This window comes from Sneathiella litorea (genome assembly GCF_009882915.1).
Taxonomy (GTDB): Bacteria; Pseudomonadota; Alphaproteobacteria; order Sneathiellales; family Sneathiellaceae; genus Sneathiella; species Sneathiella litorea.
This window is the reverse complement of record NZ_WTUW01000001.1, coordinates 1,091,028-1,148,698: the sequence shown is the minus strand read 5'-3', so window position 1 is coordinate 1,148,698 and position 57,671 is coordinate 1,091,028. Positions and strand designations below refer to the sequence as shown.

Here is a 57,671-nt window from a genome sequence, read left to right as displayed (position 1 = left end):
AAAAGCAACCGGCCTCCTTGCCTGGCGGAATGCCTGGGATCCGGGTGACCTGACGGCCAAGACCGAAGCCGCCGTCATCGAGGGGGATCGTGAAGTCCGCAAAAAAATGTATGAAGATATACAGCGTGAGTTCCAGGCCCGAGCCCCCTTCGCAATTATGTTCCAGAAAATTGAGCAAACGGGCCGCAAGAGTAATGTGAAGAACCTCAATCTTGGCGGCGCAATAACAGCCGTCGCCTACTGGCCTGTTACCAAGTAACCGGATTATTGATGACCATACAGGCGGAACCAGGAAAAGGGCGGCGGAAGTCGCCCTTCTCTACCTTCACGATATCGACATTTAAAACCATCGGTACAATTCTGGTGACTATGCTAGGGCTTTTGTTCGTCACCTTTATCATTGGTCGCGTCATGCCGATTGACCCTGTAATCTCAATTGTCGGAGAGCGGGCAAGCAAGGAAACCTACGATGCGGCTTATCGCGCGATGGGACTTGATAAACCCGTTATTATCCAGTTTTTCTATTATATCCGGGATATTCTTCAGGGCGACTTTGGGCAATCCCTGCTGAATGCACGACCCGTCGCAGAAGATATCAAGCGCGTCTTCCCGGCAACTCTTGAACTGGCTACCCTCGGCACGCTTATCGGGGTTATTATTGGTGTCCCGTTAGGCGTTCTTGCCGCGGTTAATCGTGGCAGCTGGATAGACCAGATCGCCCGGTTTGTCGCGCTTGTCGGTTATTCAATGCCAATATTCTGGCTGGGTCTTGTCGGACTACTTATATTCTATGGAATTTTGGGCTGGGTTGGCGGCCCTGGCCGAGTAGGGATTTTCTACGTCGATGTGGTGCCATCCGTTTCGGGAATGATCCTTGTCGACAGCCTGCTTGATGGCAATTGGACAGTCTTCAAGGATGCCATGAGCCATATCATCCTGCCCGCATCGCTCCTCGGCTATTACAGTCTCGCTTACATCAGCCGAATGACGCGTTCATTCATGCTGGAGCAGATGAATTCGGAATACATAACAACAGCACGCGTCAAGGGTTTATCCGAATGGACAGTTATCTGGCGTCACGCCTTCGGTAACATAAAGGTGCAACTAATCACTGTCATTGCATTGAGCTATGCCGGCCTTCTCGAAGGCTCAGTTCTAACAGAAATTATTTTCGCTTGGCCCGGGATTGGTTCCTATATCACCACAGCTCTTCTTTCCGCCGATATGAACGCCGTGCTGGGGGGTACAGTTGTCGTTGGTCTCGTTTTCGTATGCCTGAATGTCTTCTCCGACCTTCTCTATAAGTTCTTTGACCCGAGGGCAAAATGAGTATTTTTAGTACGCCCCATGAAAATCATTCGAGTTGGCGCCGTTGGCTTTTAACAGATACGCCCACGTCCCGAAACCATGCACGTGTTGCCTCCTTTTACCAGGGTTGGCTTTCCTTCAAGAGCAACCCGATGGCGATGTTCGGTCTCCTGATCCTTGTTTTTCTGGCTTTTGTCGCGATTTTTGCCCCCATCCTTGCGCCCCATGATCCCTTTACACAAGACCTTTCAAACCGCCTTGCACCGCTAGCATCAGAAGGCCATTTTCTGGGAACTGACTCGCTTGGCCGCGATATTCTAAGTCGTCTTATTTATGGCGCACGGATCACATTATACATTGTCCTGCTGGTTGCCCTGATAGCCCCTGTCGCCGGGCTTTTTGTCGGAACTGTCGCAGGATATACCGGAGGCTGGGTGGATGCGATCCTGATGCGGATTACAGATATTTTCCTCGCCTTTCCGCGCCTTGTCCTGGCGCTTGCCTTTGTGGCGGCCCTTGGCGCCGGTATCGAAAATGCTGTTATCGCCATCTCCCTGACAGCTTGGCCACCCTACGCCCGCATCGCCCGGGCCGAGACTCTTACTATTCGAAACTCTGATTATATCAGTGCAGTAAAACTACAGGGAGCCGGGCCTTTGCGCATTATAATGCGTCATATTTGGCCACTGTGTATTTCCTCGCTGATTGTCCGGGTAACGCTGGATATGGCCGGGATCATTCTAGCAGCAGCCGGACTGGGTTTTCTCGGGCTCGGGGCACAGCCACCTTCTCCGGAATGGGGCGCAATGATATCAGAAGGGCGGAAATTCATACTCGATCATTGGTGGGTTGCGACAATACCAGGGCTTGCGATTTTTATGGTCAGTCTCGCCTTTAATCTGCTTGGTGATGGATTACGCGATGTGCTTGATCCCAAGGATAGTGGCTCATGACCCGGCTGGAAGTGGAAAACCTCTGGGTAAAGTTCCCCACACGAAATGGCATTTTCGATGCAGTGCGTGGTGTTTCCTTCTCGCTAGGAGAGGAACGGCTTGGCATTGTCGGTGAGTCAGGATCGGGGAAGTCAATGACCGGGCGTGCCATTCTGCGGCTCATTCGCAAACCCGGAGAAGTGACGGCAAACCATATTTCACTTGATGGTGAAGATTTGTTGCAGCTGAGTGAACGGGAAATGCGCCGAATACGCGGGCAACGGATTTCCATGATTATGCAGGACCCGAAATTCTCGCTCAATCCTGTGATGACCGTGGGAGAGCAAATGTTGGAGTCTTATGCTCAACAGGCAAAGGGAACACGACAGCAGGCGAAAGATAAAGTGCTTGAGATGCTGGAAGCTGTGGCGATCCGCGATCCTCTCAGGGTTATTAACGCCTATCCACACGAACTTTCCGGCGGCATGGGACAACGTATCATGATTGCGATGATGCTAATCCCGGACCCCGACATCCTGATTGCCGATGAACCAACTTCCGCGTTGGATGTATCTGTTCAGACGCAAGTCCTGAATATACTTGATAAGCTGGTCCGGGATCGCGGAATGGGTCTGATTTTCATCAGTCATGACCTCAATCTCGTCTCGGCCTTTTGCGACCGTGTCCTGATCATGTATTCCGGGCGGATCGTTGAGGCCTGCGCAGCAGATAAACTGCACGAGGCAACACATCCGTATACCCAAGGCCTCCTTAAATCCCTGCCTCGCCTTGATGCTCCTCAGGAACGACTGCAAGTGCTCGATCGTGATCCAGCCTGGGCCAAAGCAGATAGCGTGAGCGGTATCCGATGAGCGGGATTATCATTGATAAGCTAAACGTCTGGTTTGACACACCAGAGGCACGTGTCAATGCCGTAAAAAATGTAAACCTGCGTGTTGAAAAAGGACAGAGCGTTGGCCTTGTCGGCGAAAGCGGATCCGGCAAGTCGACCATTCTGAGAGCCCTAACCGGCCTCATCCCAACCTGGTCGGGCAGTATGGAAGTAGCAGATGAAAAGCTTGGCCGAAAGCGCAGCCACCGTTTCTACAAAAAAGTCCAAATGGTGTTTCAGGATCCATACGCCTCCCTCCATCCGCGTCATTCGGTAGACCAGGTTTTAAGTGAAACACTACGATTACATGGCTTTAGCGATATTGACCAGCGCATCAGCAAACTATTGAGCGATGTTGGGCTCGGACCGGCCTTTCGCTTTCGCTACCCTCATCAGCTTTCAGGCGGACAACGACAGCGCGTCGCCATCGCACGCGCTCTTGCGCCAGAACCTGAAATCTTGCTACTCGACGAACCAACGTCCGCATTGGATGTTTCCGTGCAGGCGGAAATACTTAACCTGCTTGTTGATCTGCGCCTAGAACACGGGCTTACTTATCTGATGGTCTCTCATGATCTGGCCGTTATAGGGCATATGTGCGAGTATATCGCAGTTATGCAGCTAGGTGAGATCGTTGAAATTATGCCGGTTAAGGAAATGCGTGAGCTACGTCCAACACATCCGTACTCACGTCATCTTCTTGAAAGTTCTCTTGGCTACAAAAGCGAAGACAACAGCGTCCAATAGCAGACGCAGTGGCAAAGAGCGACGTTGTTGATACTGATCAATGCTGCGATGAAAAAAGCGGACGGTCGCCACAGAAATCCGAAGCGGTCGCGCATCAACAGATTGTCCATGGCGTCACTGGTCTTGATTGGCATCGAGTTGATGCAAGCGGAATTGAATTAAATAGCTTACGACAGGTTCTGGAAATACCCGAATTATCAGTAATTGACTGAAACCCCTACTGGTTCGAATATCTAATGGGAGATCAGCTCAGGTTAATCATCCTTTGGGGTCGCTTTATCAAGATTCTTAGGGGCAAAAACATCGCCGAAGGCACCCTTGCCTGGACTCTCGGCTGGTTTTTCTGTCTCGGATTTGGGTGCCGCTTTATCCAGGTTACCAGGATCAAAGACGTTACCGAACGCGCCTTTTCCAGGGCTTTGTGTTACCGGCGCATCGGATTTTATATCGCCTGAGCTATCCGGGCTCTTAAGCTGTTTTTGTTGTAATTCCAATTGGCGCTTTGCCCGGATTTCCTTGATACGCTCTTCCTGGATGAGACGTTTTTGTTCACGAACATCCATTTTGCAGACACCTGGACTGTAACTCTGTGAAAACCATATAGTCGACGCGCCACCAAGCGCCAATAGAACAAGAATGATGGCAGCGGGATTACCACGAAATATTTTTGGCAGCTGAAAGCCACCGGAAACCGCCGCGACAGGAGCGCCGTTTGCCAACGCTAACTGTTGACGCCGGCGATATATTTCATGGATGAGCGCACCGATAATGGTTAGCACGATAATAATAAAGGCAAGTGCGGATATTGATGGATTTATTCCGTACCGGACCTTCTGCGCAAGCTCAATTGTCAACGTCGGAAACTTGCCGAAGGTAAAGGTTGTTGTGTTGTAATTCTCAAAAGACGCGAGAAAAGCAAGGACCGCGGCAGAGCCTATGGCAGGCTTCATGAAAGGTAGTAATATTTTCCGAAACGCCTGTACAGGAGTAGCTCCAAGGTCGAGCGCCGCCTCAGTCAATCCGGTATCGAAACGTTGCAGCCGCGCAATAAAGACAAGCATGCAATAGGATGCGATAAAGGTAGATTGACCCAGAATTGTAAGAAAGATGCCGTTATGCAGTATGCCACCTGTGCTCATGCCGAGCATAATGCTGATCCGATCCCAGAACACGAGTGTAGAGATACCGAGTACGACGCCTGGGATCAGGATCGGTGCTATCACGATGGTGTAATAGGTCGCCCGTAGTTTTGGCCAAATCTGCGTCAGCATCAAGGCGCCTGAAAGGCCCATGATAACTGACAGGATAACGGTACCAACCCCGACAATAAGACTATTCTCAATCCCAGTCAAAATTCGTTCATCCCGTGCGAGCACGTCAAACCATTCGAAAGTCAGGCATTCCCATGGCGTCATTTTGGGAAAGGATGGGGAGTTAAAAGCTGTAATGCTCATAACAATGAGCGGGCCAAGCAAATAGCCAAAAAAGACGACGAGATAGGCTCCTATTAAAAGTCTCGGAAGAAGACTATTGGTCCTCATTTGCCAATATCCCCAATTTTCACTTTAAAGAGGCGCATCATGCCAAGAACAATGACAATACAGGCGACGAGAAGGACAACGGCAAAGGCCGCACCACGCGGCCAGTTGCCGCCCGTGTTAAACCATTGATAGATGATTTGTGTAAACCAAAGACTAGAGGGTCCGCCCAATATTTGTGGCGCTGCCAAGGCGCCGGCAGATAACATGAAAACCATGGTGCAACCCGATGATATACCGGGCTTGGCGTAAGGAATGACGACCCGCCAATGTATGCGCCACCAGGAGGCGCCCATGTCCCGCGCTGCCTCAATCTGGTTTCGGTCGAGACTTTCAATCACGTTATATATCGGGAAAATCATCAACAGGATGTAGGCGTACCCGAGACCCGCATAGAGCGCAACATTTGCCCGGATAAAATCGATCGGGTCACTGATCAATCCCATGGTCAGCATCACTTCATTAATAAGCCCGCTGTCGCCGAAAATGATGCGAAAGGCGAAGGCACGCAAAATCTCGTTTATCCAGTAAGGGATGATCAACAGCAAGACCAGAAGCCGAATAAAGCCACCGCCCTTCGATTGGCCGAGATAGTAGGCAAGCGGATAGCATAGAATAAGATCAAGGATCGTGACGAAAAAGGCAGCCAGCAACGTCCTTCCAAAAACGCCGAGATCTACAACATTGTAAGATGTATCCGCGCCCGGTGCACCGAGAACCAGATATTTATAATGTTCGATGGTATAGGTATCTTTCGGCCCTCCCATTTCCGGTGGCGGCAAATGGTGGCGGAAAGAAAAATCAAGCATGGAGAGTTGCGGCAGAATAATCAGAATCACAACCCAGAACAACACAGCCACCAACAGGAAGGTACCAAGCCCGATCCCGTTTTTGACAAAATAATCTCGGAACAGCTGCGCAATGTTCATTGTTCCATCCTATTCGCTGGCGAGTTCACCGGCTGGCAAGACGACAGCCTGATCAGGCATATATTCAAGCGTCAGATTATTGTCTTCTGCTGATTGACGTTGTTTGCCAACATTGACGAGCGACATCTTGATTTCCTTGCCTTCCGCCCCCTCCAGGAAAACATTATAAATCTGCCCCTCAAATTCTTCATGCTTGACCCTTGCCGTAAAACGATTTGCAGCCGGCGAGATATCTTCAGCAATATTACAGGCCTCTGGGCGAATGAACATCATTGCAGAATCGCCGACATTCATTTTTCCTTGGGCCGACGTTGCAATACGTGCAAGCAGTTCGCCAGTACGATTTGTGCTCACAAGGGCCATATCCCCATCAATGGATTTGATTTTGCCGCGAAAGACATTGTTTTCCCCGACAAAAGACGCGACAAAGGGCGTCGCCGGATCATTATAAACCGAATGCCCGGTGCCGATCTGGTCAATAATGCCTGCCCGCATCACCGCCACATTGTCGGACATGGTCAGGGCTTCACCCTGATCATGGGTTATATAGATGAAAGTGATACCGACACGCTGCTGAATTTCACGAAGCTCCGTCCGCATATGCTGCCGAAGCTTTAGATCCAGCGCGGAAAGCGGCTCATCGAGCAATAATACATCGGGCTCCGCACAAAGCGCCCGCGCTATCGCGACCCGTTGTTTCTGCCCACCTGAAAGCTCGGAAGGGAGCTTATCTCCCTGATCAGGCAGCGCAATCATATCAAGAAGTTCGTCAGCCCTTTTGCGCCGTTCGGCCTTGCTTGCTCCCTTCACTTCCATGGAAAATGTAATATTCTCCCATACTTTCATGAGAGGAAAGAGAGCTAAATTCTGGAAGATAAGGGCAGTTGGCCTTTTGTTTGGCCCGATCCCGGCCATATCCTTGCCGCCGATCCTGACCTTGCCGTCGCTTGGCTCCAGAAAGCCGGATACAGAGCGCAGGATTGTCGTTTTTCCGCAGCCAGACGGCCCAAGAAACGAGAAAAACTCCCCACCCTTGATATTTACATTAGCTTCACGAACAGCAACAAAATCACCAAACCGGATCCAGACATTTTCCAGATCGACATCAACCCCTTTTGTCATGGATCATCCCCATTTGGCACCCTCTTTCATCAAAACTCCCTCGATCTGAAGAAAATTAGCGGGAAGTGCACCGGGCTCCCTATTGGAGCCCGGCGTATTAAATCTCAATTTACGAGCTCTTGAACTTATTGACATACTCTGTACGAACAGCGGCATACCAGGGAGCTTGCGGTGGCCAGGGGTTCAGATTGTTAAGGGAATCGCCAGGGTAAGCATCAGAAAAGTTCTTCTTATACGCATCCCCTGCGTATTGATCAGCACCCAAAACCGGCGAATTATAGCCATGAGAATCAATAGCCTTACCTGCATTTTTCGGATCATAGGAGAATTTAATGAACTCATAGATCTGATCCATATTCTTCGCACCGATCGGCAATGACATACCATCGACCCAGGCCATCGATCCTTCTATCGGTGCCTGATACATGATCGGATCACCAGCTGTCTTCAGTGACATAGGCGGACCGTCCCACGTCTGGCCAACGATAACACCTTCGTTCAGCAGGCCATTCTTTTGTGTATCCGCATCATTCCAAAGAAGCTTGATGTTCTTTTTGCGAGCGATACACCAATCCGTCACTTTTTCCCAGATTGGCCGCATGGTTTCCTCTGATTCATACGCCTTCCACATGTCGCCAGGGTTAAGCTCTCCTATCGTTTCCATATAGAGCCCGGCGCAAAGCATCATGGAATGCGGACGGCCCATCGTTTTACCGGCATTTTCATCTGCCCAAACATCCCCATAACTTGGCGCGTCACCTGCTGGCGCCCATTTATCTGTTCGCCAGGCAATGCCCTCCGTTCCCCAGATATGAGGAAGCCAATGGGAACCTTTACCACCGAAATCCCAATCCTTGGTCCCGATGGCAGTCATTGCCGGATTAACCTTGTCAACAGGAGCCCGGCTCAAGTCCCAAGGTTGCAGCAATTCTAGAGGGGCCCATTCCAGACCCTGGTTATTTGTCGGCGATACAATGTCAAAGCCCTGACCTTTGTTCGCTTTCATCTTGTTGATAATTTCTTCATTCGAGCCAATACCGGTGTAATTGACCTTGATACCCGTTTCTTTTTCAAAATCGGCGATAAAAGGTTCCGGCAGGTAATCTGACCACATAAGGATATTAATTTCTCCCGAAGAGGAGAACGCATTTTTGACAAATGCTGGGCCGGCCGCGGTAAAAGCACCGACGGCCGTCGCGGTTTGAAGGACATTCCGGCGACTCACTTTTTGGGCGGTCACCTTATCAACAATAGCGGATTTCTGTGATTGCTCTGTCATATTATTTTCCCTTGTGTGGTAAGTTGCGGGGTCTTCAATAAATGAACGGATATAGCAACAGTATTATTACAAATAGACTACAGCAGAAATTTCAAGGTCAGCACTCCTATATGCATAGAAATCTGAAACAACAGTATTTCAAAGTATATTTATCGCGTAAATGCCTATTTACATTGCGACACAACAAAGGAGAACTAAACGAGGTGCTTCAAGGATTGAATCTCGCACATTTTTTTTATTATAGGAATGATAAACTTGCGATGTAGCAATGTAAAATCAAGCCTGGAAAACAAGGGACCGAGTTATCTCTATGCAAGAGTCTCCATTGCGGTCGCCGCAATCTCAAAAGCGCGCAGGCGCGCCTGATGGTCAAAAATCTGAGCTGTCAGAATAATTTCATCAGCATCCGTTTCAGCCTTGAATTCCCGTAACCGCTCCGACACATCTGTCGCATCGCCACGAGCAGTATATGTCATGAACCGGGATATGGCTGCATTTTCCTGGGGACCAAGCCGATCAGCAAAACCTTTTACGGGAGGCGGTAGCTTGATTGGCATACCACGCGCCAGCCCCAATACGCCTTGCATCAAAGACGTTACGATAAAGTCAGCTTCTTCGCGCGTATCTGCAGCCTGCAGGTTCATTGCCGCCATGACATAGGGCTTATCGAGTTGTGCTGACGGTTTGAAATTCTGCCGATAGACATGAAGCGCGTGACGCAAATCCGTCGGCGCAAAATGCGATGCAAAGGCGTAAGGCAGGCCAAAATGAGCCGCCAGTTCCGCACCATAAAGACTGGAACCCAAAATCCAGAGCGGAACCTTCAAGCCAGCACCTGGCACAGCCTGAATTTTCTGGCCTGGCTCCAGGTCAGCAAAATACTGCTGCAGTTCCAGCACATCTCGAGGAAAGCTATCTACATTGGCGTTCAGTGTCCGGCGCAACGCCTGCGCGGTCAGACCGTCAGTCCCCGGCGCACGTCCGAGGCCAAGATCAATCCGGTCGGGATACAGGGACGCAAGCGTTCCGAACTGTTCTGCAATAACCAACGGTGCATGATTAGGTAGCATAACGCCACCGGAACCGATCCGAATTGTTTTCGTATGCGCGCCGACATGGGAAAGCAGAACTGCGGTCGCAGCACTCGCGATCCCCGGAATATTATGATGTTCCGCCAACCAGTAGCGCTTGTATCCAAGACTCTCTGCAAGCTGTGCAATTTCTACTGAATTTTTGAACGATTGCGTGGCATCACTTCCCTCTGTAATCGGGGCGAGGTCCAGCACGGACAATTGGGTCATAGGGTTACACCATTCTTGTTTTTCATGAGTTCTGCTGCCCGGTTGCTTCGATGGGTGGCTAGATACAGGTTAGTTTCGCTCGCGTTAATTCCATCAATTTTTCGGAGCTGCCTCAACACCTTGTCCAGGTCCGACAATGTCTCGGCGCCAAATTCGACGATAAGGTCCCAACGGCCATTTGTCGAATGGATCGCTTGTATTTCTGGAAACCCGCGTAAACGTGAGATTATTCGTTCATCTCCCTTGCCCTCGACCTCTATTAAAGTAACACCCCGGACTGGAAAATCCGCCATATCCTCTTTCAGGATCACGGTAAAGCCGAGAATCTCCTCATCTGTCATCAACCTATCCAACCGTGCACGCACCGTCGCGCGTGACAGATTGAGCCTTAAAGCAAGCTCCGAGATCGACGCACGTGCGTTTTGTCGCAAAGCCGCTACCAGTTTCTGATCAGATTTATCCATAATGAAAGATTTAATATATCACTCTGGTAATTACAACGCCCAATTTTATCATATTATGGCGTTGTTTCCGCCATTTATTTTAATGATATAATCACTATGGATAATTTCTCGCCGGAGAATAGGTGAAATAGTGGAAAAATCAATTTTGCTCGTTGGCGTTCCGACGGACTATGGTAGTCGCCGTTCGGGGTGTCTGATGGGCCCAGACGCCTTAAGAGCCGCAAATATTACAACAAGATTATCTCGCCTAGGCTATGAGGTACTGGATACTGGAAATATTTCTCTAGCCCCAACAGAAGACATTCTCCATCCAAACCCAAAAATCCATCATCTCGCCGACTACGCCGCCTTAATTACTGAATTAGACCAGTACTGCCAAAGTATGATTAAGGATCACCACATTCCTGTATTTATGGGAGGTGACCATTGCATGGCCGCAGGTATCTTGCCTGCCCTTGCTCGCGCGAGTCGGAAAGCAGGCCAGGAACAGTTCCTGCTTTGGCTTGATGCCCATACAGATTTCCAAACACTGGAGAGTACAGATACCGGTAATCTTCACGGCACCCCCGTAACCTATATTATCGGCGACCCAAGCTTTGATGGCGTTATTTCACGACCGGACGTGACCATCAAACCGGAGAATATTTGCATGATGGGCATCCGCTCAGTCGATCCAGCAGAACAGGAACGTATTGCCCGCACAGAGATCGATGTACATGACATGCGGTCGATTGACGAGTTCGGCGTAGCATCCCCGCTACGCCGATTTATTGATCGCGTTCAAAAAGCGTCAGGCCGTCTCCATGTCAGCCTGGATGTGGATTTTCTTGACCCAGATATTGCCCCCGCCGTCGGTACTACGGTTTCTGGTGGCGTCAATTATCGGGAAGCCCACCTGATAATGGAAATTCTTTACGATAGTGGCCTGGTTACCTCACTCGACATCGCAGAACTTAATCCCTTTCTAGATGAACGGGGGCGGACCAGCAAACTGATCGTTGATCTTGTTGCCAGCCTGTTTGGCCAGCGTGTCCTAGATATCCACCTAAAGAGCATATAGTCATGACTATCCATCCCCCGAAAGACATCAATATCGTTCCCTTTGTCAGTGTCGACAACATGATGAAATTAGTGCTGAATGTTGGTATTGAGACTTTTCTTATGGAATTAGCCGGTTTCATCGAAGAAGATTTCAAACGCTGGGAGCTTTTTGACAAAACGCCACGCGTTGCCTCCCACTCCCCAAAAGGTGTCATAGAGTTGATGCCGACGAGTGATGGAGAGGTCTATGGCTTTAAGTATGTTAATGGACACCCAAAAAATACCCGGGATGGCCTGCAGACTGTCACCGGCTTCGGGATGTTATCAAATGTTGACAATGGTTATCCATTACTGCTCTCGGAAATGACAATTCTAACGGCCCTTCGTACAGCGGCGACCTCCGCACTCGCCGCAAGGTATCTTGCGCCCGCAGGAGCCAATTGCATGGCTATTATTGGCAATGGCGCCCAATCGGAATTTCAGGCCATGGCATTCAAGGCCCTTCTTAACGTCAATAAATTGCGGCTTTTCGATATCGATTCGCGCGCAACTGAGAAATGCATACACAACCTCGCCGGCAAGGGATTTGACATTACATTCTGCAAAACAGCGGAGGAGGCTGTCGAAGGCGCACAAATCGTCACAACCGTCACCGCAGACAAGCAATATGCGACAATCCTGACCGATAATATGGTTGGTGCGGGTATTCATATAAATGCGGTTGGCGGCGACTGTCCGGGGAAAACGGAACTACACCCGGATATTTTACTCCGCTCGGATATATTCGTTGAGTATCCGCCGCAAACGCGGATTGAAGGGGAAATCCAGCAACTTTCTGATAATCATCCCGTAACGGAGCTTTGGCGTGTCATTTCTGGCAAGGAAAAAGCACGGTTACGGCCTGATCAGACAACGCTGTTTGACTCGGTCGGTTTTGCCACAGAAGACTTTTCCGCCCTTCGGTATGTTCGCAGTAAATTACCTGGCACAACCTATTTTGACAGCCTTGACATGCTGGCGGACCCTGATGACCCCCGCGATTTGTTCGGCATGTTGCTGCGTGCGGCCCAAACCCCGTAACGCAGAAGTGTTGCCGCGCGATCCATTTCATCTTGTAATATGCAGGATAGATAGATACTGTCTGGGCAACTTTTTTTACTAGGATATAAAGACGATTTTCAGATCATCAGAGTCGGAACGGGCCGCAACGCTCTCATCCGATAAAACGCATGCAAATATTCTCCCTCCAAGAGAGTACGACAAACATTGGGCTAAAGTTGCTCGAACCTATGCCAAACCAGACACGAAGCGCAGCGTCCTACAATTACTGAACACTATCGTGCCGCTTATCGCTCTTTGGGCGACGATGATTGTGCTCGTCGATGATATCTATTGGTTAGCCTTATTGCTGTCCATTCCTGCCGCAGCCTTTACAGTGCGGCTGTTTATAATTCAACATGATTGCGGCCATCATGCCTTTTTCCGGTCGCCGCGCCTTAATGACCTTGTCGGCCGGTTGATTGGCGTTATCACGCTCACACCCCATGAGTACTGGCGGCGTTCCCATAACACTCATCACGCTACATGCGGAAATCTGGAAAAGCGCGGCATTGGCGATATAAGCGTTTTGACTGTTGCCGAGTATCAGGCGTTAAGTGGCTGGCAGCGTTTTCTTTATCGCGTTTACAGGACGCCAGCGGTGATGTTTGGCATTGGTCCTATGTATCTGTTTGTTGTCAAATACAGGTTACCGCTAGACCTGGTCCGACAGCGTCCAGGATTGCTGGTCGGGATCATGGGTACTAACCTTGGAATTGCAGCAATAATTCTGGCTCTTGGCTTTAACTTCGGGTTCCTTGACATTCTGTTAGTGCAGTTACCAATCATCCTGTTATCTTCTACTGCCGGTGTCTGGCTTTTCTATGTACAACACCAATTTGAAGAAACTTATTGGCGACATAAGAAAAACTGGAACATTCACGAAGCCTCGGTTATGGCGAGCAGCTATTATGATCTCCCTCAGCCTCTTCGTTGGTTCTCCGGAAACATAGGAATTCATCATATTCATCACCTTTCCTGCCGTATCCCGAATTACCATCTTGGAGAGTGCCTTGCAGAAATTCCTGCGCTTAAATCTCTGAACCGTATCAGCTTGCGGGAAAGCTTTGCCTGTTTACGGCTCGCGCTCTGGGATGAAAACACACAGCGTCTGGTCTCCTTTAAGTGCGTTCGAAAGCTTTCGACCTCGTCATAAGCGGCGATCGACCTCCCTTTTGAGCAACGCCAAAAATACCTATTGAATTTATCTGCATATGCAGATATATAGTCGATATGACCGAAAATACGGACCGTGAATTCAAGTCTACCTGCAGCGCGTCGCTCTTTCGTAAAGCCGCGCGCCGCATTACGCAGATTTATGATCAACTGCTGGAACCCTATGGCTTAACGATTACACAGTATGGGTTGCTTGGTCACCTGAAACATTTTGACGGCATCAGCGTTGGCGCCCTTGCTGAAAAACTCGTGATGGATCCAACTACTCTAACCCGGAATTTACGTCCGCTTGAAAGGAAAGGTTATGTCACGCTCACCCAGGATGACAAGGATCGACGCAGCCGCAATTTGAACCTTACGGACTCTGGACGGAAGATATTTTCCGCGGCACGACCGGGATGGGAAGCCGCGCAGGAGAGAATAGAAAATGTTCTTGGATCGGAAGACAGCAGCCTGTTGGCCTCGAAAATAGATCGCATGATCGAAGACCTTAGGGATTGAATTTTTTTAGCCATATATCTGCATATACAGCCAATATAGAAAGAATCGCCGATGACAACTGAAACCTCATCTCCTGCTGTTGCTGCCAGCCCCAATGCTCTGCTAACGGCGCCAATCCTTGGCACTTTGGCGCGGCTTAGTGTTCCCAATATTCTTGCGATGTCAGCCGCAGCAGTTGTTGCTATCGCGGAAACCGCTTACGCTGGGCAACTCGGCATTTCCGCTTTGGCCGGACTTGCCCTTGTTTTTCCTATGGTCATGCTTCAGCAGATGATGTCAGCGGGCGCGATGGGAGGAGGCGTTTCCTCCGCCATCAGTCGGGCTCTCGGTGCAAACGATGACCGGCGCGCCGAGCAACTTGCCTTTCATGCAGTAATCATTGGCGCGCTGGCCGGCCTCCTTTTCGGTGTCTTCTTTCTGTTGTGTGGCGAGTATGTCTATCGGCTCCTTGGGGGAAATGGTGTGGTTATCACCGAGGCGCTGGCATATTCCAATATCGTTTTTCTCGGAGCGATTGGCCTTTGGCTGACCAATACGCTTGCGTCCATCATTCGCGGCGCGGGCGACATGAAAGTCCCGTCAATTACCTTGCTTGCCGTCGCGTTATCACAGTTTTTACTCGCTGGTGCATTCGGACTCGGTTGGGGCCCTTTTCCGGCCCTGGGTATGGCGGGAATTGGCCTCGGTCTGGTTATTGCCTTCAGCGTCTCTACCCTTTTCCTTTTGTGGTATCTGGTCTCCGGCCGGGCGCGGGTTAAACTGACGGTAAGAGGCATCAAGCTTAAGACGGAGATGTTTCAGGATATCCTCAAAGTTGGTGCGATTTCCTGCATTTCCCCTTTGCAGACTGTTCTCACTGTCCTCATCCTGACTCGGCTGATCTCGGAATTCGGTGTTGGGGCTTTGGCGGGATACGGGATTGGGGCTAGGTTGGAATTCCTGTTAGTCCCCATCGCCTTTGCCATAGGTGTTGCCTGCGTCCCGATGGTCGGCATGGCCATTGGCGCGAATAATGTCGCCCGGGCGCGGAAGGTGGCATGGACTGGTGGCATTTGCGCCGGAATATTGATTGGGTCTATTGGCTTCTTGGTCGCCCTTTTTCCCGACATCTGGACAGGAATGTTTACGGATGTTCAACCTGTCATGAAATCTGCGGGGCTGTATTTTGCCTGGGTCGGTCCTTTCTATGGTCTGTTTGGTCTCGGGTTGTGCCTTTACTTTTCCTCGCAAGGCGCGGGCAAGGTCCTCGGTCCCGTTATCGCCGGCACAATTCGCCTTGTCGTTGTTGCGCTGGGCGGCTGGATTCTGGCAACAAACGCCATGCCCGAATGGACGATCTTTGCGCTGATTGGGGGTGCGATGGCAATTTATGGTGCGGCAACCGCGCTGGCTGTATATGTTGTACGCTGGTAACCCAAAAAAACAATTTGTGATACGTCCGGCTGATCCTGCCGACGTTGCGGGACAGTTTGCATGATTTCATTTTTCCTGGCCGTTTTCTTTCTGGTCATAACTCCCGGACCGGGTGTTCTTTCAACTGCCGGGGTTGGCTCTGCCTTTGGGCGCGCGGCGGGCATTCGTTATGTGACTGGCCTTTTTGTTGGTAATAACCTCGTGGCTCTTGCCGTTGTGTCTGGCCTGGCGGCAATCGTTCTTGCCGTACCGGTCGTCCGGAATATCCTGCTGGTGTTGTCTCTTGTTTATCTGCTCTATCTCGCATTTCGTATCGCTACGGCAGGCGCCAAGATCGCCTTTATTGAATCCGCACGGCAGCCAGGCATTTTTGCAGGTATTGCCCTGCAACTGATTAACCCCAAGGCCTATGCCGTCAACACGACCCTGTTTACTGGATTTCCGTTCTTTGCTGATGCGCTTGCCTGGGAAACAATCCTCAAATTCGCTCTTCTCAATGCCATTTGGATTCCGGTTCATTTTATTTGGCTCACAGCGGGGATCATGGTCAAGCAACTTAACTTGGCCCCTAATATCCAGTTCAGAATTAATCTGTTGATGGCTACAGCAATGCTCGCTGTTGTTGCCCTTGCCCTCTTTGCTAATTTCTAGGCACACCGCTCCTTCGGGCGGAGCCAGCGTCAGCCTACGCAATTCCTTCCTTCGCCGTCTTCGGGCCCAGGATAGTGTCGATCTCCGGCCAGTTAACCGTCTCGTCTTTTTCGAGTTTCTCTATCAATTGTTCGATCTGCGTCTTGTGAGCCTTAAGAATTTCAAGCCCGCGTTCTTCTGCTTCCCGAATTAACTTGAGGACGGCATCGTCCACCCTGCTGGACATTTCTTCACTAAAGCGGCGTGGTTGCGCAATTTCCCGGCCCAGAAACGGGTGATCTTCGCTCTGCCGCAGATCAATAGGACCTACTTCATCTGACATGCCCCACTGAGAAACCATGGCACGGGCAAGCTTCGTTGCATTCTTGATATCGTCATCTGCCCCGGAACTGACACTCCCAAGAAAAAATTCTTCTGCCCCACGCCCGGCAAGAGAAACCGCCAGTCGATCCCGCAAATATTCCTCATCTAGAGTGTGCCGTTCTTCCGTTGGCAGGAGATGTGTGCCACCCAGAGCACGCCCTCGCGGAATTATGGTGACCTTATAGAGTGGATCCGCATGAGGTAGGAAATAGGCGACGGCAGTATGGCCCGCCTCATGAACCGCGAGGCGATGTTGCTCCTCAGGTTGAATGGCGAGCGTGCGAACAGTACCCATGATGATCCTGTCGCGCATCTCATCGAAATGATGCATTGAAACCTCTGCAACGCGTTCTCGTACAGCCGCAATCGCCGCTTCATTCACGAGGTTCTTGATATCTGCGCCGGAAAACCCGGGACAGCCTGCGGAAACAAGATCAAGATCGACATCCTTTGCGAGAGGTACTTTGCGCGTATGAACTTCAAGTATCGCCTTTCTCGCACTCTTGTCGGGAAGCTCCAACGTCACATGCCTATCAAAGCGGCCGGGTCGGAGTAACGCCGGATCCAGCACATCTGGCCGGTTCGTTGCTGCAAGTACAATCACGGTTTCCCGGCCGGAAAATCCATCCATTTCCGAAAGAATCTGATTTAGGGTTTGCTCGCGTTCATCATTGCCACCCCCAAGGCCGGTACCGCGCACCCGACCAACGGCATCCAACTCATCGATAAAGATAATGCTGGGCGCGCGCTTCTTGGCTTCGTCAAACATCTTTCGAACCCGCGATGCCCCAACACCGACGAACATCTCAATAAACTCAGAGGCAGATATATTAAAGAAGTTAACGCCGGCTTCCCCGGCAAGGGCCCTCGCCAGAAGTGTTTTTCCAGTACCCGGCGGGCCAACCAGCAAGACGCCGCGCGGCGGATCTGCGCCCAGTTTTTTAAAGTCTTCGGGATGTTTCAGGAACTCGACTAACTCAGCAACTTCCTTCTTTGCCTGCTCCTGTCCAGCCACATCATCGAACGTCACACGGCGACCTGCTTTTTCCTCTTTCGCGGCTGACCCCATAAGGAAATCGCTGCTGTTGCGCCCGCCAAAACGATCCATTAGGTTTCCCTGCATGCGGCGCATTATATATAAATATACTCCAATAAATATAATCCAGGGCAGTAGAGTGAGAAACCAATTGCTGCCAGTCTCGACAGGATGGTTCCAGACGACAACCCCCTGTTCCTCAAACAGGCGCAATAAATCCGGGTCTCCGCTACTTGGTAACACAGTTTGCAAGTCTTTTGTGCTGTCCTTCTGGGTACCTATTATCGAAGGAGATTTGAGGACAGCCGTCACACTTTCCCCCGTAAGGGTCACCTCAGCGACCTCTCCGTCAGAGACCATTTTCTTGAACTCACTGTAGGCTATCGTTGTTTCAACTGGTGGACGAACAACCTGACTCATCATCAGCATAGAAAACACGAATATTGCTGCAATGACTATCCAAGGCCAGCCGGGCACCTGTTTCATCGCCGCCCCCTGCCTCTAAGAGGATGTAATGCCTGCATTACTCTTTTCCTTCCCCCGAGCGCATGGATGTACAGGCTTCAATAATCGCACTTTGTATATCTTCATGCTGCGCCTTTACCGCCTTGCCCAAGGTTTTTAGCTCATAACGGAGCCCATGGATCTGATCTATGAGAGAGAGAAAGCGATTGGGATCGCTTCATTATTTATTGTCAGATCTGTCTTAAGCTGCCGAATGAGGCCTGACATTGTCGTATTCTAACACATAGGAAGCGTAACGAATTGATTTGCCTCAAACGGCAGCTCATGCCCCATCATACCTTTCATAGATATGGTTCTATTGGCCAAAGCCGGCAAGGTCAGGCAGCCAAAGCGCGAGATCCGGGAACAGTAATACTAATGCAAGCCCTGCAAGAAGCAGAAGCACATAGGGAACCGCACCTAAAATCACCTCGATGAGAGGTGCATTTGCAATCCCCTTGATAACAAAAAGGTTCATCCCGACCGGAGGTGTAATGAGCGCTAGCTCCAGGTTAATCATGAGAAGAACGCCATACCAGATCAGATTAACATCAAGCTGCATCAAGATCGGCAGCACAATCGGTGTGGTGATCAGGATAATGGAAATTGTCTCCAAAAACATACCAAGAATAAGAATGACAAACATGACAACCAAAATAAAGCCAAGGGGCGATAAGCCGAGCGTCACGACGCCTTCCATCAGTTCAATGGGAAGACGTATGATCGTAACGGCCCGACTGAATAATGCCGCCGCGCCGAGGATCATAAAGAGCATTGTCGTCGTTCGAACAGTTTCAAACGCGGTTTCCGCCAGTTCTTTCAAACCAAAGTTACGATAAACAAGCGCGCCGACAAGGAGAGCGTAGATACATCCGATAGACGCGGCTTCTGATGCCGTAAAAATGCCGAGATATATACCTCCAAGAACCAGCGGCGGCATCGAAAGCGACCAGAAAGATTTCCGGATCGCCTTTATTCCTTTTTTCCAACCAACCCAGTCGCTGCCCTTGGTGTCACCCCTAAAATAAGCCTGTGAAATGCAGAAGCAGGCAAAAATCAACGCCATCATGATCCCCGGAATAAATCCAGCCATGAAAAGCGCCCCAATCGACGTCTCAGAGACGATGGCATACAGGATTAAGGGACCGGATGGAGGTATCAGAATGCCGAGGGTGCCGCCTGCAACAATAACGCCATAGGCATCCCTGGCGCGATAACCGAAGCGACGCATTTGCGGGATGGCGCTGGAGCCTATAGTCAATGCCGTTGCAACGGATGATCCGGAAATAGCCGCGAAAATCGTACAGGAGAGGACAGTTGCCACCCCCAACCCGCCCTTGAAATGGCCGACCAGACTATTTGCCGCTTCATAGAGATCATCCACGACCTTCGACTTGATCATTACATGCGCCATAAAGGCAAACATGGGAATGGCGGTGAGAATGCCATTGTCGAGTTTTGCGAAGAAAGTATCCGCAACGCTTGAAATACTGCCCTCTGTCAGCAGCATAATAATGACGGAAGCGAGACCTAATCCGACAAAAATCGGGACGCCAGTCAAAAGCAAAAGGACGAGGAGTAAAAGAACAAGAAATGTCGCCACTAGTCCCCCTTCCGGCTACGCAGGCCATCATACGCACGCACTAGAGAGATTAAAAACAAGAGCCCCGACCCCACTAGCAAAAAGGACTGGGGTATCCAAAGCGGCGCTTCAAGATATCCACTTGAATAGACACCGATGGTATAGGAAAACTTTACTGCCTCCCACGTACTGATGAAGATAACCGCTGCCAGAAAAGCGGTCGCAAGATAACTCCAGATGCCAAGCGCCTTTTTCCGTCTACCCGTCGCTTTTGAGGTAAGAAGATCGACACTGATATGCTCCCCTCGGCGCAAGGTTTCCGCTGCACCAAGCATCACGATCGCCACCACCAGGAAACCCGACATTTCATCTGTCCAGGTAATTGGTGTTCCCAACACATAACGTTGAAAAACGCTGTACCCTGTCATGAACAGCGTGAAAACAACGAGCACCGCGCTGAGAACAGCCGCGCCAAAGGAAAGATATTCTACAAACCGGATAAAAACGGAAGAGGAGAATGTCTCCTCTTCCGACGAATTGTCCTTCATGTCCATTACGGATCCGGAAAACGCAATCTAGTTCAAAAGATCAAGCAATTTCTTGCCGTCCGCCCCTGAAGCATTGCTGAACGCCTCGTAAAAGGCCGGGGCCATGACAGCCTTCAAAGCCTCTATCTCCTCATCCGTTGCAATATGGACTTTCATTCCCTTTTCTGCCAACGTTTCCGGCGCTCCCGCTGCAGAGGCTTCAGAGGCTTCGATTGCCCAGACTGCCGCCTTTTTACCGGCCTCATCTACGGCCATCTTTCCTTTGTCGGAGAGACTGTCATACCAGGCAGGATTGACATAGCCATGGAAGTAAATGCTGAAGAGCGGCAGGATCGTCACATGATCCTGCACTTCGTAGTATTTACGAGATACTGCGGCTGATACATCCGTCAGGCCAGCATCAATCACACCGGTCGAGAGCGCCTGATACACTTTACTTCCCGACATGGCGGATGGGGCCGCGCCCATGGCAACAAAGCCGGCATCCGGTATCGGACCAAGTCCACGGATTTTAACGCCTTCAAAATCTTCAGGTTTAATCAGTGGCTTACCGTTGGAGGTGATGGCCGTACTGCGTGTTGTAAAAAGCCAGACAGCATTCTTTACGCCTTTCGTCATCAATTTCTCTTCAAGGAAATCTGCTGCTTTAGACCCGTCCCATTTCTGAAGAGCTTCCAAACTGCTGACGGCAAATGGGCCAAGCGTTACATTCATGAGTGGCAGTGTTTTGCCCCACTGCGGGTTAATCGAAAAAGCACAGTCGATGTCACCCTTGGCAACCGCCGTCGCATTCTCCTTTGCGCCGGTTAGACTATTCGCCCCGAAAACCTGAACATCGATTTCACCGTCTGAAAGCGTCTCAATTTCCGCGGCCCATTGATCAATGACTTTCGCGATATGATGCGCAGGTGGCAACTGATGGCTGCACCGCATGGCCGTGGCTGCCGCGGCATCACTTGTTAAACTGAAAGCGCCGAGCATGACTGAAAGCCCTGCTGCTACTGTCAAAAATTTTCTCATAACTCCCTCCCTCAAGGTTTTTATTTTTTAGTACCAATCTACTATTACGTCATTGCTTTATTAAAAACAGCCCTGAAATTATTTTTTGGTTATTCCAAGCTCCTTCAGGATGTCGCCCGTATCCGCGCCGAGTGCGGGGACATGCAACCCTTCACCAAGAGCTTCACCATCCAGCTCAAGCGGTAAGGTCGGCGCGCGGTAGGTTTGTCCGTCACTGTCCTCGAAATGAACGAGGCCGCCTTCGCGCTGAACATGAGGATCATTAAAAAGATCTTCCGGACTGTTAATTGGTGCAAAGGGAATACTAAGCGCATCAAGTCGTTTACTCAGTGCCTCCATTGAGTGTTTTCTGATTTTCTCAGCCACTTTAGGAATAGTCCAGGACCTCGCCTCGATCCGGTCCGTCGCGGTACCAAGCCGGTCATCCTTCAGAAATTCAGGAAGATCATAGGTTTGACAGAACGCCGTCCAATGGCCATCAGTTACAACCGCGACAAATATTTTCTGATCGTCACTGGTGTCGAAAATATCATAAACTGGCCATGCATGAGTCCGCTCCGGCATCGGGGTTGAAGGTACACCCGTCATCTCATACTGGACCATATGCTGGGCGACGGAAAACAGGCTATTTTCGAAGAGTCCGATACGTATATTCTTTCCCTGTGCTGTTTTATCACGTTCGCGCAAGGCGGCCAGTATCCCAATAACGCCAAACATACCGCCCATAATATCATTGACCGATGAGCCGACACGAAGCGGGCGCGCTCGGGTGCCCGTCATCATGGCAAGGCCCGACATCATTTGCACAACCTCGTCAAGCGCGGGGCGATGCTGGTACGGACCGGATAAGAACCCTTTATGACCAGCAATAATCAGTGTAGGATGTCTTTTGAGCATTGTTTCCTGCTCCAGCCCCTGACGCGCGAGAAGGCCATCTTTAAAATTCTCAATAAAAACATCCGTTGTATCGAGAAGCTTGTGTAGAATTTCCCTGTCTTTCTCAAGCGCGAGATCAAGAACCAAGCTACGCTTTCCACGGTTAAAAAGCGGAAAAAACGCCGTGCCCATTCCCTTTAAATCCCGTGTTTTGTCACCTTTAGGTGGTTCGACCTTGATTACTTCTGCACCAAGCTGAGCAAGGATCATGCCGCACGCAGGACCCATCACCATATGGCTCATTTCTACAACTCGAATGCCGTCCAATGGCAAGGCACCGCTCATCCTGACATCTCTTTTTCTTTCAATTCTTAAGAAGGGCAAAGAAGAAGGTAGTCCAAACCTGACATACTTAAAAGTATAATTTCACGCCGCTGCTCCGTGCGCAAAAGAGCAAGAATCGCTTTCTTTCTTACGGAAGAAATCGGGAAACCAACGGATAAAATTAATCCGTCTACCCATAAATGCCATCCTCACTCACAGCAAGGCTGCTGCAAAGCCACTGCTGTCTTCAACTCTTATTGGGGAGAGCGTTATCGAGATTAATTCAGGATAAGCGTGCGGCGCAGGCGAACAATTTTAAACTTTAAGGTCAAAGAACAAGTTACATATCTTTTACCCGTTTTGCCTCAGGATCATACATCGGCTTCAGTGATACAATAGCTTTTATGCGGCGACCTGCGACTTCAATTTCATAATCTGACGCAAGGATTTCCGCTGGTTTCTCCCCTTTGCACGGCACATAACCCATGCCAACGGCTGCCCCAAGCGTATACCCATAACTTCCCGATGAAAGATAACCAACTATTTCTCCGTCACGGATAATAGGCTCATTGTGAAACAATAAAGGCTCGGGGTCGGTCAAAAGAAATTGCAAGATACGATTATGAGGTCCGCTTTCTTTCCGTGCCAGCACCGCATCGCGGCCGATAAATTCAGGCTTTGTGGATTTAACGGCAAATCCAAGGCCCGCATCAATGATGTGATCCTGTGATGTGATATCATGCCCGAAATGACGGAAAGCTTTTTCAATTCGGCAGCTATCCATCATATGCATCCCGCAAAGCTTAAGATCAAGCTCCTCTCCAGCTTCTACCAATGCCTCAAACACATGAGCCGCCATATCGGCAGCGACATATATTTCCCAACCAAGCTCCCCGACATATGTAACGCGGTGGGCACGGGCGAGGCCCATGCCGATCTCTATATTCTGAGCAGTGCCGAAAGGGTTGTAATCATTTGCAAAGTTATTAGGGCTGACCATCTCAAGAAGTTTACGTGAATTTGGCCCCATCACGGCGAGTATACCTTCACCCGCCGTCACGTCGGTTACAACAACCCGGAAATCACCGCTATGTTCTTGTAACCAGCGTTGATCGGCAAGTCTGGTTGCCGCTGGAGTAACAACGAGATACGCAGTGTCGGAAAGACGCGTCACGGTTACGTCCGCCTCGATGCCGCCCCTCTTATTCAGAAACTGGGTATAAACGATCTTTCCAATTGGTACTGAGAAATCTCCACCCGCAACATAGTTCAGGAAACTTTCCGCATCTGGCCCTTCAACGCGTATCTTACCGAAGGAGGACATATCATACATGCCCACATTGGTCCGGATTGCATTGTGTTCTGCCGCCGAATTCTCAAACCAGTTCTGTCGCTTCCAGCTATACCGATAGCGGCGATCCTGACCAGAATTGGCAAACCAGTTTGGCCTTTCCCATCCGGCCACCTCTCCCATCACTGCGCCGCGCGCCAGCATTTCATGGTGGAATGGGGAACGACGGATACCGCGCGCCGTTTCCTTCTGGCGGAAGGGGAAATGATCCGCATACAGCAGGCCCAGAGTTTCTTTTGATCGTTCGAATAAATAATGGCGGTTTCCCTGGAATGGCTGCATCCGCGAAATATCTACATCCCCGAGATCAAAGGGCTTCATGCCATCTTCCATCCATTGGGCCAGCGCCATACCCGCACCGCCCGCTGATTGGATGCCAATGGAGTTAAAACCCGCCGCCACCCAGAAGTTATCGAGTTCCGGCGCGAGGCCAATATGATATGCATCATCGGGAGTAAAACTTTCCGGACCATTGAAAAAAGTATGTATACCCGCCTCTGCCAAGATTGGCATTCTGTTGACGGCATCGCTCAGGATCGGTTCAAAATGGTCAAAGTCTTCGGGCAGTTGATCAAACTCAAAATTATCAGGAATGCCTTTCATCCCCCACGGCTTCGCCACCGGTTCAAATGCGCCGAGAAGAATTTTGCCCGCATCCTCCTTGTAGTAGGCGCATTCATCAGGTACCCGCAGGACCGGCAATTGCGGCAGGTCCTTTATAATTTCTGTTACGATATAGAAATGCTCGCAGGCGTGCAGGGGAACATTCACGCCAGCTAACCGGCCTACCTGATGCCCCCACATTCCAGCGCAATTTACCACCATATCCGCCTGAATATGGCCAACCTCACCATTTTCGCGCTGCCAGTCCACCCCTGTTGCGCGCCGTCCGGTAATGCGGATATCTGTAACAGCAACCCGTTCGAAGATTTGAGCATCACGCTGACGCGCACCCTTCGCCATGGCCAGCGCAATATTACCCGGATCCGCCTGACCATCACGGGGAAGCCAAACAGCCCCTTTTATGCCATCGAGATTGAGATAGTCATATCGCGCCTTAACCTCTGCCGTGCTGATCTCCTCGATCTCCACATCAAAAGCACGAGCCATGGACGCTTGCCGGAAAATTTCTTCTTTCCGTTCTTCTGTAAGGGCAACCGTGATTGAACCTGTCTCTCGTATGCCCGTCGAAACGCCGGTTTCCACTTCCAGTTTGCTATAAAGCTCCTGACTGTATTTTGCGAGTCGCGTCATGTTTTTTGAAGCGCGCAGCTGCGCGATAAGGCCCGCCGCATGCCAGGTTGTTCCTGATGTCAGCTGTTTTCGCTCCAGCAGAACAACGTCTTTCCAGCCGAGCTTTGTAAGATGATAGGCAACCGAGCAACCGATCACGCCTCCTCCGATGATGACAACGCGGGCTTTATTGGGCAACTCACTCATGGCTTAATCCTTGATATAGCGATGGGTTACTTGTTCAAATGGCCAACTAAGAACCCGCGACAAAGCCTGAAGACTGCATCGCGTTGATAGAACTTATTGGCCATCGTCATGCTCTAACTTATTCATCAGTATGGAAGGTATCTAATGACCGGCGAGAAAACAATCATAGAGCGGCGGAACTGCATTCGAGATCAACAAGCTTAACAGTTTTTTTTATAGTCAATCGCCTGAATAAAGACGCCTTATCCATCGATGTGGTCAAGGTCTGACGCCGAGTAGCGTTTTCCTGCAACTTTATCTGATGAAATAGCGCTGGAGATCTCCAAAATCTCAGCATCGCTTAAGTTGATGAAACCCGCTTGAACGTTTTCTTTTAGGTGATGGATTTTACGTGAACCGGGAATTGCAACAATGTCATCCCCCTGATGAAGAACCCAGGCAAGGCTGATTTGTGCTGCACTCACTCCTTTCATGGCCGCGATCTCAGCGAGGGTTTTGAGCAAGTCCTTATTGGCATCCATATTTCCTGGCTGGAACCGGGGGAGGGTTAATCGCCAGTCTTCTTTTGAAAGTGCGCCGGGCTGATCCATTGTTCCGGTTAGCAAACCACGACCAAGCGGACTGTAAGCTACAAAGCCAATTCCAAGCTCCCTGCATGTGGGAAGAACATCCGCTTCTGGCTCCCGACTCCATAATGAATATTCGCTCTGAATCGCGGAAATTGGATGTATTGCATGTGCCCGACGAATAGTTCCGGAAGATACTTCCGATAAACCCAGCGCGCGTACTTTGCCGGCCTGAACGAGATCAGCCATTGCGCCAACAGTTTCCTCAATTGGGACGGCTGGATCAACACGATGTTGATAGTATACGTCAATTACATCAGTGTTCAGACGCTTAAGTGAGGCTTCGGCGGCAGCTTTAACATTCTCCGGAGTGCTATCAAGGCCAAGCACACGGTCGAATCCTTTTCCGCAATCCGAGTATTTGTAGCCAAACTTCGTTGCAATAGTGACCTTACCCCTGCGGCCTTTAAACGCTTTCCCGAGTAGGCGTTCGTTTTCAAAAGGGCCGTAAAGCTCCGCTGTATCAAAATGGGTAACACCAATATCGATAGCTTTATGCAACGTAGCGATCGCGGCTCGTTCCTCCTGACCACCGTAAGAGAAACTCATTCCCATGCAACCAAGGCCGACAGGGCTAACCTTCAACTCTCTCCCAAGCCGTCGCAATTGCATCAGAAACCTCCTAGATCAGAATAACGAGCGGCCTTGATGCAGCCTCGGCCTGGGTATTTGTAGAGGTGTGATCTCCTAACTCGCAAACGTCAGATGTTCGCGAACGACGCTATCTTCCGCAAGATCCTCAACGGTTCCGGCGGCCACGATGCTCCCCTTCTCAATCACATATCCACGCTCAGAGATAGACCTTGCGAATTTCAGGTTTTGCTCAACCAAGAGAAGTGCCAGTCCGCGTTCCCGTCTGATACGTTGCAGTATTTCGGCAATTTCCGCGACTATACTTGGTTGAATTCCCTCTGACGGCTCATCTAATAACAGAAGTTTTGGCCTTCCCGATAAAACGCGGGCAAGCGCCAGCATTTGTTGCTCGCCTCCGCTCAAGGTCCCCGCCGCCTGGTTTAATCGTTGTTTAAGAACAGGGAAATACGAGAAAACTTCATCAGGGTAGGATCCAAGGCGATCTCCACCAATCATCGTTCCACTACGAAGATTCTCCAAAACAGTCATTTTCTGGAAAACCAGGCGCCCTTGCGGCACGTAGCCAATACCAGCCCTGGCACGATCATAGTCATCCGCTGCCGTTATATCCGAACCATTGAAAGTGATACGACCTTTTGTCGCCGGCAACATGCCGATAATTCCACGAAGCAAAGTCGTTTTACCAACGCCATTGCGCCCCAAGAGACAAATAAGTTCACCCTCACCAACTGTCAAAGAAACCGAACGACAGATTTTTGTCGTCCCGTATCCAACGTCTAGATCTTCAATCTCGAGAATACTCATCAGGGATTCTCCCCAAGATAAATTCGTCTAACTTGTTCATCTTCCGCAATGTCCTCAAAAGACCCTTCACACATCACTTTTCCGCGAAAGAGGACAGTAACGGGCGCCTCCAAACGCCGGACAAACGCAATGTCATGCTCGATAACCAACGTCGTTTTGCCGTGCAGGACCTGACGGATAAGATCTGCCGTACGGGCCGTTTCCGCAAGCGTCATACCCGCCGTTGGTTCATCCAGAAGAATGAGGTCCGGCTCATTGAGCAATACCATGCCAATTTCGAGCCACTGGCGCTGACCATGGGATAAGTCACCAGAACGGTCATTCCGGAATTCGCCGAACTCCAGCTTCTCCAATATTTCCTCAATCCGGCTTTCGGCGCCATGGCGACGGCTTAATATCAAATCCGTAAAGTTTCGGCGACCTGTTGCCGCTATAATCAGATTATCTTCAACTGTCAGGTCACCAAAGATTGTCGGCGATTGAAACTTCCGACTTACCCCCAAGCGGGCAATTTCATAGACCCGGCGAGACACAACATTTCGGCCACCAATTTTAATAGCCCCCGAATCTGGCTTAATCTTGCCCGTAATGAGATTGAACAGGGTTGTTTTCCCGGTACCGTTCGGGCCAATAATACAACGGGTTTCTCCCTCGGCGACATTTATGTTGAGGCCGTCCATGACGGTCAACCCACCAAATCGTTTATGTAAATTCTCAATCTGAAGCATTATCTGTGGCCGTTTATGATTGCTTGAAGGGGAAAATTGATCGCAAAGAGTATCGCTTGGCAAAGCCAACAATCCCGGTAGGCCATATCAGAATAACCAGAATTGCCAGTACCCCGATAAACAGGAGCCACAGAACAACAAACTGATCGGACAGGAAGGTTTGCATATAGCTGACCGCCAGCGTTCCCACGAATGCGCCAATCAGTGTTCCGCGCCCTCCAACAGCCACCCAAACCAGGACAACAGCGGATCGTTCGATACTGAGAAGGTCTGGTGAAATAAACCCGAGTGGAACATAAAGAGCGCCACTGAAACCTGCCATACCACAGGCAATTGCAAAAATAACCACCTTTAGAAAAGGGACGTTATAGCCGAGATACTCGACACGATCTTCATCTTCACGGATCGCCTGAATAACACGTCCAAAGTCACTATTTACAATATATCTGGCTAAAAGATAACAGCCGATCGCAGCCGCCAGCACGGTGTAATAAGCAACAGTCGGAGAGTAGAGGTCAAACTCTATAAGCCCTGGAATACCGAGTTTTGGTGGCGCAAAATCAAACAGTCCGTTCATGCCACCGGTCAGGTCTGAGCTGATGATGATAATAGACTGGACCACACCAGTAAGGGCCAGCGTTACAACGCCGAAAAAGACACCGCCGACCCTTCCGTAGAAAAGAAAATACCCGAGCAATATACCAATTAACATCGGCACAAGGATTGCAAATATCACTGCAAAATAGGTTGCCCCGGCAAAGGGAAGATATTTGAGGGCGATGCCCATAGCATAGGCCCCGGCGCCGAAGAAAATCGCGTGGCCAAAGTTCACGATACCCGAATATCCCCAGATCAAATCGAGGCTCAAAGCAAAAATGCCAAAAACCAGGAACTTGGCCAACAGGCTTGTTTGATAACCGCTGGTGACTTGAGGAAACGCACATAATGCCAAAAACAGGATACCCAGAACCCAAAATTTTGGTTGTTTATACAATACGTTATTTATCATTAACCTGTAATTCCTTTTGGCCGCACCCGGATGATTACGACTGCCAGCAACACGATAATAATCTGGGCAACAACAGGCCTTAGCAAGAATGATATTGCGGCTTCGCCACCGCCGATGACGGCGCCCCCCGCGATTACCCCATACAGGCTCCCAATACCGCCGACGATCACAACAATGAACCCTTTTGCGAGGAAGGCGAGCCCCATTTCGGGGTCAATGGTAACAAGTGGGCTCATGATTGCGCCGGCCAGACCGCCTAACGCGGAGGCAATGCCAAAGGCCCACATATCTGTCTTGCTCGTATTGATACCAAGTGCGCGCGCCATGCTCCGGTTACTAATAACCAGCCTGATTTTCAGTCCAAATGTTGTTTTAAAATAGAGAAAAAAGGTGAGGAGGACGACGAGAACCGTAACAAGGATAACAAACAACCGATATGTTGGATATTCATATCCAAAGACCGTCGTGCTTCCGACCATCAGGGATGTAGAGGACATATGCCCCGTACCGTATATCAGGCGCACAACTTGTCGAATTACGATCGAGACACCCCAGGTCGCGAGCAACGTATCAATCGGTCGATGATAAAGCCTACGGATAATTGTTCGCTCGATTAGCATTCCAATAGCACCGACCACGATTGGCGCGACCAGCAACCCCCACCAGGGAGACAATCCCAACTTGCTCATCGTCGCGACCGCGTAAGCGCCCAGCATAAACAACTCACCATGAGCAAGATTCACAACGCCAAGCATACCGAAGATAACGGCCAGCCCAAGGGACGTCAGAATAAGAATAGAAGCTAAACTAACACCATTTAGTGTTTGAATAACAAGTGCTTCCATAATCGATACTTCCCCCTTGTGCTGACTTTTTTCTATTGCCGATAGTTATTAGACTTTGCAGTCTGTTATTGGCTCAACCTTGCCGAAATCCTTAATGACTTCGAAGCTGCCATCCGCACGCACCTCTGCAATGATTTGATGCAGGGCCGCATGATTTGAACTTGCCTGGATACTGATTTCTCCCTGCGGAGCGTTAAAACTCAATCCACCGAGGGCATCAACCGTATCTTCAATATCAAAACTTCCAGCCTTCTCGGTAGCCAGTTTCCATAGATGCACACTATCGTACAATGCTTCACCCATGTTGTTCACCACCGCGTCCTCACCGTAGGCTTTCTTATAGCCCGCGATAAAAGCATTATTCACCGGATTATCCAGGTCCATAAGATAGGATACGGAACATTGCATGCCTTCACGCAATTCTGGTGGAAACGCCGGAACAAACAACTCGTCCATCAAGGTTGAGGCAATTGCCGTTTCGCCTAAACCAAAATCGTAATATTGCTTGATACAGTCGACAAGACCGCCACCAATGAAGGGGAAAAAGACGTCCGGCTTGGCATCTTTTATGCGACGGATAACCGAGGACCAGTCGCTTTGATCAAATGGGACAAACTCTTTTCCAACCAATTCACCCCCATGCTTCTTCAGCAGGGTTTCAACGATTTCAATCGACTGGCGTGGCCAGATATAGTCCTGTCCAACGCAGTAAATGCGAGGACCAAATTTCTCAACAAGATATGGAATGAAATAGTCCAGCTGCTGGTTTGGTACAGCCCCCATTGAAACATAATATCGACCGCAAGAGGTGCCACCTTCCCAATATGTCGGATAAAAGTATGGAACCCGGAAGCGCGCGGCAACATTTGCTGCAACAGCGGCGCGCACACTAGAGTAAACAACACCAAACAGAGCTTTGGCGCCATCTGCCTGGATCATCTTGGTTGATTTCTGAATACCGATGTCAGGGCTGGTATTATCATCTTCTGCGAGCATCGCGAGCTGACGCCCCAGAACGCCGCCCGATGAATTGATTTCGTTAATGGCATACTCCATACACTGCTGCATGGATGGCCCCCAGACAGACCCCGCACCAGTCATATGGAAAAGACCGCCCAACTTAACTGTTTCCTCGCCACGGGCAGAAATAATCCAGGGCGCTTGCAAAACGGTTCCACCAACCGCCGCGCCAACCGCCAGTTTGCCAAATCTGCGGCGGCTCAATGTCGCCCCAGAGAGATGGTTTGGTTTCTCAGTTTTAGACATAAAATGCTACCTCCTATTTATTTGACAAACTATTGGACATCTCCGCATTTTGCGGCATGCCGATTGACGATTAACAACTACAAAAACAGACTTTAACTCCAGCAACTCAAGTAATTCATAACGCCTAAATCAATTGCGCCACGGTAAAATATTCTACCGTGGCGCAATGTGATTATAACATTTTGAAAAGTTCCTCACTCGACATGACGTCTCCGAGGCCAATCGAAATATCTCGTAAGGCCGCAACATACTGTCCAGCCCCTCCCTCTTCAAAAAGAGGATCATTAACAGCCGACGTACAATCGGCGATAACCCCAACACGGTAATTGCGGGCAAACGCATCATTCGCCGTATAACGTACGCAAAAACCGGTCGTTACCCCGATCATGAGGATCGTATCCACTTCTGGCCGCTCGCGGAGCGAAGTATCAAGAATAGTGCCATCGAAAGAACTGTAGCGGCTTTTGGCCAGAACCAACTCGCCTTCTGCGGGCTCTAACTCCTGTACAATATCTGTTGCATAGGAGTAGTTGCGAAAACGCCCTGATGACTCCGGCCCCTCCGGTGGCCAAGCCGGCCCTTCCGGCGTTCCGGCGTTCCAGGTTGGCCATTTATCGGCCCACCGCCCAACATCCCATCCGTCACCCCGCAACCCCCATTTGGAGTACATGACAGTAATACCTTTTTCACGACACCACTCGATAACCTTGGCGCTTGGTGCGATCACATCAACCCCTGAAGGCGCCCCATCTCCGCCTGGTAAATAGGCTGGCTGGCCGGGCTCCAGGAAGAACCGCTGCATATCAATGACAAGAAGAATTGTCTTCTTAGGGTCGATTTTCGTAACTACTTTGTAGTCCCGGTTACATATGGCATCTAAATCCAAATTGCTCATTTTAATTCCTGCGAAGAATCTATTGTTAAAACACAATAGATATACTTGTAATTCGACGATTTTTTATTTAAAATCGACTGTTAAAGATCGAATTTTAAAATAATATCCATAGCCAAAACGTTTTGTCAAGAGCTTTGTATTATTTTTTTGATGTGGTATATCAATTGTATTCTCGACAGCTTTTTCAATGAGACTGATAAAATGGTGAAACGACCCACAATCCGCGATGTTGCCGCCGCCGCAGGTGTTTCTGTCACAACCGTTTCCCATACCTTGAATGGAAAAGGCCGTATTGATGCCGAAACGGCCAGGAAAGTTCGAGCCGCCGCCGACCAGCTAGGATATCGAGCAAGCACAGCAGCGCGCAGCTTACAAAGCAGCAGGACGGGACAAGTAGCAATCCTGCATTCGCGCTCATCTGCGCATCAGGTATCTCTGATCGAACTTGAATATTTTATCCAGATTGTGGCTGGCGCCTCAAGCATAGCAGCAGCCAGAGGTTATCATCTAACAATGATGCTTCCGGCAAACACTCACGATTCTGACTGGACTAGAACTGATGGCGTCATCCTTATTGATCCTATCAGTGGCGATCCGCTTATTAATGAATTAAAGCGAAAGAATATAGTCGTTGTCACCACCGGTCGCGACACGAACCAGAAGGCCGGAGAAGGCCTTTGGGTGGATAATGATAATGTACAGGCAATACTGCTAGTTCTTAATCATCTCGTGGAAAACGGGGCAACACAGGTCGCTCTCCTGACCACTCCCGGGGACTATTCCTATAGCCGGGAAACCTTGCAGACATATAGGGAATGGTGCGCACAACACGGACAATCCCCAATGGACAGGCAACTGGCAGGCGGCATAAATGAAACAATCGCTTACCACGCGACACTTGAGCTTTTCTCAGGCCCAACAAAGCCGGACGCCATTCACTGCGTCACTGACCGTTACGCTATGGGCGCCATGATGGCCGTCGAATCTCTCGGACTGTCGGTTCCACAGGACTGCCTGATTACCGCCGGAACCGATAGCGGTGCCGCTCGCCTCGTCGTTCCACCTCTTACCGCTCTGGATCTTCACCCAAATGAAGTCGGCATAAACGCCGCCAAACTCCTGATCGATGAAATTGAAGGACATAAACATGAGGGCAACCATGTAGTTCCCGTCGATCTGCAAATACGCGGCTCTTCTACTGGCACGAAGTAGCCCTTTCACTAGTTTCAAGCCATCCGACTTTCCGACCATGGTTGTTTTCTAGCGTTACGCTCTAGCATAAGGCCATCATCTATTGAGTTGCACCGACCAAACCTGACGAACGGCCTCAATCCGGCGACCCCACACAAAACTCTTGACAAAACGTTTTGTCAATGAAAACATCATGAATAACGAACATCACCTAAAATATTTAAATACAGATATAGGAAGTTATACTGTCATTTTTCCATTCTCCTAAATAATTATCTTGGGTTCAATAGTACAATAAGAGGTATTGTAAATTTCATGGTGAAGGTACTAACATTCTCAACTCACGGCGAACGGAAGGTAGGCATTCTCAGCGATGACAACCAATCTGTCTTACCAATCGACTTTCCGACGGACGTTGCAGCTTCCGGCCTGCTCTCATTAATTAAAGCCAATGAAAATGGATTACCTGAGACATTCGCGCCAATTCCCTTGGCAGATGTTCAAATCGAAGCTCCCATCCCACTGCCGCATCGGAACATATTCTGTGTCGGCAAGAACTATCATGAACATGCTCATGAGTTCGCCAACAGTGGATTTGATTCAAGTGCCACGGCGGGTGCCGTGCCGAAGAGTCCCATCATCTTTTCAAAACTGCCCCAAACTGTTATCGCCACTGGTGAAGACGTTATCATCAACAACGCTGTTTCAACGGCAATCGACTATGAAGCCGAACTGGCCGTTATAATCGGCAAGGGTGGTCAGGGCATTACAGCAGAAAATGCATTTGATCACGTTTGGGGTTACTCCATTATCAATGATGTAACCGCCCGGGATCTCCAAGGAAAATATAGCCAATGGCTGATAGGAAAATCACAGGATACTTTCTGCCCTATGGGGCCATGGGCAGTATCGAAGGATGAAATCGATGTTACGAACACGGGTATCCGGTGCTTCGTAAATGATGAATTGCGGCAAGACTCCAACACGGGTCTGCTCATTTTTGATATTCCAACAATTATTTCAACGATCTCCGAAGGCATAACCTTGATGCCGGGAGATATCATTGCGACGGGAACACCCGCTGGCGTCGGAATCGGCTTTACACCTCCAAAATATCTGAAAGGCGGCGATGTCGTAAGGGTTGAGATTGATGGAATTGGATCACTCGAGAACAAATTTCAGGAGATTAATTGATGGCAACAATAAACGCAGGCGCCTGCATTTGTGAAGTAGACGGTGAAGGATTCCCGGTCGTGATGATTCATGGACTTGGGGGAACGTCGAACAGTTACCAGTCTCAAATGGCGGCACTTCAAGGCTATAAGGTAATACGCTTCGATATGCCCGGCGCTGGCCGATCCCCCGTTCCATCAGACGCCCTTTCCATAGATTACTTTTCAAATCAAATCGTCAGTGCATTAGATGCCCTTGGCGTTACCCAGGCGCATTTTGTTGGCCATTCACTGGGGACCATCATGTGCCAGCAGATTGCCACCACAAATAGCGACTTAGTCGCCTCCCTAACGCTATTCGGCGCGATTATCGAGCCTCCGGAAGCTGCGAGAAATGGTCTACAGGCAAGGGCCGAGGCCGCTCGGAACGGCGGAATGTCAGACATTGCGGACCAGATAATTGCCAATACGCTTTCGCCGGTGACACGAGAAACGAAACCAGAGGTATCCGCCTTTGTCCGCGAGAGCATAATGCGGCAAAATGCTGAAGGTTATGCAAGGACCTGCGAGGCGCTTTCGACGGCGAAGGCTGTCGATGCAACCCAGATCAAGGCACCAACGTTGTTGATCACCGGGGATGTTGACCCGGTTGCGCCCGTTGGCATGACAGAAGAACTTGCTGCAAAAATTGCCCATGCCCAACTTTCAATTATCAGTGATTGCGGTCACTGGGCACCCGTGGAAAAAAGTGCTGAGGTTAATATCCTGCTCAGCCATTTCATCCGGAAAAATCAAGCTTAGCCTCAAAGTAACAAAGCCTGTCGAAGAATAGGCACACATAAGTTGGGAGGATGCAGTGACCGAAACTAAAAGAAAATTGTTCATTAACGCACAAATTCTGGATGCAACCGGGGAATTGCCCTATGCGGGACAGGTCCTCGTTGAGGGCAACCGCATTAAGAAAATTACCAAGGGAAGCGCGCCCGCGGACGGGTCGCAATCAGTAACTGACGGGACCACTGTTATCGATTGCAAGGGTGCCACATTAATGCCGGGAATGATCGATTCACATCTGCATCTTTCCTGGAATAATGCACCGGGCATCGACCCTATCCAGTTCATGGAAGTCGAAGAGCATATGCTGGTGACCATGGAAATGGCAAAGCTGGTCCTTGATTCAGGTATTACCTCCGGACGTGGGGCCGCGGCCGCGAAGCCGCGACTGGACGTTGTTGCCAAACGCTTTATTGACGAGGGTCGCTACCCTGGACCACGCTATCTTTCTGCGGGCCCCGAAATAACAACCGTCGGAGGGCTCGGCGATTCCGCGCCCTCCCATATTCCACATGAGGGCCTGAACCTCGGACTCGTGGTTTCTGGGCCAGAAGAAATTCGGCGAACTGTGCGTACACTCATTAAGTATGGCGTTGACACGATCAAGCTTAATCTCTCCGGCGAGACAATTGCAGGTGTTGGCGCTGAGGAAACACCGATGGCAGAGGAAGAAGTTGCCATGGCGGTGCAGGAAGCTCGCCGTCGTAATAAAACGCTCGCCGCTCACGCGCGATCTTCGGAGTCTATCAAGCAATGTGTTCGTCATGGTATTGAGAATATTTACCATGCTTCATTTGCGGATGAGGAAGCACTCGATATGCTCGAGGCCGCGAAAGACAAACATTTTGTTGCACCCGGTATAGCTTGGTTAATCAACACATCACAGCATGCGGAAGAATGGGGTATCAAGCCAGACTCTCCTCTCGCAATCGAGTATGCGCGAGAGCTTGAAAGTTGCGTTGAAACCATGAAAAAAATGCACAAACGAGGAATTCGCATCTGCATAGGGGGCGACTATGGTTTTGCCTGGACACCGCAGGGCACTAACGCCACAGATATCAAGACATATGTTGACCTGCTTGGTTTTTCACCAATGGAAGCAATCCAGTCTGCAACAAAATACGGCGGTGAAATAATGGAAATGGGAAATGAACTCGGGATGATAAAGGAGGGTTATCTTGCCGACATTCTACTTATTGACGGGGATCCAATTCAGGACGTTGGCTTACTGCAACAAAGACAGAAAATTCTTGCAATCATGAAGGATGGCGAATTCCATAAAGCACCGCGCCTTTAACAATCCGAACGGTCAGGAGCAAGAAAACGAGTGAACCCTGATTGCTCACTCAGCTACCAACAATAGTTTTTGCGTGTGATGTCATCTAATAACGCACAGCCATGCGACAAATTTCGATGCCGCATTTATGGAGAAGGTTCTCGTTACCACGACGTATAAAGACCAGTTCTCCTCTGATAACGCCTTAATGAGCTACGCTACTAAATCACATATAAAAAGAGCGCCGCAATTTAGCTGCGGCGCTCTATTTTTCAGTTTGATCTAGGATGCTTGCTCTCGTTCGAATTCATCAAGCATGGCCTCGGCATCTTCTCGTGCCACACCGTAATTTTCCTGAATTTTTCCCAGGAATATCTCACGGTCACCATTTATCTGGTCCAGATCATCTTCAGTTAGCTTGCCCCATTTTTTCTGGGCTTCGCCTTTGATCTGCTTCCATTTACCCTTCAGGATATCTTGGTTTAGCATGTTGTCTTCCTTTTCAATCAGCTCAATGCAATTAGTTCATCATTGATTTGTGGTTGCTGATAAGCGAGGATTTCTTTGCCGAGAGCGTGTATCTGTAATTATCCTCGCCTTCCTTGACGAGCGTCGCATCGTCGTAGGCCAAGCTTATTTCTTCGCCACCAAATCCAAGGATTTTGTCAAACCCGACGATCAGCTGGTTGGCCTGCCCTCCTTTAAAGGTGATGTCATCTACTTCACCCATCGTCTTGCCTTCTGCGCTCACGAGTTGGGCATCAAGGAGTTTTTCCACGCTGTAGGCGTTGTTTGGCATCATACGGACGTTCATTCCGGTATTGTTTCTATCAAAGGAGAACTCTGCCGCACGTTCAATGGTTTCCTCGGTAAGTGGCATGACAATATCGCCATCCGCATTCATTTCGATCATTGCGTCATAATCAAATGCGGCAAGCTTGCCCAGGCCGAAGAAATCGCCATCACCGATGAGGACCATGACCGCTTTACCATCTTCATCAAGGATAATGTCCTCTACAACGCCGACCCTCTCGTCCTTAAAGTTGTAGACAGGCTCTCCGAGGATACCTGTAGCGGTCGTTCGAGGGTTGACTTTAACCTGCTCAATGCCGAGCTGGCCCTCATCGTCGCTGAAGATAAAAGCTTTGAAATCTCTGTAAGCGTCCTTCGTTGCCTCGGAGGCATCCTCGGCTGTTTCCTTGACTGCCTTCTTGGCTTTATCCCAGCTCTCTTTCACCTGCTCAGTCGCGTCTTTCGCTACGCTATCATCTGTTTTTGCCGTATCGGCAAAGGCAGGGTTTACACTCATAAGGGCGATGATGGATGCTGTTGCTAAAAATTTCTTTTGCATTATCTAATCCTCTTTTGTGTTCAGAAGTCGTTACACAACTGACAAACAGACGCCACGGCAAAAGGTTCCGTCTTTCAAAAGCATTTTTTTCGTCACCCCGTTTGATCGAGCGCAGATTCAAATGAACACCAAGGCAAATGAAAGCTGAACTATGCAAAATATGACGGTAGAGATGTGAGTGAACTCATTAATATTTGCGAAGATAAACGCAAGATTTATGCAAGCTCGGCACAGCGGAAGAATAGCCAGTGCAAAGAACCAATCCAATTCAGTAGGGGTAAAGAATTTTTAACAGTAATTCCATTCCGAACGTTATATATTGATAGCTGACAATTATTGGAAGACTCTCATGTCCTATTATGTGTTGGGCATAATTGCATCATTCTGCATTTTAGCCAGCCTGGCCCCCTTTATACCGCTTGCCCATGGTGCCGTCAGGGTGTTTGATTTTGGACGTCTTCAACTTGCCGTAATCTCGCTTATTGCAATAATTTTTGTGCTTGCATTGCTACCAATGAACTGGATTAGCATCGCCATCCTTGCCATGCTGATTGGAACGCTTGCTATTCAATCGGTTTACATCGTTCGCTTCACACCGCTGTGGGCTAAACAATCGGCTTGGTATCATCCAGACGACACAGATCGAGACGTCATAAGCTTGTTCGTTTGCAACGTAAAGCAAGGCAATCGGCAATATCAAAATCTTATTGCACTGATTAAAGAGAAAGATCCTGACATTCTTGTCTTGATGGAAACCGATCAGGAATGGGTTGATGCCCTGGATGCATCATTAAGCAACTACGCGCACAAAATCACCTGTCCGCAGGACAATAGCTACGGAATGTATCTCGCCTCTCGCCTGAAAATGCCAAGAGGAGATATCAAGTTTTTGCTGAATGAACGAATTCCCAGCTTTCATTGCACCTTTGAGATAAAAAAAGGCGATATTTTCGACCTTATATCCATTCATCCAGATCCTCCGGTTCCACATCGGGACACACAAGGCAGAGATGCTGAAATTCTCGTTGCCGGAAAAATCGCTACGAAAAGAAAACGGCCGCTAATCATTACCGGAGATCTTAATGACGTTGCCTGGTCAGAGACCACCCGACGATTTTTAAGAATCTCACAAATGTTGGATCCGCGTCAGGGGCGCGGAATGTTTAATTCATTCGATGCCCGCTTTCCCTTATTAAGATGGCCGCTTGATCATGTTTTCCATTCGGAAGAATTTGAACTCGTGTCCATAGCACGACAGCGGCATATCGGGTCAGATCACTTCCCCATGTTTTATGAATTTTCCCTGGTTTTCGAAAACGACAATTCTCTACCAGATGACGCAAGCACGAGTGACTGCGAAGAAGCTAAAACATTGATCGAAGCGGAAAAAGACAGGACGAGGAAACCCGTCGGTGAAGAATGGGAAGATTAACCGAATTCTCCTGTAATGAACGCTTTTAGAAGCTAAGCCAGAGCATCCTTTGGGACACTGGCTTTCGCAATTCGCTTTGCATCTTCCATCTCAATTGTTACGCCACTCGCAACAATCGTACCATGGAAAACGACCGCCCATTTCCACTGGTCCAACGGCTGATCGCAATCCCAGTCCTGTTTCTGCTTTTCGACAAATAATTCGTACTCACCGATTTTACTGCAAAGTTTTTGAGCTTCCCACTCCATGTTTTTTCCTTCGCAAATTGCCGATCCCGGTCAGTTTAACATACTGACCCAGCGTTTGTTATGTCAGAAACATTTACGGAGGGAAAGCGTGACTTCTCCTCGAAAATCAGCGGCACCTGCGCTTTTATACTCTTGCCCGCCGGAGCAGGAAAGTTAATCCCATAACAAAAGTAAAGCCGCCTTTTAAAGGCGGCTTTACTAACATTCGGAGGCATAAAACTGTGAGCGGCTTCTATCTATTCATTTGCCTTTTTCTGAATGGCTTCACCCGCATCCTCGATGTCCTCGCCAGCACCTTCCATCGTCTCGCATGCAGCAAGTGACAGAGACGCAAGGGCGATGAACCCTATCATGAAAATATGGCGTACTTCCTTGCTTATAAAGCTCATTGACCTGTCCTTTCGTTTGACCTTAAACATCAATCAACCAACGCCAAGGGACAAAATTAGTTCCGCCCTACTGCAGATATTTTCCAGCGATAAGGCCGACAATACCCGCGACCAACAAAGTCGTTTTCGGATTGGTTTCAACTGTTTTTCCAAGCTCGTCGCCTGCAAGCGCAGCCAGAGCCGAGATCGCCTGCGCGGTTTCATCCGCCTGCGAGGGAGGAGTCGGCTTTGACTTCAACATGAAGTACAGACCTGTCATAACAAACAGGCATATTAAAAGAATGCCGCCCGCAGTGGCCAGTGCCGCAAGCGGCGGAATCACATATAGGACCATCCAGCTATAAAAGGCCAGCGCCAGAAAGAACAATGCAATGAACGATAAGGCGACGGTTAGGACAATAACGGAAGCCCCAATTGCTCCTCGCTGCAAAATACCTGACTTTCTAGGCGCCAGATTATCCATGAGCGTTTGCTGTAATATTTCCAGCAGCGGGTTCACGGCCTAGCTCCGGTTCCGCAGGAGCAAGCTTGCCAGGAACCCGGCTGCAAACGCGATCGCGATGCTCTGGCCCGGCTTTTCTCTGACCTTATTCTCTACCGCCTCAAGGCCCTGACTACCTCGATCCTTCAGATCACCAAGCTTTTCCTTTGCTTTTGAGCTGATTCTGCCGGCCTCGTCAACGCCATCCTGCTTCAGGCTAGCGGTAAGTTCGGACATATGTTTTTTCAATGCCGCGAGATCTTCTTTCAGCGCGTCAATTTCCGGGGAGGTTTCGTTAGATTTGACCATTGTAAAACTCCATTTGATTTCGTTCACACTCAACGAACTGTCAAATCAGAATAAAGTTCCAATGTTTTGATTGGTGCCTAGCTCGGGGGCGCGTACATGTAGCCAACACCACGCATCGTCTTGATGAGGTTTGGACCGTCCTCTCCAAGTTTTTTGCGAATGCGGCCTATCTGAATATCGATTGCACGATCATAGGCATCAAACTCGCCGTCACGGGTCAGCTCGAATAATTGCTCGCGACTTAAAGTTCGTTTGGGAGCGGTGGCCAATGCCTCCAGCAGCTTGAACTCGCCAACTGTAAAATCAACGGAGTTACCCTCGCTGTCAAAAACCTGATACTGATTGCGATCCATCGTGAAGCTGCCAAAAGCGATAACGTCAGATGTTGGTTTATTGTCAGAACCAGTCGACTCTGCGGCCAAATTGTCTTTCGCGCGCCGCATCGCGGCCTTGACGCGTGCCTTTAGTTCTCGCATTTCAAAAGGCTTCGTTAGATAGTCATCCGCCCCCAATTCCAGACAGATGATTTTTTCAGTTGTATCATTCTTGCCGCTGACAACAATTATAGGGACCGATGTCGATTGCCTTATGATCGGGATAAGGCTGGTACCTTCCGTATCCGGCAGAACCAGATCGAGCAGGATAACATCCAGCTTCTCGGAGTTGAGCTTCGCCGTGACTTCGGAGCCATCTTTTGCAGTAACGACTGAATAACCCTCGGATTCAAAATAATGTGTCATCACTATTCTGAGCCCTTCATCGTCGTCAACTAACAGGACTGCACCCTTATTCATTAGAGCTACCCCTTTTAAGGCTTCTAAGGGCTTCTTCCAGCCATTTACAAAAATGTTACAAACTCTTTCGCGATTGATACAAAGGCGAAAATCTCAGGTTACATCGGTCGACTACCTTCCATTTTGCAATATCGATTAACGATTAGCGAAAAGGAAGACGCAAATGTTCAACAATCAAGAATTGACTACAGAGGTGTCCGGACTAAAAAATTTCGCCCGTCGCCTGACGCAGAACAATCATGATGCAGAAGATTTGCTTCAATATACGCTATTAAGAGCAATTGAGAAGAAGCATTTGTTTCAGGAGAATACGGATCTTTTCAAATGGACATCGAAGATCATGTACAACCAGTTTGTTTCCGACTACCGCCGCAAGGCAAAATTCGAAACAAAGTACGATCCGGAAAGCTATCTGGAAGCAGAATCCATTGAAGCGCCGCAGGATAAGCAAATTGAGCTTCAGTCAGTGAATGAGGCCATGAGCAGGCTGTCTCATGAGCATCAGGAGATACTGATCCTGATCTGTGTCCAAGGCATGAGCTATCAGGAAGTTTCTGAATTCCTGAATATCGCTATTGGAACAGTGCGTTCCCGTCTTTCGCGCGCTCGCGAGAATTTACAGCAGCAATTGGAAACAACTGCCGCAAATTAAGTTTTCACTTGAAGGCCCGGATTAATTTTCCGGGCTTTCCTCTTCCACCCTGACAAAATCGCCTAGATATTCCAAAACTGTCGCCTTAAGGTCAATTTCGACGATGGGCTTTGGTAAATATCCGTCCATACCTGCTTCAAGACATTTCTCCTTATCGCTGACAAGGGCATGAGCCGTCATTCCGACGATCGGTGTTCGACTAAAGCCCTTTTCGCTTTCTATGCTTCGTATTAGCCTTGTACTGGTAAACCCATCCATCTCCGGCATTTGGATATCCATCAGGATGAGGCCATAGTGGTTTTCCTTCCACAGGTTTACGGCTTCCAGGCCTGTCTTGGCGATATCAAACTGAACGTTCATTTCTTCAAGAATATGCCCCAGGACCGTAATGTTTCCTTCATAGTCTTCGACAAGTAAGGCTTTCTTTTCTTTTTCAATATGCGCTTTCAGCTCCTCGATACGCTTCTTTCTGGCGGTTTCATCCTGATCCGTTCCCTCCACAAGCTCTTCGATACCTGCGATAATCGGCAAGATAAAGGAAAATTTGGATCCTTTTCCAATCTCACTTTCGACCTCGATGCTCCCCCCCATTAAGCTGGCAAGCTTCTTCGATATAGGTAGCCCAAGTCCCGTGCCGCCAAATTTCCGGGATACCGTTGAGTCAGCTTGCTTGAAGCGCTCAAAAATTATTTCCGCTTGTTCGTCGGAAATGCCGATGCCCGTATCCTCGACATCAATTCTGAGTGCGGAAAAACCGCCTTGATCTTCGGTCCTGGCCTTGACGTGGACATGCCCCTCTTCCGTGAATTTGATTGCGTTACCGATAAGGTTAATCAGTATCTGACGGATGCGGACAGAGTCTCCATAGAAGTCCAGGTCCTTTACATCTGCGTAATCGAATACAAACTCCAGATTTTTCTCTTTTGTCCGCACGGACATTATGCTCGTTATGTGCTCAAAAACACTCGGCAGGCTAAACGACGTTTCCTCCAGTTCAAGCTCGCCGCTCTCTATCTTGGAAAAATCAAGTATGTCAGATATGAGGTCTTTCAGGCTAATGGAACTGGAGTGCAGCACCTTGACGAGCTTCTGCTTTTTCTCATCCAGCTCATGCGAACTTTGAGCCAATATTTCAGCAACACCGGTAATGGCTGTCAAAGGTGTCCTTATCTCGTGGCTCATATGCGCCAGAAACTCGCTTTTGGCAGCGTTAGCTTTCTCCGCTTTCTGAATCGCCATTTCCAGTTTCAACTCGTAGTCTTTTTCCGCGCTAATATCCGTTACCGTGCCGACAAACCGGGCAGGCTCACCATTATCGTCCTGCATGACGGACCCACGCGCCCTTATCCAAATCCAGCGCCCGGATTTATGCCGCATGCGAAATGTATTTGAATATTCAGACAACCGCCCGTTTATATAAAGATCGATATAATTCTGGACTGTTTCCTTCTCTTCTGGATGAAGCCTATCCGTGAAGTCTTCAAAACTTCCCTTAAATTCGTCAGGCTCACACCCCAGCATGGTGATAAACTGATCAGAATAATTTACGTCACCCGACTGAATATCCCAGTCAAATATCCCATCCTTGCTGCCTTCGACCGCAAGCTCCAGGACCTCCTCTTCTTCAGAAACCTCGCCTGTGATAAGCCGGCGAAAACTACTCCTGAGAATAAAATTTCCTGCAATTGACATTATGAGTAATATTGCGATGGCTGCCGTGACCAGCATAAGCTGTTCATTTTGCCTGATTTTATCCTCGGTAGACAGGTTTTGGGTATCAAGAAGGCTTTTCCCTTCCAAGATTAGCGCCTCAAAAGTCTCTGAAATTTCACCTTTTAATGCATCAATTTTTCTATTTGCGGTAACTATGTCCGCAGTGTTTACAGTCAGCCTTTTGGAAGCCCGATTTTCAAGGGCCGCTTCAAGAAGGTTAATTTTCTGCCCTACTACCCCGAGGATTCCCCTCTGGAACGTATCTTCGAGCCTGAAGAGCGATAAATCGGTATGTACTTTAGATAACCTTACCTTGGTATCTTCATATTCATGAAGAAAATGTTGCTCGCCAAAAATCATGTAGCCCTGCTGGCTCAAAAGCATTTTCTCAACCAGAAGGCTCGCAGTTTCTAATTCAAAAAGAGATTGTACGAGTTGCTCAATATTTTTGCTCTCTGACCGTATCCGGCTTTCACCCAAGACAAGCAGGAATGTGCAAAACACCAGGCCGAACAGCAAAACTCCGAGATAGGCAGAAAAAAATTTCGGGGATAAATATTTCATTTTCCTATTCTACAAGAGCATGTTCTAGACGAGAAATAAAAACGGCACCTCAACAGAAGTGCCGTCTAGCGTGAAGTGCCCGTACTATCTCGGGGTATGGAAAACATGCGGATTACATTGGGGGTTTGCGGCCCCTGATGACATGCGCGATAGCACTAACCAGAAACAGAATGACGAAAATCACAAAAATAATCTGCGCAATTCCTGCTGACGCAGCAGCGATCCCACCAAAGCCAAATACTGCAGCAACCAGTGCAATTAATAAGAATGTTATTGCCCAACCAAGCATCTTATTCCTCCTTAATTTTACTTCATACAGACATACCAACGGCGGTGTGTCCGAAAAGTTCCAAGGAACAAAACCCCTGCGAAAAACATTAGGCATATAGGAAAGATACATAAACTAGGCATAAGAGAGCTGATCATTGCCCCATGACGAACATTCTAGCAGTATGAAATCAATCGATTTTAACGAGGAAGAAATCCAGGAATATGTGGACGGTGTGCTGACCCCGGCAGATGCGCGGCGCATAGAAAGAATTATTTCGACGAATCCAAAAGCGAAAAAATACTATCTGGCCCAATTGCGACAAAAGCAACTGCTAAAAATATGGTGGAAAAACACCCTGAATTAAACAGGGACCCTAAAGCCGGAATGGCACTTCCCTCAAACACAATACAATGTTTTACGGGAACTATTTGAGATTGCGGATGTTTGTTCCACATAAACGACTCCAAAGTGCAACCGATTATATATCTATGAGCGCCTCATCATGGATCATGAAAAACAGAAGCCGCATAGAAGAGAACCTCGAAAATGGCACCTGGATAATGGCACCTGGATAATCCAGGGATGTTGAAACCATTATCGCAGCTACTCTTTCTAGAATCTAAATTTGATCATTTTGCGGAACTTAACTGAAATCAGTCCGTTATTAGGAAAAAGGACACTCCGCAATGCCGAAGCAGAAAAAGATAGAACCTAATGCCTCCCGGGTCGCGGAAATGCATAGAGGTAGAATTGAAACAGCTGCGAGAGTATCGGTTATTTTTCTTGCTTTAGTCACACTTGTCACAGCGCTTCATTTTTCCAGGACCATCCTTTCACCAATTTTTCTTGCTGTCGTGATCGGGATCATGTTCGGCCCTATAGCGGACCGGATTGAAAGATTTCGCATTCCAGCGTCCCGATCGGCAGCTATTGTTGTGTTGCTGTTTATCATCCTGATCAGCATTGCAATAGCCGTATTTGCTGCTCCTCTGTCTACCTGGATTGACCAGCTTCCGAGAATTTGGGCAAGGCTGCGTTTTGAACTTGCAAGTTGGCAGGATAATCTGGAGACAGTCACGGAGCTACAAGCCCAGCTAAGAAGTGTGACTGGCCAGAAAGATGGAGAGACGGTTGTCGTTGAAGATGGTTCCGCCGTTCAAGATGCTGCGGTTCTCGCGCCAACTATTGCAGGGCAAATAGTCCTCTTCCTGGCCAGCTTCTATTTCTTTGTCGCGGCGCGTCACACCCTAAGACGGACCCTATTGAGTCTGCCGATGAGCAGGCGAACCCGTTGGCATATAGCACGGGTTTTCCGAGAAATTGAACGCAAGGTTTCAGGTTATCTGCTTGCCATAACCTTAGTTAATCTTGGAATGGGATTAAGTGTAGCTATTGCCTTATGGGCTCTGGATGTCCCCTCACCATTACTATGGGGAATGCTTGCCGCTGTCCTCAATTACGTCATTTTCATCGGGCCTGCGGTAACATTCGTTATTTTACTTGGTGTCGGCCTGACCAGTTCGGCTACTCTTCTGGGCGCCCTTACACCAGCTTTGATATTTTTAGGCATTAACCTCTTTGAGGCTCAAATCGTGACTCCTATGGTGATTGGCCGACGAGTAACCCTAAATCCATTCATCGTGTTTCTTGCCATCGTATTCTGGATATGGCTATGGGGGCCATTGGGTGGCTTCATCGCCGTACCGTCACTGCTAATCCTTTTTGCAATATACAATCAGATGTTTGCCGAACCGGCAGTTTTTTATGCCAAGAACACCTCTTGAAAAGCAATTGTCAAACTGATGCGATCTCGTCTCAAATAAGCATAGAATAGAAGCCAGCCGGTTTTATGCCGGGGAAAGCTTTGAAAGAGCAAAAAAAGATTATGATCACATTAGATCGTCGTCAATGCGGGATTAGTCTGACAATACCTCTGCGCTTGCAGGAAAGTAATGTGCAATACCATCTAAGCTTCCCGAAAATCCAAATACTCCGTCGCTGTGCTAACAATCAGTTTGAGGATGATCTCCATGTCACTATCCGTCATAGGAAGTGAAAGGAAAATATCTCCTCGTCCAGTAAAGGCGACGCCGCCCAACAGGCCCTTCAGGCTAAGAAGATCACGAAATTGCCGTGTTTCTTTAGTGGTATCCGCGCCGCTTTTCGGTTCGACGCTGGCAAAATGAATACTGATTAAAGAGCCTAGCCCTGTCACATGGAAATCAGGATGTACATTGGTTAAGGCTTCACCAAGGCGCAGGCGAAAGCTCTCGCTTTGCTTAAGAAAAGCCTCAGCTCGTTCTTTAGTAAAAACCGATGACAGTCCGGCTATACCGGCAGCCATCGAGCAAACATTATTATTAAATGTTCCTGCATGTTTCAGACTTCCGGGCTCATGTGGATTGAAACGAGTCATTATATCTGCTCGTCCACCAAAAGCACCGAGCGTGAACCCCCCTCCCAAATATTTCCCGAGGGTCGTCATATCCGGTGTAATACCAAGAATTCCTTGAACACCACCACCCCCCAGACGGGACGTTTTTACTTCGTCAAAGATTAACAGGCTACCAGATTTTTCTGTTTCTTCGCGAAGGGTCTGGAGAAATTCATAGGTTCCAGCAATATTACCCGCCGCTCCAAGAACGGGTTCCACAAAAACCGCAGCGATACGCCTACCATTTTTAATAAAAACTTCGCGTGCTGCAGCCGGGTCGTTGTAGGGAAGAACAATCCAGTCGAAAGGAACATTCATCGGGTTTTGTCCCCCGGCAAATGTCATGACCCCTCCATGATAAGCCCCATCAAACACGACGATCGCCGATCGACCTGTGACTTCGCGTGCAGTGACCGCAGCCAAAACGTTGGCTTCGGTTCCGGAATTGCAAAACCGGACCAAGTCCATAGAGGCGAAACGCTTGCAGACGAGCTCAGCAAGGCGGGCTTCATACAGATTAGGGCCCCCAAGTACAATGCCGCTCGACATCGCTTCCGAAACAGCTTTTAGGATGGCCGGTTCTGAATGCCCATATAGACCCGCCGAAAATTCCCCCACACAATCAAGCATTACATGCCCGTTTACATCATAGAGCTTTGCTCCCTCTCCCTTTTCAATAACCAGCGGAAAAGGATCAAAATGGAGGACAGAGCGCGTATTCCCACCGGGCATCCAGCTTTCTGCCTCAGCCATCAATTCCCGGCTTCGAGGATTTTCAGCTGCATACTGGTCTTTCAGATCCTCAATTCGGCGTTGAAAAGGCGACATATTTACGTTCATCTTTATGTTCCCGTTGTGTCGGTTATATATTAGACGGTGTTTCAATCAGTTTCAGATGATCAGATATTTCCAGCGGTGCATCCGTTTTGGCCTCAACCTCACTAACGGTCAGCCCCGGAGCAATTTCAGTGATGCGAAAACCTTTTTCCGTTACATCGAAAACGCCATAATCAGTAAACACCCGTTTCACGACCCCGACCGCCGTGAGGGGGTAGGTACAAGCCTTCATCAATTTAGGTTGCCCCTTACGGGTGACATGATCGGTAATAATAAAAACATTGGGAACACCGGCCACAAGATCCATGGCCCCACCAACTGCAGGGATAGCGTCAGGCGCTCCCGTTGACCAGTTTGCAAGATTGCCGTCCTCAGAAACCTGCATGGCCCCAAGAATACAGTAATCCAGATGCCCGCCTCGGATCATGGCAAAGCTATCCGCATGATGAAAGAAAGAGGCACCGGGGAGCAGGGACACCGGCTTCTTGCCCGCATTTATCAAGTCCGGATCCTCATCCTCCGGCGCCGGACGCGGACCAAACCCAAGAACACCATTCTCTGTGTGATAGATGATCTGCCGGTCATCGGGAACAAAGTCGGCAACCATCTCCGGAATGCCAATCCCAAGGTTAACCACAGATCCATCCACCAAGTCCTGAGCCGCGCGCCAGGCCACCTGAGGCCTGCTCAATCCAGTCTTTCCTGAAGACTCACTCATGGGTAGGATACTCCCTCATTAATCAACTGAGATTCAATAGCAGGATTGGTGATTTCAATTATCTGGTCAACGAAAAGGCCGGGCGTCACAACGACTTCAGGGTTAATTTCACCAGCTTGGACGACCTCTCTGGCCTGAACGATTGTCGTAGTTGCGGCCATAGCCATAATAGGTCCAAAATTCCGAGCAGCCTTGTTATAGGTAAGATTGCCGAGAGTATCTGCCTTTTCAGCCCGGATAAGGGCAATATCTGCCGTCAAATTATACTCCAGCACATAGTTGCGCCCTTTAATCTCACGAACCTCTTTACCCTCAGCAAGAGGTGTTCCCAAACTGGTTGGCGTATAAAACGCTGGAATACCGGCACCACCAGCGCGTATCCGCTCCGCTAAAGTGCCTTGCGGCACCAACTCAAGTTCGATCTCCCCGCGTCGATACAACTCCGAAAAAATCTTGGAATTGGAAGAACGAGGATAACTACATACTATTTTGCGCACCTGACCGGCTCCTATAAGCGCGGCGAGACCGACTGCGCCGTTTCCGGCGTTATTGTTTATAATGGTGAGATCTCCGACACCTTTATCGATGAGGGCATGGATAAGTTCTATGGGGCTTCCTGCTTCCCCAAACCCCCCGACCATAATCGTAGCTCCCTCTTTAATCCCGGCAATGGCTACCTCAACCGACGGGCATATTTTATCGATCATACTTGTTTCCTTAAATCTGCGGTATAGATACCAGCGCCCGGTCCAGCGCCACTTCAAACCGGTCTATTATTTCCTTAATCTCGGCTTCAGATACTGTGAACGCGGGAGCGAAAACAACATGGTCCCCACGAAGGCCATCAACAGTACCGCTTCCGGGATATGTCATCAATCCTTCCTCCAACGCAAGCTTCTTAATCACAGCGTGGAGTTGAACATCCTGATCGAAAGGCTCCTTGCTAACCCTGTCCTTAACCAACTCCACCCCAACGAAAAGTCCTCGGCCGCGAATATCGCCAATATTAGGGTGATCTTTAAACCGTGTTTGCAAACAAGAGAAAAACTGCTCACTCCGAGTGGCGACATTCTCCAACAGATTTTCTTCTTCAATCACTGTCTGCACAGCTGATGCCGCCGCGCATGCGACGGGGTGTGCCATATATGTAAAGCCATGCTTCAAAGCGCCTGACCCCTGGTAAAGATCATTTACGGGACCATCTCCTACAAGAACCGCCCCAATAGGCTGGAAACCACCGCCGAGTCCCTTGGCAACTGTCAGGAAATCTGGAACAACCCCCTCTTCTGCGCATGAAAAAGTGGTTCCGGTCCGGCCCATGCCACACATAATTTCATCAAAAATAAGCAGGACTCCATATGTGTCACAGATTTCCCTGACACGCTTAAGATAACCTGGCGCAGATGGCGCGCAGCCCAATGTCGCCCCCACCACGGGCTCCATGATGAAGGCTGCAACATTATCCGCACCCAGCCTTAAGATAGCCTCTTCAAGCAGGTTCGCGGACCGCAATCCATACGCTTCAAGATCTTCCTGATCTGATTTCTCACGATAGGCGTAACAAGGATCGATCCAGTGTCCTTCAAACAGCATCGGCTTGTAAATTTCACTGCGAGCGAGATTTCCGCCGACAGATAGTGCCCCAAGGGTTGCGCCATGATAGCTCTGCCTTCGGGAGATTACGTGGCGACGGTTTGGCTCCCCCCGTTCCACCCAGGTCTGGCGTACTAACTTGAGAGCGGCTTCAACCGCTTCAGAGCCACCAGAGCAGAACAGCACCTTTGAAAGCCCATCAGGCGCTGCTTTAATGAGTTGGTGGGCAAGTTGTTCTGCCGGATCCGAAGTAAAAAAGGAGGAATGCACATACGAAACCGCTTCAATCTGTGCGTCAATGGCTTCTTTCACCCGCTCATTACGGTGTCCTATGCAGGAAACAGCCACACCCCCTGAAACTGCATCCAGATATCGCTTTCCGTCTGCATCTGTGACCCATAGTCCATCTGCCGCAACGATACGGGGCGGTGTTTCCAGAAGTTTGCGATGAATAACATTGCTCATGAATATCTCCCTATTCAGTAACCGCGTTTCTCATCCCGCTTGGTTAATTCTTCCGAGCGCGCTTCCGGCAATCCGTATCCGCCGCCGCCAGGGGTAAGAACCTCAACCCAGTCGCCGGGCCCAAGAGTAAATCCTTCACCTTTTGACACATGCTCTGGTTCGATAATTTGCCCATTACGGCATACCCTGATCTCGTTGCATGCGCCTTCCTCACCACCAAGAATACCGGGAGGGCCAAATTTTCCATGCTCCATCAAGAAAGAAGCCGTACCACTCCCCCGGAGCATACGAACCTTGTAACTCACACCAAATCCACCCCGATATTTCCCGGCCCCGCCCGAATGCTCACGAATGCTGTAGTGATCAAATATTACAGGGTAGCGTTGCTCCAGCACCTCAACAGGCTGGCTCTTTGAAATACCGATCGTAGAACAGCCATTAGTGATACCATCGCCACTCCACCAACCGCCATACCCACCGCCGGAGAAATAATACATGATATAATTGCGCTCATCCTCTGGATCAAAACCACCCAGACTGATGTTACCTGACGTACCGGCAGGCGCTGCGAACAGCTTGCCCGGGATCGCATCGGCAAGGGCTAGAAAAACAGCTTCCATTATCCGCTGGGAGACCTCTGCCGCACATCCCGCGACCGGCCGTGGATATTCTGCATAAATAAAAGTGCCTTTAGGCTCTTCCACCTTAATAGGACGGAAACAGCCCGCATTGACGGGGACGTCGGGAAAAATATGCTTGATCGCCACATAGATGGAAGAAAGGGTCGTTGCCCATACTGAATTCATGGGACCCATGCAGGGTGGACTGGATTTTGACAAATCAAATGCAATATCAGACCCGTTAACCGCAATTTCCACATTAATTTCCAGCGGTTCGTTTACCACCCCATCACTATCCATATAGGCCGTACCGCAATACGTCCCATCAGGAATTGTGTCGATATGGGCGCGCATCATTTGCTCGGACCGATCTTCCAGTTCGGCGATGGCGCTCTCTACCGTCTCCTGACCATAACGGTCAATTAGGCCAGTCAAACGCCGCGCTCCGGCGTCTAGGGCCGCGATCTGGGCCTTTATATCCCCAATACGTTCCTCCGATACCCGAATATTGGCCAGAACTATCCGGACGACATCCTGGTCCATTGTTCCTTGCCTCATTAGTTTTACCGGCGGAATACGCAGCCCCTCCTGATGAATTTCGGTAGCCGTACTATTAAAACCTCCGGGCACCATTCCTCCTGTGTCGGGCCAATGACCGGTATTAGACAGATAGCACCAGATCTTACCCTTGTAATAGAAGGGTTTAACCATCTTCACATCCATCAGATGGGTGCCCCCCAAATAGGGATCATTGACCAAGATAACATCGCCATCTTCCAAGTCGTCCCGATAGTCGATAACTGAGCGGGTCGTTTCCTGCATGACGCCGATAAAGATTGGCAGACCCATTACTCCTTGCGAAATCACCCGACCATTTCCCAGTCCATAAATTCCGTTTGAGCGATCAAAAGATTCCGAGATCACAGGAGAGAAGGAAGTTTTCTCATGTACCAGATCCATCTCGCTACAGACCTGCTGCAAACCCTTTTCAATTACCGTTAGGGTAACGGGATCGATCCCGTCCTTTTTGTTCTTTGTTGTCATTGCGCTAGTCATATTCAATTTCCTGATGTCTTGTCTTGCTAATTCCCTGATTACTGATATGGCGCCACATCCACGACGATATTGCCAATATCATCCACCTTGGCGGTAGCCTCTGGGTCAATTACAAATGTGGAATCATACTGTTCAATGATGGCGGGACCGGAAAGCTCAGCGCCCACTGGTAAAAATTCCCGATTATAGATATCGGCGTCATACCAACTTCCATTGAAATATGCCCGACGGGTACCAACTTTCGCCATTTCCAATGACGTATCCGCCCCTGGCTTGAAAAGAGACATGTCAATAGGCTCGCGAACTCCAATAACAGTTGTACGGACATTCACCAAAACCGGTACCATTTCGGGTAGCGAAAGATTGAACCGGTCAAGATAAGCATCAGTAAGGTCAGACAGAACATTCTGGCTATCGAAATGATCTGCCTTGATTGGAATACGAAGAACATGCGATTGACCGCGATATAGTAGATCCACCTCATGACGAACTTCAGTAGCCTCTGTCGCGACATTTTCCCGCGCCAGTAATTCCCGGCCGGCCCGAGCCTGTTCCTGCATCAGCTTGTTGACTTCTTCTGCTTCCAGCTCAATGAACGGCTTATTGATTGTCTGAACAAAGTCATGGCGCACATCAGCCAAAACACAGCCCAACGCAGATGTCAGCCCTGGAAAGCGGGGCACGACCACTTGAGGAATACCAAGTTCCCGTGCAATTGCCACGGCATGCAAAGGACCCGCCCCCCCAAAAGGCATCAATGCAAAATCACGAGGATCATTTCCCTTTTCAACAGAAATAAGGCGAATTGCACCGGCCAGTTCATTAACCGCGACCTCTATAATTGCGGCCGCGACCTGTTCTGCGCTCATGCCAAGATCTGCGCCCAGTTGCTCCTGCATAGCTGTTTCAATCTTCTCCAGTGGAGCTTTATTGTCTGAACCGGTGACCTGTTCAGCATTGATCCGCCCGAGCAGAAAATTCGCATCTGTGATTGTCGGCAACTCTCCACCACGACCATATCCGATCGGGCCGGGATACGAGCCAGCGCTTTCTGGTCCAACACGGAGCATACCGGCTTTATCAAGGTGGGCAATACTTCCACCACCGGCGCCGATGGTATGAATATCAATCATGGGAATACGAATCGGTATACCGTAGGCAAGATCCTTTTCGGCGGCAATAACGGGCTCACCTTCAACAATGAGGGCGACGTCATAACTGGTTCCGCCCATATCGCCAGTAATAACGTTCGAGAAACCCGATGCCTTAGCTATTTCTGCCGCGGCCAGAACGCCGGCGGCAGGACCGGACATGACCGTTTGGACCGCATGCTCTCCTACAAGGGAAGAGGCCATCATGCCTCCATTCGCCTGCATAACCAGAAGTTCGTTCCTGAAACCCTCTTCTTCAAGCGCGGACTGAACCCGTTCAATATATCGGGAAACAATCGGCTGAATAGCAGCGTGAATGGCCGCAGTCGTACCTCGCTCAAATTCCCGCATTTCACGAACAATCTCAGATCCGGCAACAACGTTTTTGTTAGGCCACATTTCACGAACAATTTTTGCACATCGCTGCTCATGAACTGGATTGATATAAGAATGGAGAAAGTGAATAACGACGGACTCAGCACCACTTTTGATAATCTGTTGAACTGTCCGGCGGACCTCATCTTCATCCAATTCGATCAGAACCCGACCCTTTGCATCCAAACGTTCAGATACTTCATAGCGGTCATTTCGCTCAATCAAAGCCTCGAAACTTCCAGATAGACCATAGGCATAAGGGCGGGTTCTACGCCCCAACTCCAAAGTATCCCGAAATCCTGCTGTGGTAATAAGTGCTGTGTGAGCCCCTTTTCGCTCCAACACCGCATTGGTGCCCGCCGTCGTACCGTGGACCAACCAGTCAATGGCCTCAGCTCCGACGTCAAGTTCCTCAATACCGAGAAGAAAACCTCGCGCCCTGTCATCTACTGTCGTCGGGACCTTGGCAGTGCGAAATTCACCTGTTTCGGTATTCACCATTAGGAAATCTGTAAATGTTCCCCCAACATCCACCCCTACATTAATTGATGATGTTGTCTTGACCTTCTGCATATTATGAGTTCCGTAATTTCGATTATTGAAACTTTGTTTTATTTTATGATACTATTAAGCCATCGTGGTAGTTGTCAATGGCCAATTCACTGTTTTCTTGCGCCTAGTGGAAGGGCAGGTTAGAAAAATGACCAAGACAAAATAGAATAGAAAGAAGATCAAACAGTGAGTGAGGAAAAAACCGGTCCGCTGGAGCGTTATCTAAAGGTTATGGAAGTAGTGGCTGCATCTCATGATGGGCTCAGCCTTACGGAGATTGTTAACCTCACCGGCTTTCCAAAACCGACCGTCCACCGACTCACTAAAAGCCTGATAGAAGCAAAGGCCCTATCTGCTCAGGACAAACGCCAGAAAACCTTCCGGATTGGCGAGCGGATGTGGCGTCTATTACAGTTAGGCATGGATAAGAACACTGTTGCAAACTATGCCCAACTTGTTTGTGACGACCTATCGGACCGCATTCAGGAAACCAGTTATATTGTCCGGCTTTACCACAACCAAGTCCGATCGGTCGCAAGAAGCGCGCCTGACCAGGGTCATCGTCTTCATGTTTTACCTGGATCTGAACTTCCATTTCATGCTGCGGCTTCTGCTAAAGCGATCCTTGCCTATCAGGATGAGGAAACTATCGCCCGTTTGCTCGTCACTCCATTGGAGGCCCTGACCCCCTTTACAAAAACTAAAATTTCAGATGTCCGCAAGGAATGGGAGGACGTGAAAAAGAACGGTTACGCAGTTTGCGACAGAGAAATTGATGAATCCGTTATGGCTTATGCTTGTCCAGTGTTGTTCGAAAATACTGGCGTCCTTTATGCTGTTGGCGTAACCGGCCCAAGAAACCGTATATCCAAATATCCGGAAAACTACTGGATTAAAGAAATCAAGGCTGCCGCAGATCAGTTCGCAAGTATACTCAACCAAAAGCCTTCCTGAAGCCCACCGGTAACTGGTAGCTTCGTCATTTCTGGAGGGTCAACTAGGCCTTAGAAAATCAGGTTTGGCAGGAATAGGATTATATCCGGGAAAACAATACAAATCCCAACAGCCAGAAGCATCAGCAGAATAAAGGGAATGACAGACTTGTATATGTCCACCATGCTCACCGAGGGTGGGGCAACCCCCTTCAGATAAAAGAGATTATAGCCAAAGGGTGGCGTCAGGAAACCAATCTCCATATTAATGATATAAAGAATTCCAAACCAAACCGGGTCAAAGCCTAGCGCTAAAATAATCGGTACAAAAATCGGAGCTGTAATCAGGATAATGCCGACCGTATCCAGCACCATTCCAAGAGCGAGCAATATCACCTGCATTCCGATCAGAATAACGTATTTGTTCAACTCCAATCCAAGGACAATCCCTTCGATCAAGCGCGCCGCTCCCATGGCGGTATAAAAGGTTGAGAGCGCTGACGCGCCAATGATGATCCAAAAAATCATACAGCTCAGTTGCAAGGTCTCAAAGGCTGCCTCCTGCAGATTCTTCCAATTGAGCTGCCGCCGCAGGGCGCCTGCAATAATTGCACCACCAGCGCCGATTGCTGCGGCCTCCGATACACTCGCAATGCCAAGCAGGATGGAACCCAGCACGGAGACTACAAGCGCAAGCGGTAGCAACAACCCTTTAAGGCTCACCAGTTTTTCACCCCAACTGTATCGCTGCATATTGACGCCGCCCGCAAGAGCCGGCTGCAACTGCCCACGCATCAACAGATAGATACTGAAAAGCAGAGCAATCAGAAGACCGGGCAAAACACCGCCAGCATAAAGCTTTCCAATGGAGGTATTGGCTACCAGGCCATATACGATCATCGTTACACTTGGCGGGATCAAAATACCTAGTGACCCACCTGCCGCAACAGAGCCCAAGGCCATGTCTTTCCCATAACCGCGGCTGAGCATAGCTGGAATTGCCAGAACCCCCATGGAGATGGTCGCCGCGCCACTGATGCCTGCCATGGCGGCAAAGATGGTGCAAATAATGATAGTTCCGATTGCAAGGCCGCCTCTGAGACCACCAAAAAATTTCTGCATGGTGTCGTATAAATCCTCGGCAATTCGGGATTTCTGCAACATGGTCGCCATGAAGATAAAGAGGGGAATAGCAATATATTCAAAACTAGAGGTGTTCTGGAAAGCTCTAAGAGGCATCATATTCAGAGCCATGGGACTCCAGAAAACATAGATCATGCCAACACTTAGGCCACCCAGGGCAATCGCAATGGGAACGCCAATTGCCAACAAGAACAACATGGAACCAAACAGGAGCGGTGTGACGAGTAACGGATCAGGCATTTTCCGCCTCCTTGTTCGTCCCATCGACAACCGCAACCCAAAGTCGGATCAAATGGGAAATCCACGCGAAACTTAGCAATATACATCCGAGGGGAATAGCAAACTTCGGAACCCAGACTGGCCCCGCCCAGCCGCCAGTGGCAGACCTCTCACCTATATGGAAGGAGGATATGGCGAATTTGCCGCCCAGCCAAATCAGGACAGCCACAAATAAAGCAAATAACAAGGTAGAGACAAATGTGTCCACAAGAGCCCTCTTTTTCGGACTCATTTTTGCGTGAAATACATCCACCCGCACGAACTGCCCCTTAGCAAGCGCCCAAGGGCCACCAAGAAAAATAAAAAGAGTGAGGAGCCAGGAAGTGAATTCATGTGCCCACGAAGTCGGCATGTCAAACAATCCGCGCGCCGCCATTTCAAAAACGATCACGCCAATCATCAGAAAAACCAGCATTGCGATAGTTTTGCCAACTAACTCGAGAGCTCGATCGATATAGCCACTGATCCTTCGCAGCATTTAGCCCCACACTTCAACAGATAAAAAGAAATCCGGCTCGTCCTTCTGTCAAAAGACGAGCCGGATATATTAAAAGCTAACGGCCTAGTTTCTTGAGGAAATTGTCAAGAAGTTCGACACCTTCTTGGGCAAGACCGCCTTCAGCAGCGTATCCTCTC

Annotated in this window: 58 protein-coding genes (2 of these 58 cut by a window edge); 21 read left to right on the top strand and 37 right to left on the bottom strand. The window is 49.3% G+C overall.

From position 1 onward, the window contains the following. The 6 genes in view from GQE98_RS05545 to GQE98_RS05520 are tightly spaced (at most 11 nt apart) and all read left to right on the top strand, a layout consistent with a single transcriptional unit that may run on beyond the window. Window positions 1-259, top strand: the end of a protein-coding gene (locus tag GQE98_RS05545; protein ID WP_343044161.1) for an ABC transporter substrate-binding protein. It extends 1,289 nt beyond the left edge of the window; 259 of the gene's 1,548 nt are visible here — the last part of the coding sequence; its start codon lies beyond the left edge, outside the window; the stop codon is at window positions 257-259. Between the two features lie 11 nt (window positions 260-270). Then, entirely contained in the window at window positions 271-1,329 is a 1,059-nt protein-coding gene (locus GQE98_RS05540) for an ABC transporter permease (RefSeq protein ID WP_161314623.1), read from the top strand. Next, window positions 1,326-2,261, top strand: coding sequence for a nickel transporter permease (gene nikC / locus GQE98_RS05535; protein ID WP_161314622.1), 936 nt, complete (start codon window positions 1,326-1,328; stop codon window positions 2,259-2,261). The genes GQE98_RS05540 and nikC overlap by 4 nt, the downstream gene beginning before the upstream one ends. Next, entirely contained in the window at window positions 2,258-3,112 is an 855-nt protein-coding gene (locus GQE98_RS05530) for an ABC transporter ATP-binding protein (RefSeq protein ID WP_161314621.1), read from the top strand. The genes nikC and GQE98_RS05530 overlap by 4 nt, the downstream gene beginning before the upstream one ends. Then, entirely contained in the window at window positions 3,109-3,879 is a 771-nt protein-coding gene (locus GQE98_RS05525; protein ID WP_161314620.1) for an ABC transporter ATP-binding protein, read from the top strand. The genes GQE98_RS05530 and GQE98_RS05525 overlap by 4 nt, the downstream gene beginning before the upstream one ends. Window positions 3,880-3,887: 8 nt before the next feature. Beyond that, window positions 3,888-4,091: a hypothetical protein gene (locus GQE98_RS05520; RefSeq protein WP_161314619.1), complete on the top strand. Its 204-nt coding sequence runs from the start codon at window positions 3,888-3,890 to the stop codon at window positions 4,089-4,091. A 42-nt stretch (window positions 4,092-4,133) separates the two neighbouring features. Here the strand turns inward: GQE98_RS05520 and GQE98_RS05515 are convergent, their stop codons facing one another. From GQE98_RS05515 to GQE98_RS05490, 6 genes are all read right to left on the bottom strand, one after another. Continuing rightward, window positions 4,134-5,420, bottom strand: coding sequence for an ABC transporter permease (locus tag GQE98_RS05515; protein ID WP_161314618.1), 1,287 nt, complete (start codon window positions 5,418-5,420; stop codon window positions 4,134-4,136). Then, window positions 5,417-6,346, bottom strand: coding sequence for an ABC transporter permease (locus GQE98_RS05510; RefSeq protein ID WP_161314617.1), 930 nt, complete (start codon window positions 6,344-6,346; stop codon window positions 5,417-5,419). The genes GQE98_RS05515 and GQE98_RS05510 overlap by 4 nt, the downstream gene beginning before the upstream one ends. 9 nt (window positions 6,347-6,355) lie before the next feature. Then, a complete protein-coding gene (locus GQE98_RS05505) occupies window positions 6,356-7,468 on the bottom strand; it encodes an ABC transporter ATP-binding protein (RefSeq protein WP_161314616.1) in 1,113 nt (370 codons plus the stop codon). Between the two features lie 109 nt (window positions 7,469-7,577). Next, window positions 7,578-8,747, bottom strand: coding sequence for an extracellular solute-binding protein (locus tag GQE98_RS05500; RefSeq protein ID WP_202526098.1), 1,170 nt, complete (start codon window positions 8,745-8,747; stop codon window positions 7,578-7,580). Between the two features lie 308 nt (window positions 8,748-9,055). Beyond that, complete coding sequence (locus GQE98_RS05495) at window positions 9,056-10,048, bottom strand: LLM class flavin-dependent oxidoreductase (protein WP_161314615.1); 993 nt, start codon at window positions 10,046-10,048, stop codon at window positions 9,056-9,058. Further along, complete coding sequence (locus tag GQE98_RS05490; protein WP_161314614.1) at window positions 10,045-10,512, bottom strand: Lrp/AsnC family transcriptional regulator; 468 nt, start codon at window positions 10,510-10,512, stop codon at window positions 10,045-10,047. Before GQE98_RS05490 ends, GQE98_RS05495 begins: the two co-directional genes overlap by 4 nt. Window positions 10,513-10,642: 130 nt before the next feature. Between GQE98_RS05490 and rocF the strand changes: the two genes are divergently transcribed. The 6 genes from rocF (at window position 10,643) to GQE98_RS05460 (ending at window position 16,392) form a co-directional block, all read left to right on the top strand. Continuing rightward, on the top strand, window positions 10,643-11,572 hold the full coding sequence (rocF, locus tag GQE98_RS05485) for an arginase (RefSeq protein ID WP_161314613.1): 930 nt from the start codon (window positions 10,643-10,645) through the stop codon (window positions 11,570-11,572). 2 nt (window positions 11,573-11,574) lie between these two features. Further along, window positions 11,575-12,633 (top strand): ornithine cyclodeaminase, encoded by a 1,059-nt coding sequence (locus tag GQE98_RS05480; protein WP_161314612.1) that lies wholly within the window; start codon window positions 11,575-11,577, stop codon window positions 12,631-12,633. 259 nt (window positions 12,634-12,892) lie between these two features. Then, window positions 12,893-13,807, top strand: a complete 915-nt coding sequence (locus GQE98_RS05475) for a fatty acid desaturase (protein WP_202526097.1) — start codon at window positions 12,893-12,895, stop codon at window positions 13,805-13,807. A gap of 77 nt (window positions 13,808-13,884) precedes the next feature. Then, window positions 13,885-14,328 (top strand): MarR family winged helix-turn-helix transcriptional regulator, encoded by a 444-nt coding sequence (locus GQE98_RS05470; RefSeq protein ID WP_161314611.1) that lies wholly within the window; start codon window positions 13,885-13,887, stop codon window positions 14,326-14,328. 51 nt (window positions 14,329-14,379) lie between these two features. Further along, a complete protein-coding gene (locus GQE98_RS05465) occupies window positions 14,380-15,741 on the top strand; it encodes an MATE family efflux transporter (RefSeq protein WP_161314610.1) in 1,362 nt (453 codons plus the stop codon). A gap of 60 nt (window positions 15,742-15,801) precedes the next feature. Then, window positions 15,802-16,392: a LysE family translocator gene (locus tag GQE98_RS05460; protein WP_161314609.1), complete on the top strand. Its 591-nt coding sequence runs from the start codon at window positions 15,802-15,804 to the stop codon at window positions 16,390-16,392. 34 nt (window positions 16,393-16,426) lie between these two features. On the opposite strand, the gene ftsH is transcribed toward GQE98_RS05460, so the two are convergent. The 13 genes from ftsH to GQE98_RS05395 form a co-directional block, all read right to left on the bottom strand. Continuing rightward, window positions 16,427-18,277 (bottom strand): ATP-dependent zinc metalloprotease FtsH, encoded by a 1,851-nt coding sequence (gene ftsH / locus GQE98_RS05455; RefSeq protein WP_161314608.1) that lies wholly within the window; start codon window positions 18,275-18,277, stop codon window positions 16,427-16,429. 334 nt (window positions 18,278-18,611) lie between these two features. Further along, the gene (locus GQE98_RS05450; RefSeq protein WP_161314607.1) at window positions 18,612-19,898 is read right to left on the bottom strand and encodes a TRAP transporter large permease subunit; all 1,287 of its coding nucleotides are present in this window, start codon (window positions 19,896-19,898) and stop codon (window positions 18,612-18,614) included. Then, on the bottom strand, window positions 19,898-20,425 hold the full coding sequence (locus GQE98_RS05445) for a TRAP transporter small permease (RefSeq protein WP_161314606.1): 528 nt from the start codon (window positions 20,423-20,425) through the stop codon (window positions 19,898-19,900). The genes GQE98_RS05450 and GQE98_RS05445 overlap by 1 nt, the downstream gene beginning before the upstream one ends. Window positions 20,426-20,452: 27 nt before the next feature. Beyond that, on the bottom strand, window positions 20,453-21,445 hold the full coding sequence (dctP, locus tag GQE98_RS05440; protein ID WP_161314605.1) for a TRAP transporter substrate-binding protein DctP: 993 nt from the start codon (window positions 21,443-21,445) through the stop codon (window positions 20,453-20,455). 78 nt (window positions 21,446-21,523) lie between these two features. Then, complete coding sequence (locus GQE98_RS05435) at window positions 21,524-22,666, bottom strand: CaiB/BaiF CoA transferase family protein (RefSeq protein WP_161314604.1); 1,143 nt, start codon at window positions 22,664-22,666, stop codon at window positions 21,524-21,526. A gap of 319 nt (window positions 22,667-22,985) precedes the next feature. Next, complete coding sequence (locus tag GQE98_RS05430; RefSeq protein ID WP_161314603.1) at window positions 22,986-25,436, bottom strand: GcvT family protein; 2,451 nt, start codon at window positions 25,434-25,436, stop codon at window positions 22,986-22,988. A 242-nt stretch (window positions 25,437-25,678) separates the two neighbouring features. Further along, complete coding sequence (locus GQE98_RS05425; RefSeq protein WP_161314602.1) at window positions 25,679-26,674, bottom strand: aldo/keto reductase; 996 nt, start codon at window positions 26,672-26,674, stop codon at window positions 25,679-25,681. A gap of 75 nt (window positions 26,675-26,749) precedes the next feature. After that, on the bottom strand, window positions 26,750-27,460 hold the full coding sequence (locus GQE98_RS05420; RefSeq protein WP_202526095.1) for an ABC transporter ATP-binding protein: 711 nt from the start codon (window positions 27,458-27,460) through the stop codon (window positions 26,750-26,752). Then, window positions 27,460-28,188: an ATP-binding cassette domain-containing protein gene (locus tag GQE98_RS05415; protein WP_161314601.1), complete on the bottom strand. Its 729-nt coding sequence runs from the start codon at window positions 28,186-28,188 to the stop codon at window positions 27,460-27,462. Before GQE98_RS05415 ends, GQE98_RS05420 begins: the two co-directional genes overlap by 1 nt. A 13-nt stretch (window positions 28,189-28,201) precedes the next feature. Then, complete coding sequence (locus tag GQE98_RS05410) at window positions 28,202-29,197, bottom strand: branched-chain amino acid ABC transporter permease (protein WP_161314600.1); 996 nt, start codon at window positions 29,195-29,197, stop codon at window positions 28,202-28,204. Beyond that, entirely contained in the window at window positions 29,197-30,042 is an 846-nt protein-coding gene (urtB, locus tag GQE98_RS05405; RefSeq protein WP_161314599.1) for an urea ABC transporter permease subunit UrtB, read from the bottom strand. The genes GQE98_RS05410 and urtB overlap by 1 nt, the downstream gene beginning before the upstream one ends. 48 nt (window positions 30,043-30,090) lie before the next feature. Further along, entirely contained in the window at window positions 30,091-31,308 is a 1,218-nt protein-coding gene (locus GQE98_RS05400; protein WP_161314598.1) for a substrate-binding protein, read from the bottom strand. Between the two features lie 172 nt (window positions 31,309-31,480). Next, window positions 31,481-32,203: a cysteine hydrolase family protein gene (locus GQE98_RS05395; protein ID WP_161314597.1), complete on the bottom strand. Its 723-nt coding sequence runs from the start codon at window positions 32,201-32,203 to the stop codon at window positions 31,481-31,483. 201 nt (window positions 32,204-32,404) lie between these two features. On the opposite strand from GQE98_RS05395, the gene GQE98_RS05390 reads away from it, so the two are divergent. The 4 genes from GQE98_RS05390 (at window position 32,405) to GQE98_RS05375 (ending at window position 36,697) form a co-directional block, all read left to right on the top strand. Beyond that, the gene (locus GQE98_RS05390; RefSeq protein ID WP_161314596.1) at window positions 32,405-33,415 is read left to right on the top strand and encodes a LacI family DNA-binding transcriptional regulator; all 1,011 of its coding nucleotides are present in this window, start codon (window positions 32,405-32,407) and stop codon (window positions 33,413-33,415) included. Window positions 33,416-33,712: 297 nt separating this feature from the next. Next, on the top strand, window positions 33,713-34,588 hold the full coding sequence (locus GQE98_RS05385) for a fumarylacetoacetate hydrolase family protein (RefSeq protein WP_161314817.1): 876 nt from the start codon (window positions 33,713-33,715) through the stop codon (window positions 34,586-34,588). After that, window positions 34,588-35,367 carry an alpha/beta fold hydrolase gene (locus GQE98_RS05380; RefSeq protein ID WP_161314595.1) on the top strand — a complete coding sequence of 260 codons (780 nt, stop codon included), beginning with the start codon at window positions 34,588-34,590 and terminating at the stop codon, window positions 35,365-35,367. The genes GQE98_RS05385 and GQE98_RS05380 overlap by 1 nt, the downstream gene beginning before the upstream one ends. 55 nt (window positions 35,368-35,422) lie before the next feature. Beyond that, complete coding sequence (locus GQE98_RS05375; protein ID WP_202526093.1) at window positions 35,423-36,697, top strand: amidohydrolase family protein; 1,275 nt, start codon at window positions 35,423-35,425, stop codon at window positions 36,695-36,697. 261 nt (window positions 36,698-36,958) lie between these two features. On the opposite strand, the gene GQE98_RS05370 is transcribed toward GQE98_RS05375, so the two are convergent. After that, window positions 36,959-37,165 (bottom strand): CsbD family protein, encoded by a 207-nt coding sequence (locus GQE98_RS05370; protein ID WP_161314594.1) that lies wholly within the window; start codon window positions 37,163-37,165, stop codon window positions 36,959-36,961. Window positions 37,166-37,196: 31 nt separating this feature from the next. Next, window positions 37,197-38,027: a PRC-barrel domain-containing protein gene (locus GQE98_RS05365; RefSeq protein ID WP_161314593.1), complete on the bottom strand. Its 831-nt coding sequence runs from the start codon at window positions 38,025-38,027 to the stop codon at window positions 37,197-37,199. Between the two features lie 349 nt (window positions 38,028-38,376). On the opposite strand from GQE98_RS05365, the gene GQE98_RS05360 reads away from it, so the two are divergent. After that, window positions 38,377-39,459, top strand: a complete 1,083-nt coding sequence (locus GQE98_RS05360; RefSeq protein WP_161314592.1) for an endonuclease/exonuclease/phosphatase family protein — start codon at window positions 38,377-38,379, stop codon at window positions 39,457-39,459. A gap of 32 nt (window positions 39,460-39,491) precedes the next feature. On the opposite strand, the gene GQE98_RS05355 is transcribed toward GQE98_RS05360, so the two are convergent. The 5 genes from GQE98_RS05355 to GQE98_RS05335 all read right to left on the bottom strand — a co-directional run bounded on the left by GQE98_RS05355 (window position 39,492) and on the right by GQE98_RS05335 (window position 41,680). After that, complete coding sequence (locus tag GQE98_RS05355) at window positions 39,492-39,707, bottom strand: hypothetical protein (RefSeq protein ID WP_161314591.1); 216 nt, start codon at window positions 39,705-39,707, stop codon at window positions 39,492-39,494. 236 nt (window positions 39,708-39,943) lie between these two features. Next, entirely contained in the window at window positions 39,944-40,060 is a 117-nt protein-coding gene (locus GQE98_RS05350; protein WP_343044160.1) for an entericidin A/B family lipoprotein, read from the bottom strand. Window positions 40,061-40,163: 103 nt separating this feature from the next. Next, on the bottom strand, window positions 40,164-40,595 hold the full coding sequence (locus GQE98_RS05345; RefSeq protein WP_161314589.1) for a hypothetical protein: 432 nt from the start codon (window positions 40,593-40,595) through the stop codon (window positions 40,164-40,166). A gap of 3 nt (window positions 40,596-40,598) precedes the next feature. Next, window positions 40,599-40,886: an ElaB/YgaM/YqjD family protein gene (locus GQE98_RS05340; RefSeq protein ID WP_161314588.1), complete on the bottom strand. Its 288-nt coding sequence runs from the start codon at window positions 40,884-40,886 to the stop codon at window positions 40,599-40,601. Between the two features lie 77 nt (window positions 40,887-40,963). Continuing rightward, entirely contained in the window at window positions 40,964-41,680 is a 717-nt protein-coding gene (locus GQE98_RS05335; protein ID WP_161314587.1) for a response regulator, read from the bottom strand. A 163-nt stretch (window positions 41,681-41,843) separates the two neighbouring features. Between GQE98_RS05335 and GQE98_RS05330 the strand changes: the two genes are divergently transcribed. After that, window positions 41,844-42,332: a sigma-70 family RNA polymerase sigma factor gene (locus GQE98_RS05330; RefSeq protein WP_161314586.1), complete on the top strand. Its 489-nt coding sequence runs from the start codon at window positions 41,844-41,846 to the stop codon at window positions 42,330-42,332. Window positions 42,333-42,353: 21 nt separating this feature from the next. On the opposite strand, the gene GQE98_RS05325 is transcribed toward GQE98_RS05330, so the two are convergent. Together GQE98_RS05325 and GQE98_RS05320 are read right to left on the bottom strand one after the other, a co-directional pair. After that, window positions 42,354-44,609 (bottom strand): hybrid sensor histidine kinase/response regulator, encoded by a 2,256-nt coding sequence (locus tag GQE98_RS05325; protein ID WP_161314585.1) that lies wholly within the window; start codon window positions 44,607-44,609, stop codon window positions 42,354-42,356. A 112-nt stretch (window positions 44,610-44,721) separates the two neighbouring features. Beyond that, a complete protein-coding gene (locus GQE98_RS05320) occupies window positions 44,722-44,898 on the bottom strand; it encodes a DUF1328 domain-containing protein (RefSeq protein ID WP_161314584.1) in 177 nt (58 codons plus the stop codon). Window positions 44,899-45,061: 163 nt separating this feature from the next. Here GQE98_RS05320 and GQE98_RS05315 point away from each other — a divergent pair, with 163 nt between their 5' ends. Beyond that, window positions 45,062-45,244: an anti-sigma factor family protein gene (locus GQE98_RS05315; protein ID WP_161314583.1), complete on the top strand. Its 183-nt coding sequence runs from the start codon at window positions 45,062-45,064 to the stop codon at window positions 45,242-45,244. A gap of 322 nt (window positions 45,245-45,566) precedes the next feature. Further along, entirely contained in the window at window positions 45,567-46,664 is a 1,098-nt protein-coding gene (locus GQE98_RS05310; RefSeq protein ID WP_202526092.1) for an AI-2E family transporter, read from the top strand. Between the two features lie 182 nt (window positions 46,665-46,846). Here GQE98_RS05310 and GQE98_RS05305 read toward each other — a convergent pair whose 3' ends face one another. Genes GQE98_RS05305 through GQE98_RS05280 form a run of 6 tightly spaced genes read right to left on the bottom strand, consistent with a single transcriptional unit; the run spans window position 46,847 to window position 54,702 of the window. Beyond that, on the bottom strand, window positions 46,847-48,154 hold the full coding sequence (locus tag GQE98_RS05305; RefSeq protein WP_161314582.1) for an aspartate aminotransferase family protein: 1,308 nt from the start codon (window positions 48,152-48,154) through the stop codon (window positions 46,847-46,849). A gap of 22 nt (window positions 48,155-48,176) precedes the next feature. Then, complete coding sequence (locus tag GQE98_RS05300) at window positions 48,177-48,869, bottom strand: 3-oxoacid CoA-transferase subunit B (RefSeq protein WP_161314581.1); 693 nt, start codon at window positions 48,867-48,869, stop codon at window positions 48,177-48,179. Further along, window positions 48,866-49,573 carry a 3-oxoacid CoA-transferase subunit A gene (locus GQE98_RS05295; RefSeq protein WP_161314814.1) on the bottom strand — a complete coding sequence of 236 codons (708 nt, stop codon included), beginning with the start codon at window positions 49,571-49,573 and terminating at the stop codon, window positions 48,866-48,868. Before GQE98_RS05295 ends, GQE98_RS05300 begins: the two co-directional genes overlap by 4 nt. A gap of 13 nt (window positions 49,574-49,586) precedes the next feature. Then, window positions 49,587-50,927, bottom strand: coding sequence for an aspartate aminotransferase family protein (locus tag GQE98_RS05290; protein ID WP_161314580.1), 1,341 nt, complete (start codon window positions 50,925-50,927; stop codon window positions 49,587-49,589). 14 nt (window positions 50,928-50,941) lie between these two features. Beyond that, on the bottom strand, window positions 50,942-52,603 hold the full coding sequence (locus tag GQE98_RS05285; RefSeq protein ID WP_202526090.1) for a hydantoinase B/oxoprolinase family protein: 1,662 nt from the start codon (window positions 52,601-52,603) through the stop codon (window positions 50,942-50,944). 38 nt (window positions 52,604-52,641) lie between these two features. Then, window positions 52,642-54,702 carry a hydantoinase/oxoprolinase family protein gene (locus GQE98_RS05280; RefSeq protein ID WP_161314579.1) on the bottom strand — a complete coding sequence of 687 codons (2,061 nt, stop codon included), beginning with the start codon at window positions 54,700-54,702 and terminating at the stop codon, window positions 52,642-52,644. 165 nt (window positions 54,703-54,867) lie between these two features. Between GQE98_RS05280 and GQE98_RS05275 the strand changes: the two genes are divergently transcribed. Beyond that, entirely contained in the window at window positions 54,868-55,635 is a 768-nt protein-coding gene (locus GQE98_RS05275) for an IclR family transcriptional regulator domain-containing protein (RefSeq protein ID WP_161314578.1), read from the top strand. Between the two features lie 50 nt (window positions 55,636-55,685). Here GQE98_RS05275 and GQE98_RS05270 read toward each other — a convergent pair whose 3' ends face one another. From GQE98_RS05270 to dctP (GQE98_RS05260), 3 genes are all read right to left on the bottom strand, one after another. After that, a complete protein-coding gene (locus GQE98_RS05270) occupies window positions 55,686-56,996 on the bottom strand; it encodes a TRAP transporter large permease (RefSeq protein ID WP_161314577.1) in 1,311 nt (436 codons plus the stop codon). Then, entirely contained in the window at window positions 56,989-57,513 is a 525-nt protein-coding gene (locus GQE98_RS05265; protein WP_161314576.1) for a TRAP transporter small permease subunit, read from the bottom strand. Before GQE98_RS05265 ends, GQE98_RS05270 begins: the two co-directional genes overlap by 8 nt. 76 nt (window positions 57,514-57,589) lie before the next feature. Next, window positions 57,590-57,671, bottom strand: partial view of a TRAP transporter substrate-binding protein DctP gene (dctP, locus tag GQE98_RS05260; RefSeq protein WP_161314575.1) — the final stretch only. The gene runs 944 nt beyond the window's last position; the window shows 82 of its 1,026 coding nt (coding positions 945-1,026); its start codon lies off the right edge, out of view; it ends in the stop codon at window positions 57,590-57,592.

Excerpts from the sequence above, each read along its gene's own strand:
- GQE98_RS05540 (WP_161314623.1), top strand. The coding sequence starts at position 271 with ATGACCATACAGGCGGAACCAGGAAAAGGGCGGCGGAAGTCGCCCTTC.
- nikC (WP_161314622.1), top strand. The coding sequence starts at position 1,326 with ATGAGTATTTTTAGTACGCCCCATGAAAATCATTCGAGTTGGCGCCGT.
- GQE98_RS05530 (WP_161314621.1), top strand. The coding sequence starts at position 2,258 with ATGACCCGGCTGGAAGTGGAAAACCTCTGGGTAAAGTTCCCCACACGA.
- GQE98_RS05525 (WP_161314620.1), top strand. The coding sequence starts at position 3,109 with ATGAGCGGGATTATCATTGATAAGCTAAACGTCTGGTTTGACACACCA.
- GQE98_RS05515 (WP_161314618.1), bottom strand. The coding sequence starts at position 5,420 with ATGAGGACCAATAGTCTTCTTCCGAGACTTTTAATAGGAGCCTATCTC.
- GQE98_RS05510 (WP_161314617.1), bottom strand. The coding sequence starts at position 6,346 with ATGAACATTGCGCAGCTGTTCCGAGATTATTTTGTCAAAAACGGGATC.
- GQE98_RS05505 (WP_161314616.1), bottom strand. The coding sequence starts at position 7,468 with ATGACAAAAGGGGTTGATGTCGATCTGGAAAATGTCTGGATCCGGTTT.
- GQE98_RS05500 (WP_202526098.1), bottom strand. The coding sequence starts at position 8,747 with ATGACAGAGCAATCACAGAAATCCGCTATTGTTGATAAGGTGACCGCC.
- GQE98_RS05495 (WP_161314615.1), bottom strand. The coding sequence starts at position 10,048 with ATGACCCAATTGTCCGTGCTGGACCTCGCCCCGATTACAGAGGGAAGT.
- GQE98_RS05490 (WP_161314614.1), bottom strand. The coding sequence starts at position 10,512 with ATGGATAAATCTGATCAGAAACTGGTAGCGGCTTTGCGACAAAACGCA.
- GQE98_RS05480 (WP_161314612.1), top strand. The coding sequence starts at position 11,575 with ATGACTATCCATCCCCCGAAAGACATCAATATCGTTCCCTTTGTCAGT.
- GQE98_RS05470 (WP_161314611.1), top strand. The coding sequence starts at position 13,885 with ATGACCGAAAATACGGACCGTGAATTCAAGTCTACCTGCAGCGCGTCG.
- GQE98_RS05465 (WP_161314610.1), top strand. The coding sequence starts at position 14,380 with ATGACAACTGAAACCTCATCTCCTGCTGTTGCTGCCAGCCCCAATGCT.
- GQE98_RS05460 (WP_161314609.1), top strand. The coding sequence starts at position 15,802 with ATGATTTCATTTTTCCTGGCCGTTTTCTTTCTGGTCATAACTCCCGGA.
- ftsH (WP_161314608.1), bottom strand. The coding sequence starts at position 18,277 with ATGAAACAGGTGCCCGGCTGGCCTTGGATAGTCATTGCAGCAATATTC.
- GQE98_RS05445 (WP_161314606.1), bottom strand. The coding sequence starts at position 20,425 with ATGAAGGACAATTCGTCGGAAGAGGAGACATTCTCCTCTTCCGTTTTT.
- dctP (WP_161314605.1), bottom strand. The coding sequence starts at position 21,445 with ATGAGAAAATTTTTGACAGTAGCAGCAGGGCTTTCAGTCATGCTCGGC.
- GQE98_RS05435 (WP_161314604.1), bottom strand. The coding sequence starts at position 22,666 with ATGAGCGGTGCCTTGCCATTGGACGGCATTCGAGTTGTAGAAATGAGC.
- GQE98_RS05430 (WP_161314603.1), bottom strand. The coding sequence starts at position 25,436 with ATGAGTGAGTTGCCCAATAAAGCCCGCGTTGTCATCATCGGAGGAGGC.
- GQE98_RS05425 (WP_161314602.1), bottom strand. The coding sequence starts at position 26,674 with ATGCAATTGCGACGGCTTGGGAGAGAGTTGAAGGTTAGCCCTGTCGGC.
- GQE98_RS05420 (WP_202526095.1), bottom strand. The coding sequence starts at position 27,460 with ATGAGTATTCTCGAGATTGAAGATCTAGACGTTGGATACGGGACGACA.
- GQE98_RS05415 (WP_161314601.1), bottom strand. The coding sequence starts at position 28,188 with ATGCTTCAGATTGAGAATTTACATAAACGATTTGGTGGGTTGACCGTC.
- GQE98_RS05410 (WP_161314600.1), bottom strand. The coding sequence starts at position 29,197 with ATGATAAATAACGTATTGTATAAACAACCAAAATTTTGGGTTCTGGGT.
- urtB (WP_161314599.1), bottom strand. The coding sequence starts at position 30,042 with ATGGAAGCACTTGTTATTCAAACACTAAATGGTGTTAGTTTAGCTTCT.
- GQE98_RS05400 (WP_161314598.1), bottom strand. The coding sequence starts at position 31,308 with ATGTCTAAAACTGAGAAACCAAACCATCTCTCTGGGGCGACATTGAGC.
- GQE98_RS05395 (WP_161314597.1), bottom strand. The coding sequence starts at position 32,203 with ATGAGCAATTTGGATTTAGATGCCATATGTAACCGGGACTACAAAGTA.
- GQE98_RS05390 (WP_161314596.1), top strand. The coding sequence starts at position 32,405 with ATGGTGAAACGACCCACAATCCGCGATGTTGCCGCCGCCGCAGGTGTT.
- GQE98_RS05380 (WP_161314595.1), top strand. The coding sequence starts at position 34,588 with ATGGCAACAATAAACGCAGGCGCCTGCATTTGTGAAGTAGACGGTGAA.
- GQE98_RS05370 (WP_161314594.1), bottom strand. The coding sequence starts at position 37,165 with ATGCTAAACCAAGATATCCTGAAGGGTAAATGGAAGCAGATCAAAGGC.
- GQE98_RS05365 (WP_161314593.1), bottom strand. The coding sequence starts at position 38,027 with ATGCAAAAGAAATTTTTAGCAACAGCATCCATCATCGCCCTTATGAGT.
- GQE98_RS05360 (WP_161314592.1), top strand. The coding sequence starts at position 38,377 with ATGTCCTATTATGTGTTGGGCATAATTGCATCATTCTGCATTTTAGCC.
- GQE98_RS05355 (WP_161314591.1), bottom strand. The coding sequence starts at position 39,707 with ATGGAGTGGGAAGCTCAAAAACTTTGCAGTAAAATCGGTGAGTACGAA.
- GQE98_RS05350 (WP_343044160.1), bottom strand. The coding sequence starts at position 40,060 with ATGATAGGGTTCATCGCCCTTGCGTCTCTGTCACTTGCTGCATGCGAG.
- GQE98_RS05340 (WP_161314588.1), bottom strand. The coding sequence starts at position 40,886 with ATGGTCAAATCTAACGAAACCTCCCCGGAAATTGACGCGCTGAAAGAA.
- GQE98_RS05335 (WP_161314587.1), bottom strand. The coding sequence starts at position 41,680 with ATGAATAAGGGTGCAGTCCTGTTAGTTGACGACGATGAAGGGCTCAGA.
- GQE98_RS05330 (WP_161314586.1), top strand. The coding sequence starts at position 41,844 with ATGTTCAACAATCAAGAATTGACTACAGAGGTGTCCGGACTAAAAAAT.
- GQE98_RS05325 (WP_161314585.1), bottom strand. The coding sequence starts at position 44,609 with ATGAAATATTTATCCCCGAAATTTTTTTCTGCCTATCTCGGAGTTTTG.
- GQE98_RS05320 (WP_161314584.1), bottom strand. The coding sequence starts at position 44,898 with ATGCTTGGTTGGGCAATAACATTCTTATTAATTGCACTGGTTGCTGCA.
- GQE98_RS05315 (WP_161314583.1), top strand. The coding sequence starts at position 45,062 with ATGAAATCAATCGATTTTAACGAGGAAGAAATCCAGGAATATGTGGAC.
- GQE98_RS05310 (WP_202526092.1), top strand. The coding sequence starts at position 45,567 with ATGCCGAAGCAGAAAAAGATAGAACCTAATGCCTCCCGGGTCGCGGAA.
- GQE98_RS05305 (WP_161314582.1), bottom strand. The coding sequence starts at position 48,154 with ATGAACGTAAATATGTCGCCTTTTCAACGCCGAATTGAGGATCTGAAA.
- GQE98_RS05300 (WP_161314581.1), bottom strand. The coding sequence starts at position 48,869 with ATGAGTGAGTCTTCAGGAAAGACTGGATTGAGCAGGCCTCAGGTGGCC.
- GQE98_RS05290 (WP_161314580.1), bottom strand. The coding sequence starts at position 50,927 with ATGAGCAATGTTATTCATCGCAAACTTCTGGAAACACCGCCCCGTATC.
- GQE98_RS05285 (WP_202526090.1), bottom strand. The coding sequence starts at position 52,603 with ATGACTAGCGCAATGACAACAAAGAACAAAAAGGACGGGATCGATCCC.
- GQE98_RS05280 (WP_161314579.1), bottom strand. The coding sequence starts at position 54,702 with ATGCAGAAGGTCAAGACAACATCATCAATTAATGTAGGGGTGGATGTT.
- GQE98_RS05270 (WP_161314577.1), bottom strand. The coding sequence starts at position 56,996 with ATGCCTGATCCGTTACTCGTCACACCGCTCCTGTTTGGTTCCATGTTG.
- GQE98_RS05265 (WP_161314576.1), bottom strand. The coding sequence starts at position 57,513 with ATGCTGCGAAGGATCAGTGGCTATATCGATCGAGCTCTCGAGTTAGTT.